Raw genomic sequence first — 57671 nt, forward strand, 5'->3', positions numbered from 1 at the left:
CCTGCAATCCGGCTTCCGCCTGCGGGGGCCATGTTGTGCCATGTGTCCGGAACCAGTCTTCCAGCGCATCATGCACAATCATCCCATAATCCGAGGCGTCAGCTGCTTCTTCCAGTTCTGGTAAAGGCTGAAGCTTCAAAACATGGCGTGCGTAAATGGCGTAAGGATCACGCATCCATGTCTCGATTTCCGTCACACTCAACCGGCGCGGACGCAAAGTAACGGGTGGTGTGGGGCGAGGCGGAGCAACAGGTTGCGCCGGGCCATCCGGCCGGTCCAGCACCTGCAACCACTCCAGCGCAGGATGCGGCGGTACTGTCAGGCCACGTCCGGATAAAAACGCATCCAGACGTGAAATCCAGCGGGCCGGCACCACTGGCGCACCATCACGCCGGCGCGGGCAGGACAGCACAACCTCCCCCGCCGCAGCGGCACTGGCAAAAAAATCATGCGCCGCCTGCCCTACGCCCTGTTCTGGCGAAGGCAGGCCGACGCGCTGACGCATGGGGCGGCTCATCCACGGTCCGGCATCTGCTGCAGGAGGCCAGATATTTTCTGCAAGCCCACCCAGAACAACCACATCCGCCGTCTGCAATCGGGCTTCAAACAAACCCCAGATCAACACTCGCGGATGCAGGGCAGCATGTTCCACTCCACGCCGCACGGCCACACGGTCTTCCGCCAGCACGGCGCTCAGCAAGCCATCCAGCACAGCAGGCGGCTGAGGTGGCAGAACATCAGACGCCATCATCAGTTCGGTCAGACGACCGGCCAGAAGATTCCCCTCCTCCCCGCTCCACAACCGTTTTGCCGCGTCTTCATCTTCTGTTTTAACAAGTCGCTCAACAGCCTGAATCAAGGATGCGAGCAAATCCGGCACGGGTTCCCGGTGACTAAAATCAGGCGTCTCGCCCGCTGGACCTGCCTGAGGCTCGGTCGCTACTTCTTCCGGATCTGCATACGCTTCATATGCTTCCGGTCCCGGATCACCCGGCAGCGCCCCCTCTCCTGCACTGGCAACCCAGCCATCCCACGGCAAAATCGGTTCCAGACAAAAAGCCAGACGGTCCATAAAGGTTTCCAGAGGTTCCGGTCCGTAAGGACGGTCTGCCTCTGCCCCACCTTCTGCGCGCGCTGAGGCCCGCTCATCTTTTTCATGGTCTTTAAGAACGGCTGTCACCGCCTTCCGCAACGCCGCAAATCCGGGCGGGGGAGCCGGACCGCGCAAAACCGTCCGTTCCAGCAGGCGCGCTGAAGCACGGCAGACACCTATGGAAAGGCCGCATGCCACTAAAGGATGTTTCAGAACAGATAAGACAGATACCGGAGAAAACCGGTTTTCGATCATCTGCGCCACAAGCCGAAGCAGCACCGCACCGGGTGTTTCAATCAAGGACGCACCGGCACTATCATCCGCCAGAACGCCCCAACGGGCCAGTTCCGTCGCCACACGAGCAGCAAGGGCACGATCCGGCGTGACCAATGCGACCCGCTTACCGGGTGTTTCGACCACATTGCGCAAAATCATCGCAATAGCCACAGCTTCTTCCTGCTGGTCTGCTGCGTCCAGCCGGGAAACCTGCGCCAGATTGGTAGGGCCAGATTTTGCCCAGTCTTCCAAAGCTGAAGCTGGCAGCAACGCCCGGGAGAGCACCTGAGCCCGCTCCGGAAATCCTCCCTCTGCATTCCAGAGTTCAACATCTGCCCGTACAGCATCCAGTGAAGCCAGAAGATAGCTTAAACCGGCCTGCGGATGACTATCCGGCAACTGCACGAACGTCTCTTCCGGCATCTCCAGATCCAGACCCGGCAGAATCACGCGGCCACCCGGACAGGCCATCACCGCCCGTAAGGCTTCCGCTGTAGCAGGCATGACATTGGTAAACCCGGCAGCCCACACGGGTGTTTTATCCCCCCGCGCCGCCTGTTCCTCCCACAGCCGCGCCTGTGCACGGAGCAGCGTGACCTGACGTGCGACCGGGTTCATCACCTGCTGACTCGCCAGCCATTCCGGCCAGGCGCGTGTCACAATTTCCAGAAACTTCAGGATAACCTGCCAATGTTCCGCAAAGTTTTCCTGCACCGCCTCAGGCAGACGTGTGGGCAGATCGACATCGGCCCATTCAGCCTCATCCATCAGGTCAGCCAAAGCTTTGGCCAGAGGCCATGCCTGATCCAGCGTGGGCCGAGTGCCAAACGCCCCTTCCGCCTGCAACACCAGCCGCGTAAGCACGGCAAGGCGGGTCATACCAGCAACGGCGGGAGGCAGATCAAACCCGGCTGTGCCGCCCAGATCTGAAGACAGACCCAGTTCCGCTTCATCCAACGCACTGATGGGCAGAATACGCGGCAACAACATGGCGCGGCCGTCCATCTGCCGCAGGAACGCTTCTGTCAGACCACGCGCCGCACGACGACCGGGTAGAATAATTGTCCCCTCTCCCACAGCCTCCGGATCATGTCCGGCTGCCTGAAGCCAGCGCGCAGCAAGCTGATCGAGAAACGGCAGATGCGCCGGGATTGTCGCAAGACTCATGGTCAAACCCTTCAGGCCGGAAAGCTGGCAGAAAGTGCAGCACCCTTCAGCCTGTCACCCCAGCCGTGCAGATGCACCGTGCGCACACCATCTGCCCTGACCGTAAACCCAATATGCAGAGCCTCGGGCGGCGTCAGATCTTCTAGGCGCTCCGGCCACTCCACCAGAACGACGCCGTCCCGCGCATCATCCCAGCCCAGCTCTTCCAGTTCATCCGGGCCACCCAGGCGCCAGAGATCAAAATGTGAGACGGCACAGGCAGGAGCCTGATAGGTTTGCACCAATGTATAAGTAGGGCTTGGCACTTCCAGAGTGTCATCCTTACAAAAACAGCGCAGGAAGGCGCGGGCAAAAACGCTTTTCCCGGCTCCTAGCGGGCCTGTGAGCAAAAGCGCATCACCGGCTTGCGTCGAAGCGGCCAGCATACGGGCCAGCTGCTCTGTTGCCTGCTCATTTTTCAGAACTATCTGTGTGTCTGTCATCCCGCCCCCTGCACGACCTGCTCTTCTTCTCCTCACATATTACGGCAGATGGGAAAAGGCTGATAACCGGGAAACGTGACCCGGCGTATGACCCACAAAGCAGGAAACACGTTTATATTTACTATAATTATTTATTTCTAAGCTTTTTTGTATTCTCAAAATCAATATAATAAAATGCATTCTCGATGCGGATTATATTCCTGCAGAATACTTTCCCGCTCTCATATTTAATAAAAATCTATTTGTAATACGCATTTTGAAATAAACTATTTGTTTACTTATTTTTGTTTGTAATATTTAGTTAATAAATGAGAAATGATTATGTTATTTTCATGATTTTAGTCATTTTTTGTTTTATGTTCATAAAAAATTTACCCTTTCCCAGTAAGAAAATAAAAATTCATCGCCACCAATTTCAACCTATGATTGTTTTTATAGGGCCGTGGCCAAAACATGCTCCAGTTGCATACCTTCCCTCTAACCAGTCAAAATAAGATAAATTTCTGTTTATCTTTGCCAAAAAAACACTTAAAAGTAGATTCATTGATAATTAATACAACCTTAAGGTGCATCGCGCTCTATGCGGGGGGAACCCAATGCGTATCCTGTTTGCTGAAGACAAAGCCACATCAGCCCGTCTGCTCTTACCAACACTCAAGAAAGCTGGTCTTTCTGTAGACTTGGCGCGTTCTGGCAGGAACACGATTGAGATGCTGCGAAACTATGATTACGGCATTGCGGTAATTGACCTCCATCTGCCCGACATGGATGGCTATACTGTCGTTAATTCTCTGCGATTATTGAAAATCTCGACACCCGTCATTATCCTTTCGTCACTTGATCAGCCTGAAGCAAAAATCCGGGCCTTTTCTATGGGCGCAGATGATTACCTGACCAAACCGTTTGATCCGGCAGAACTCGTCGCCCGGATTCAGGCCATTCTCCGTCGCTCCAGCGGATTTGCACATCCCGTCATTCAGGTCGCTGAGCTTAAGCTGGATCTAAACAGCCATACTGTGATGGTGCACGATCAGCCCGTACATCTGACATGCAAAGAATTTTCCATCCTTGAACTTCTGGTGCTGCGCAAAGGCATGGCCCAGAGCAAGGAAACGTTCCTGAACCACCTCTATGGTGGTCGCGATGAACCAGATATCAAAATTATTGATGTTTTTATCTGCAAACTTCGCAAAAAACTTCAGGCTGCCGGCGCATCAGATCATCTGATTTCTACAGTCTGGGGCAAAGGCTATATTCTCAACGACCCCAAAACTAAAATGTTTTCTCTTCCCAGTGGACCGGAAATCCCTATGCGTGCTCCCATCCCAGAGCAACAGTTTCAGGCAGCAGGGGACTAAAATTTTAAAAACATTCTGAGATATCAGATTGTTTTATACCATCTGTGCGCATGCCAAAGAGGCCCCGCCCCCGTTCCGAAGCCCGGCGCTGTCAGGATCGCTTGCCGCACATAAAGACGGGCCAGCTCAACCGCCCGGCGCAGCGGGAGTTTTTGCGCCAGCCCGGTGGCCAGTGCACTGGCCAGCGTGCAGCCTGTTCCATGCGTATGCCGCGTGATAATGCGTGTATCGCTAAATTCTGTGAATCCACCGTCATCAAGCAAAACATCAATCAACGTATCGCCTGATAGGTGGCCGCCTTTAACGAGCACGGCAGCCCCACTCATTTCCCGTAAACTCTGAGCAGCACGCCGCATGTCTTCTACTGACGAAAGACGCATGCCCGTCAGCTTTTCAGCTTCCGGCAAATTAGGTGTCAGAACCGTTGCCAGCGGAAAAAGCTGCGTTTTCAGGCACGACAAAGCCTCCTCCGCCAGAAGACTGGCTCCCCCTTTTGCAACCATCACCGGATCGACAACAACCGGCAGATCGGCAACCTTGCGACGGTAGCGAGAAATTTCCTCGCACACACACTCAATTTCCGGAGCGCCTCCCAGCATACCGGTCTTGATGGCATCAGCGCCCAGATCATCCAGAACACTACGAATCTGCTGCCGCAAAAATTCCGGGGGCACCGGCAGAATAGCCTGCACCCCTTCAGTATTTTGGGCCGTCAGAGCTGTCAGGGCCGTCATCGCATAGCCACCCAGCGCCGTTATCGTCTTGATATCGGCCTGAATGCCCGCACCGCCACCAGAATCACTCCCGGCAATTGCCAGAATGCGCGCTGGGTTTTTCTGTTCAGCTTGCATCATACGCTCCAAGGGCGGTCGCGTTACGCCGGGACGTTTACGGCCTCAAGTGCCGCGCACATCTGATTGACAACATCGTCCACCAGAGCCGCATCTTCAGCTTCCGCCATCACACGCACCAGCGGCTCCGTACCACTTTTGCGCAGCACAAGGCGACCACGCCCATCAAGCATCTTCTCCACATCTTTCTGCCGAGCCTGCACCACATCCGCATCCAGCGGGCATGTACCGCTAAAGCGCACGTTTTTCAGCTTTTGTGGGAAAGGCTTGAAGAGGCGACACACTTCACTGGCCGGGCGACCATCTTCAACCAGCACTGCCAGAATCTGCAGAGCCGCGATCAGACCATCCCCCGTCGTAGCAAAATCTGTCAGCACCATATGGCCTGACTGCTCGCCACCCACATTGCTCCCGAGTTCCCGCATCCGTTCCACCACATAGCGGTCTCCCACAGCGGTGCGTTCCAGGCCGACATCGAGCGTGTTCAGAAAGCGTTCCAGCCCCATGTTGGACATCACTGTCGCGACCACAGACTGACCGACCAGCCGCCCTTCCCGCGCCCAGGACTGTGCGATGAGAGCCAGAATCTGGTCTCCATCAATCAGGCGCCCCGTTTCATCCGCAATCAGCACGCGGTCTGCGTCGCCATCCAGCGCAATGCCCAGATGAGCGCCGTGCTGCACAACAGCCTGACACAACGCCTCCGGATGTGTAGAGCCACATTTCTCATTGATGTTGACGCCATCGGGCGTGCAGCCAATGCGGATCACCTCAGCACCCAGTTCCCACAGAGCCGTAGGAGCCACCCGATAGGCTGAGCCGTTGGCACAGTCGATCACAATTTTCATGCCATCCAGCCGCAGTTTGCGCGGGAAGGAGGCCTTGGCGCTTTCCACATACCGGCCGGCAGCATCGTTCAGGCGGGACGCCCGGCCAATTTCACGCGGCGTCGCAAGACGACCTGTGAGATCGGCCATCATCAGATTTTCGATGTCGATTTCGTTCTGGTCAGACAGTTTGAACCCGTCCGGGCCAAACAGTTTGATGCCATTATCGCCAAATGGATTGTGCGAGGCAGAAATCATGACGCCCAGATCAGCACGCAGAGAACGGGTCAGCATGGCAATCGCGGGGGTAGGCAACGGGCCAACCAGCGTGACATCCATTCCGGCGGACAGAAAACCTGCGACCAGTGCGCTCTCAATCATATAGCCGGAAAGCCGGGTATCCTTGCCCAGCAGAACGCTGTGCCGGTGTTCCCCACGGGTAAAATGCAGGCCAGCTGCCTGCCCCAGTTTCTGAGCAATATCGACTGTCATAGGCGCGATGTTTGCGGTCCCGCGAATGCCATCTGTCCCAAAAAGACGTCTCATCTGCCTCGTCCAATCTCTTTTTGTGGCGTCTGCGCCCAGACAGGTGGCCTTATGATGTCACTCAGGCCGTGCGGACGCATTTGTGTTTCTTCTTCCCTAAAACGCTTTTTGACGAGAAGGAACCGTAAGGCTCCAAAACAAACGTCTTTTTTCAGGCTGTGTGGACACTCTGCCAGACGCGAAGCGCCTGAACCATGCCCTCCGCCGCATGCACACGCAGCACAGTCTGGCCCAGCGCCAGCCCTTCCAGCGAAGCCGCCTGACTGCCCGCATCCCGCCCTGCGGCGTTCGGCTCGCCCGTCAGTTCACCAATCATCCGTTTACGAGACACCCCCAAAACCACCCGGCACCCCAGATTGGCCAGCAGCGGCAGGCGACTCAGTAAAGCGACACCCTGCGCTGTATTTTTTGCAAAGCCTAAACCTGGGTCTACGCTCAGTCGCTCCGGCGCAATGCCACCTTCTATGGCCGCAGTCAGCCGTGCGCCCAGTTCCCGCACCACATCACAGGCCACATCCTCATACATCGCATGCTGCGTCATGGTGGCGGGTGTACCGCGCATGTGCATCAGCACTACGCCGCAGTGTTTTCCCGCCAGCAATGGCAGGGCTTCAGGATCATGCGTGAGGGCCGAGACATCATTGATCACATCTGCGCCAGCTGCCAGCGCCTGCGCCATCACGGCGCTATTGCGCGTATCAATGGATAACACTGCGCCCGGCACCTGTTGCTTTAACCCCTGCACCACCCGCCCGATGCGCTCCCATTCCTGCTCGGGGGTAACAACTGCCGCGCCGGGCCGCGTGCTTTCACCCCCAATATCCAGCACGCTGGCCCCGGCCGAGACCAGTTCCTTTCCCGCCTGCACCGCACGCCGGGCCTCCTGATGCAAGCCACCGTCACTGAAGCTATCCGGCGTGATATTCAGGATCCCCATAACCTGCGGCCCCTCCGGCATGCCAGCCGCGGGAGGTTTAGCAACAAGACGGCCCAGCACGTCCTGCCAGCCTGCGGGAACATTCCCCACGGGCATAAAGCCGCTATGGGTTTGGTCTTCTATCAGATCCACACAGCTAAACGCCGCCGGGCCACCCGCCAGAGGAAGAGCAAAGCCACGTTTTACAGCGTCTTGTGCCGCTGTGCCGTAGAGCAGGCCCGCAGGCTCTGCCAGACGCCGAAAATCCATCCTCAGCTTTCCTCCATCAAACGCAAAAGAGGCGGCATTACTGCCGCCCCTTCTGAACTCTTTTGTTTCTCTGACGTGACCCGTTAGCCGGGCTGAGGCACCGGGTTCACCCCGCCCCCCTCACCGCCGCCATCCGGCTTGTCATTCGGCTCAACAATTTCCGGACCGGAGACCTGCGGCACGGAAGAACGACGATTGACCGGCGTGGTGTCATCCGTTTCCACCCGTTCGATCGGCTGGCCCCGCATGATCTGGCGAATATCTTCCCCGCTCAGGGTTTCATATTCCAGCAGCGCTTCGGCCAGACGATGCAGTTCATCCACATGGTCATGCATGTAGTTGCGGGCCTGATCATACGCCTCATCAATCAGACGCTTGATCTCGGAATCGATTTCCTTCGCCGTGTGCTCGGAGAAGTTCTTGGCAGCGCCACCAAAGAACATGCCGCCACCGCCCTGATCATCATTGGCGTAGGCAATCATGCCGACCCGGTCGCTCATGCCCCATTCAGTCACCATGCTACGAGCCACACGGGTTGCCATCTGAATGTCACCCATGGCGCCATTGCAGATATTGTCTTTCCCGTAGATGACTTCCTCAGCAACGCGACCGCCCATGGCGACAACAAGATGCGCAATGCAGTTCTTCTTGCTCATGGACAGGCGGTCACCTTCCGGCAGACGCATGACCATCCCCAGCGCACGACCACGCGGAATGATGGTGGCCTTATGGATCGGCTCACTTTCCGGCACCAGCACCGCTGTAATGGCGTGTCCGGCCTCATGATACGCCGTGCGCTTCTTCTCGTCGTCACTCATGACGAGAGAGCGACGCTCAGCCCCCATCAGCACCTTATCCTTGGCGTCTTCAAAATCACGCATGGACACGGTACGCTTGCCCAGACGGGCAGCGGCCAGAGCGGCCTCATTCACTAGGTTGGCAAGGTCAGCGCCCGAGAAGCCCGGTGTGCCACGGGCAATAATGCGCGGGTCAACGTCAGACGCCAGCGGCACCTTGCGCATATGGACACGCAGGATTTTTTCACGGCCAGCCACATCCGGGTTCGGCACCACAACCTGACGGTCAAAACGACCGGGCCGCAGCAGAGCCGGGTCCAGCACGTCAGGACGGTTGGTGGCAGCAATCAGGATCACGCCCTCATTACTTTCAAACCCGTCCATCTCGACCAGCATCTGGTTCAGGGTCTGCTCACGCTCATCATTCCCGCCGCCAAGGCCTGCACCACGATGGCGACCAACGGCGTCGATTTCGTCAATGAAGATGATGCACGGCGCGGCCTTCTTGCCCTGCTCGAACATGTCACGCACGCGAGACGCACCGACACCAACAAACATTTCCACAAAGTCAGACCCGGAAATGGTGAAGAACGGCACATTGGCCTCACCCGCAATGGCACGCGCCAGCAGGGTTTTACCGGTGCCCGGAGGGCCAACCAGCAGCACGCCTTTGGGGATCTTACCGCCCAGACGGGTGAATTTCTGCGGGTCTTTCAGGAAGTCGACAATTTCCTGAAGCTCACCCTTGGCTTCATCAATACCCGCAACGTCTTCAAAGGTCACACGGCCCTGCTTTTCCGTCAGCATCTTGGCGCGGGACTTGCCAAAGCCCATGGCGCCACGGCCTCCGCCGCCCTGCATCTGGCGCATCATGAACAGCCAGATGCCTACCATCAGGATGATCGGCAGCGCGTTCAGGAAATAGCGCAGCAGCGGGCTGCCTTCCTGATCGAGCGGTTTGGCCACAACCTCAACGCCCTTGCCCGTCAGACGGGAGACAAGGGAGGGGTCCTGCGGCGCAAAAGTTTCAAAAGCCGTGCCATCCGTCAGCGTGCCGGAGACATTCTGGTTCTGCATCACCACGGACCGGACACGCCCGGTATCAACGTCGGTAATGAAGTCAGAATAAGCCAGCTGCTGTGCTGCGTGCTGCGTGTTCCCCGGCTGGAAAACATCTACAAGCAACAGCAGCATCACAATGATGCTGACCCAAAGCGCCAAGTTGCGGCCTAAATTGTTCATCTTGCCTGTGTTTCCATACTTATCGTGCGGGAGCGCCGGAGTGCCCCAATCTGAGCGGCAGACGCCGGAAAATGCAACCTCTCCCATTACAAATGGGATGCTGAGCCGATATTCCCACCCCACACATGACATTTATTATCAAGTCTGAAGCTGGTCTGCTTTCCTCTCCGGCCAGCCATACACGCCGCTGCCCGTGACGGAAACCGGAGGCTGGAACAGAAAACGAACCTGTTTGAGCCCCTCCTCCGCCCCCAAACCCAGATGCGGCACGGCCACACGCCGGTCTCCTCGCCATAGCGCGGGCAGCGTCGCGCAGAAGCGCGCCGGCCAGCCGTGACGGTCCTTACGCTCCAGCCCCAACCCTGCCGGACCAATCCATAGCTCCTCACCAGAAACGGCAGGAGGGAGCCTGAGTTCAAACCGATTATCCCACCGCGCGCCCGCCTGCGCCCGAACGGGAGCTGCCATAGCGGCAGCTTCCCGCACCAGAAACCAGCCCGCCTGCCCGCGCATCAGCTGCACGCCAGCCAGCGTGGCCTCCTGCTCCGCTGCCTGTAATCGGGCCACGGCAATCGGAGATGGGGGATAGATCAAGCCGCCCACACACCGAATAAGGCCAGACAGGATTTCCGGTTCCGGCAGGTCTGGCCCTAAGCAGGCCCAGCCTTCCGGCCTGAGCGTGACCTGTCTGGCCAGAACGGCAGCCCGCTCCGCGTCCCGCTGCATCCGCGCGGCACCAGCTTTAACGCCCGTCTGCCATAAAATGTGTCGCGTATCCTGCACCTGCAAGCTGTGCCTGACCCGCACCCGCTCGGCCCGCATATCCTGATTGGAGGGATCATCTACCCACGCCCGCCCAGCCTGCCGCAACGTGTTACGCAACGCCTGCCGTGAGACACTGAGAAGAGGCCGCACAAGCCGTACATCTGGCAAAGCCGTTACCCAGCCCATCCCCGCCAGACCATCCGGCCCACTACCCGCCTTCTGACGCATACGAATGGTTTCAACCTGATCATCCGCCTGATGACCGAGCAGCAGGTCCAGACACCCCGCCTCCCGGCAGGCCTGCGCCAGCACGGCATAGCGCGCCTGCCGGGCGCGTTCCGCAATGCCGGGGCCTTTGGTCAGTGTTGTGAGGGTTAGGAGGCGAGCAGGCACACCCATGGCAGTCAGCCGCCGCACGGTCAGCCGGGCTTCTTCTGCGGACTCGGCGCGCAGTCCGTGGTCCACCACGAAGGCGAGAAGATTTTTCCGCCAGTGCCGCGCAAGCCAGGCCAGACACAAACTGTCTCCGCCCCCGGAAACGGCCACCCCGACCGGCGGCAAAGCCGGATCATCTGGCAGCCATGGCCCCAGTTGTTCTATCCGGGCAATAAATGCCTCCGGAGAGACCGGGGCTTCAGAAAAGGGATCATCCTGCGGGGCGAAGCAAGGCTGCGTCTCGGCCTCCCCCGCCCTGCCGGGAAACTGCGTCAAGATTACTGGCAGCCGCCCCGACCGGCGTAAATTTCCACAGCATGCGACACACGCTGCGTGGGAGACGGGAACTCTGTCTTCAGCTTCCCGAGCGCCTGACAGGCGGCCTTCTTGTCACCCAGAGCCAGCAGGGAAGCACTTACCCCCAGCAGAGCATCTGGTGCGCGAGCGCTTTTGGGGGACTGACGATAGGCGTCATAATACGCCACGGCAGACTGGCGATACTGCTTTTCACCCGCCAGAGACTGAGCCAGCAGGAACTGCGCATCAACTTTGAAGCTGCCTTTGGCGTTCTTCAGGGCTTCCTCCGCATTCTCATGCGCCGTCGCATAATCACGCTTCTGCAGGGCGGCCTTACCACTGGCCAGCAGCGCATCCGGCGTGCTCGCTGCGGTATGCGATGTTGATGAAGCTGCACCTGCGGCTCCCGCTGCGGCGGCAGCAGCTGGAGCAGCTGCACCGCCCCCGCCATTCTGGGCCGCAAATTGATTATCGGCAATCTGTTTGGAAAGAGCCGCGGACTTCTGTTGCAACTCGTTGGTCAGCTGGTCAATCTCACCGCGCATGTCGCGCTGCTGCTGTTCCAGAGTGTTGACCCGGTCCAGCAGCTGGGCTGTCAGATCCCCATTGCCGGAAGAAGCGGGCGCTGGTGTGGCGGACGGGGGAGCCAGTGTGCTGCCCGAAGACTGCATCTGGCTCATGGACTGTTTGAGCGCCATAATCTGGTTTTGCAGCGCAAGCCCTTCACGGCTGGTCACATCCTGCGCATGAGCTGCCGGGGCTGAGGCCACCAGCACAGCAGCAACAGGCAGACACAAGGCCAGAACACGCCACGGCGCAGCAATGGACGTCATCAACCCGTGTTTCATCAAGACCTCACCCTTTCCTTAAAAGCGGGCAAGGATTTCACCATTCCTCCCCGGAAAACAAGACAGGAAATACAAAAACAGGCCGGGTGAAACTCACCCGACCTGCCCTGTCGACTCAAACGCGAAAAACTCCAGACCTTAGTGAACGGCAGTAATTGCGTTACGGTTCTGGGCCCATGCGCTTTCATCATCACCTTCCTGGGTCGGGCGGTCCTTACCGTAGGAGATGGTGGAGATGCGGGAAGACGCAACGCCTTTGGCAACCAGATAGTCACGGGCTGCATTGGCGCGGCGCTGGCCCAGAGCAATGTTGTATTCTTCCGTGCCACGGTCATCGCAGTTACCGGCGACTTCAACGTTAACCTGCGGATACTGAGCCAGCCAGGAAGCCTGCTTGTCCAGTGTCGCCTGTGCCTCGGAGGTCAGGCCGCTTTTGTTCAGAGCGAACAACACGCGGTCACCCGCGGTGGCAACCAGATCTTCTTCACTGCCGGGAACAGGGCCGCTCGGCTGGACAGCGGTGGTCGCTGCGCCGTTGGAGTCACCGGTGTTTGCCTTCTCGTGCGCACAGGCAGAGAGAAGGGCAACCATGCTAAGCGCAGCAATATATTTCAGTCTCATGTGTCGGATCCTGAGAATTAGTTCCCAACAGGAACTATTCGGAGAGAAAAAACAGCTTAATGCCTGTATCCCCGCGCATTCCTCTGCTCCCCTCCGAAAACCATCGAAGAGCCGACGAACTGTGGAGACCACCTTGCCCTAAGCCATAGCTCATTCCTCCGGTCAAGCGAGATCTGTTTTTGGCATAGCTGACCTGGCAAAAGCGATGCTGAATAGACACAGAGCCCCCTCTGCACTCCGATTTTTACGGCTGTTCAGAATTTATCAGCAAATTGCCCCGGACCGGTGCGCAATGCTTCTGCGAGGCATTTTCGCCGATTTCTATGCTTCTCCCATACTGTGGCTTTATTAAGAAAAACGGCTCCATTCACTCACCTTAAGAAGCCCTCAATCACTCTTTTTTGTGATTACTCTGGAAGAGCGTCCCTTAAAAAACCACAAAGACAGAGTTCGGAATTATTTTCACCCATGCTGTCAGGCCGGCCGACTCGAATAGGTTCTCTTTTTACAACCATTTTTCAGGCATGGAATGACCAACGGTTACACCCTTTCAGGGCATACCGCGAAATTCAGTCTGCAAAGAAAAAAATCAAACCCGCTCTTAACGCAGAACAACATCTGACCGCCGAAACTCTCTAAAGCTTACGGCAAAAAATCAAACACAAGTATTCTTAAAAAGCGTAAAAAAAGCCCCGGACTCTCACCCGGGGCTTTGCGCTGTTTTATGACAAAACAGACTTATCCGTTCAGCGGAGACCACGCCGGGTCAGAAGCCTGCCCCGGCGTGGGCAGAACGCGGTCATTAAACCCGGTAATATCCACCATGCCGATGGAGGAGCTAAAGCCTGCGCCGCCTGCGCCAGCACGGCTCTGGCGGCAATAGGCCAGCACGCGACCATTGGGGCAGAAGCTCGGGCTTTCCACCGTAAAGCCTTCGGTCATGATGCGCTCACCCGTGCCATCAGGATTCATAACGCCCAGCGAGAAGCTGCCATTGGCAATACGGGTAAAGGCGATCAGATCCCCACGCGGAGACCAGACGGGAGAGCCATATGTGCCGTGGCCATAGGAAATCCGCTTCGCACCACCGCCAGAAGCGCTCATGATATAAAGCTGAGGGCTGCCGCCACGGTCAGAGTTGAACACAATCTGTGAACCATCCGGGCTGTAGCACGGGCTGGTATCAATCGCGCCGGAAGACGTAATCTGACGGCGGGAGCCGGACGCCAGATCCACCACAAACAGGTCAGATCCACCATTGCGCGTCACAGACAGCACAACAGAACGCCCGTCCGGAGAGAACCGCGGTGCGAAGGAAATGCCCGCGAACTCACCGAGAATTTGCTGGCGGCCACTGCCGAGATCAAACAGATACACGCGCGGACGGTTGTTGGCGTAGGACATGAACGCCACCTGATCCTTCACCGGGCTAAAGCGCGGTGTGAGGGTCAGCCACTTGCCCGCCGTCAGCATGCGACTGTTGGCTCCATCCTGATCCATGATCGCCAGACGGGTCGCCTGATGCGCACGCGCACCGGAGCGGGAAATGAAGGCGATGCGGGTATCAAAGTAGCCTTTTTCACCCAGCATGCGTTCGTAAATGACGTCACCCACAATATGAGCAATTCGCCGCCAGTTGGCAGAAGTGGTTGTATAGGCCGTGCCCTGAATCTGCTGGTGGGTCAGCACATCCCACAGGCGCATTTCCACGCGGACAGAACCGCTGCCCGTCACACTGCCGGTTACCAGCGCCCGCGCGCCCATGGACTTTGCACTGGCAAAATCCGGCGTGCCTGAACCAGCCCCACCGGGAATGACCTTAAACAGCCCGGTATTGGTCAGATCGTTTGTCAGCACTTCCGCAATCTGCGCGCCAAGGCCTCCGCCAAAGTTGGGAACAATAATGGGGATCGGCGCCGTGCGGGCCTGATCAACCGTAATTTCTGCCTCAGGGGCAGCCGTAGCGGCCATACCGGGCAGCGGGGTCATAAGCAGACCACCAGCGGCCACACTGGCTCCCATCAGCGTGCGGCGGCCAAGGGCCGCTACCAGTGTGTCGGCTTCCTGATCAGAAATAAGCGGTCGTGTACTCGTAAGCATCGGTTTTCCTCCAGGTGGCCTGATCAAGGCCTGAACACAAATTTCAACTGCCGGGTCTGGCCCAGAAGGTTTTTGGGGATAGGCAGCCTGGAACAGGTGGGGCTCAGCACTGCTGCCCGCGCCCGTTCCGCCAGCGCCCGGTATGAGGAGTCAGCATTCATCTGCGCCTGCGTCTGCGGAGCAAACTGCACAATACGAGCCTCACCCGTGGCATCCACCGTCACAATCAGGTGCGCGACAAAAGTGGCATAATTTTTGGCCGCCGTATCTTCCGTATAGCAACGGCGCACGGCCCCGCCGATAGCCTTCTGCTCACCAGCGGACAGGCTGCGGGTAATATCCCCGTTGGGCGAACCACCCCCATCGGGGGCCCCACCCTGCGCAGGGTTAGCCTTGGCCTTGGGCGCATGCGTCTGCTTGGTGTCGGACCGGAAAGAATCCAGCGTTTCCAGCAGAGAATGCGACTCTTCCTGCGTTTTCTTGGCCTTGTTGGGCTGTGTGATGTGCGACGGCGTAGGCGTATCCGGCAACGTGTCCGTCGGTTCCGTAACCGGAGACGGCGGGGCCACACTCGGCGTCGTCTTGGGCGGCGTCGGCGGGGACGGCGGCGTTTTCACCACATCGGGAGACGGCTCATCCGCTTTGGGCGGCACGGGCGTATCCGGCAGCTTTTCAGATTCCGGCACAGGCGGAGGCGGCACCGGCTGGGGCGGTGGTGGCGGAGGCGGCGCTTCCTCGTTCGGGGCTTCCTTGGGGGGCTCCGGCGTGGGGGGCGCATCATTCGGCACAGGAGCCGGTGGTGTGGGTTTGGAAGAAGGCTGGCTGGCCTTGGCCGGAGATCCACCGGAGTCTTCCGGGGCCTCAAACTGCATTTCCACCACCGGAGGAGGTTCTTCCTCCGGTTTAGGCGGGGGCAGAGAAACCAGCAAGGCCAGCAGGAACGCAATATGCGCTCCGCCGGACAGATAGAGACAGCGCCTCAGCACTGTCTGTTCGGAACGGCGTGGCCGCACCATGAAATTTCTCCGCCTCTCTGCGCAGGAGAGTGAGTTAATGGCCACTGCTGGCGGGTTGTTGCGCCAGCAGAGCCACATGAGTAAAGCCGCCTTCTGTCACCTGCCCCATAACCTGCATCACACGGCCATAATCGATATGGGCATCACCGCGCACAAAGATGCGGTGTGACGGGTCATTGTTGGAAGCAGCCTTCAGCTGGGCAACCAGCTGCTCGGGCGACACTTCAGAATCCCCCAGATACAGGCTGCCATCCGCGCGAATGGACACGGTGATGGGCTTGGTATCGGAATTGACGGGCTTTGCGTCTGTCTTGGGCAGATCCACATTCACGCCGCTGGTCAGCATGGGGGATGTGACCATGAAGATAATCAGCAGAACCAGCATGACGTCGACCATCGGCGTCACGTTGATTTCAGCCATCGGACGCCTGCGACGGCGTCCGCTCCCTCCTGACGGCATGCCCATGACTCAGGCCCTTTCTTCGGACTGGCGGGACAGAATGGCCGCAAACTCGGTGCCAAAGCCCTCCAGCCGGTCCTGGAACAGGTCCAGACTGTTGCTGATGACGTTATACGCCACATAGGATGGCACAGCAGTCAGCAGGCCGATGGCCGTCGCAAACAGAGCTTCTGAAATACCGGGAGCCACAACGCTCAGGTTGGTATTGTGCATGGCGGCAATAGCGCTGAAGGAATGCATGATCCCCCAGACGGTGCCAAACAGACCGACAAACGGAGCCACCGGGCCAACCGTTGCCAGAAAGATGACCCAGCGACGCAGGCGGTCCATTTCACGCGTGACCGTAATGCCAATAGCGCGGTCCACACGTTCCTTCACGCCACCGCGCACAAGATCCACACCGGGAATACGGGCAGAACGACGCCATTCTCCCATTGCGGCACCAAAAACGGCAGCCAACGGATGGACAGGCTTGGCGCCATCGCTTTCATACAGATCATCCAGACTACCACCGGACCAGAAGCGGTCCTCAAAGGCGGTTGCCTGCTTGTTGATCCGCCGCAACGTCACAATTTTATCGAAAATAATGGCCCAGACCATCACGCTACAGAACACCAGTCCCAGCATGACCAGTTTGACCATCAGGGAGGCATTCATAAACAGCCCCCACACCGACAGGTCTCCCGCCGCTGCTACGCCGAGATTTGCCGCGTCAACCGCACGATCCAAAAACGCCTCCTGCCTCTAGCACCCGTCCCGGGCAACCTGTCTGCGACTCGGGCTTGGCTCCACGCGTCCCGGTCGTGCTGTTTTTACTGTCTTCCGCGCAAAAGCAGAAGAGGCCGACTAGACCTCAGCCGCAAGTCCTCGCAAAAGATCACGCCATAATGGCGGGAATCGGGCAGGACGACCATCTTCTGCACGCACGCAGGCCAGCCTTACGTCCACGCGGGCACAAAAAACGCCATCGCGGGTAAAGACCTGCTCCAGTCGGCAGCTTGCCGCCCCTTCTTCCAGCAGGCGGGTGGTGATGGTTGCCACATCATCCAGCTTGAGCGGCACACGGTAGTTGATGGTGGCGTCATGCACCACAAACACCAGCCCGTAGTCACTCAGCAGGGAGGCTGCTGGCATGCCAAGACTGCGGATGGCTTCCGTCCGCGCCCGTTCGGCAAACGCCAGATACCGGGCGTGATAGACGATGCCCCCGGCATCCGTGTCCTCATAATAAATGCGGAAATCGATTGCATGTGTGGTCATGCGCCGTCCTCTTCGTCAGGCAAAAGATCCATCTGGGCAGAGCGCGGTTCATCCGGTTGCGCAGGCGGTGTCAGACCAAGGTGACGCCAGCCACGCTCTCCCAGCACACGCCCCCGGCTGGTGCGCAGAACCAGCCCTTCCTGAATCAGATACGGTTCAATGACATCTTCCAGTGTATCACGCGCTTCTGCCAGAGCCGCGGCGAGTGTTTCCACCCCAACCGGCCCCCCGTGGTGATACTCTGCTATGCGGCGCAGGTAGCGCCTGTCCATGGCGTCCAGCCCCAGCGCGTCTACTTCCAGCCTGCTAAGGGCGGCATCCGCCACTTCTCGGCTGACGGGCGCACCGCCGGGGGCGATCACGGCGGCAAAATCCCGCACGCGACGCAGCAGACGGCCCGCGATACGCGGTGTGCCACGGGAGCGCCGGGCGATTTCTTCCGCTCCGGCCTCTGTCAGATTAAAGCCGAGCTTTTCCGCACCCCGCGCCACAATGGCCCGCAATTCGTCCGGGGTGTAGAAGACCAGCCGCAGAGGAATACCAAACCGATCCCGCAGCGGGGTCGCCAGCAGTCCGGCGCGGGTGGTAGCTGCCACAAGGGTGAAAGGTGGCAGATCAATCCGCACGGAGCGGGCTGCCGGGCCTTCCCCGATAATCAGATCGAGCTGAAAATCCTCCATCGCGGGATAAAGAATTTCCTCGATAGCGGGCTGAAGACGGTGGATTTCATCAATAAACAGCACGTCACGCGGCTGAAGATTGGTCAGAATGGCGGCAAGATCCCCGGCCCGCTGAATCACTGGGCCAGAAGTTGCCCGAAAGCCGACCCCGAGTTCCCGTGAGACAATCTGCGCCAGCGTGGTTTTGCCCAGCCCCGGCGGTCCGTGCAGCAGCACATGGTCCAGCGCTTCGCCGCGCTGGCGGGCTGCGGCAATAAAAATCGACAGATTTTCGCGGCTGGATTTCTGGCCGGTAAAATCAGCCAGCGTTTGCGGGCGAAGAGAGGCTTCCGCTCCATCCTCATCCCGGCGGGAGGGATCAATCTCCCGCTCCGGGGTGAATTCTGCGCCGCTCATCGCGCCAGAGCTTTCAGGCTGTCACGCAGCACAGTGTCCAGCGAGGCCGCAGCCCCCTGTTCGTCCATCAACCGTTTGATAACGGGAGCCGCTTCCGACCGACGGAACCCAAGCCCCGCCAGTGCCAGCAACGCATCAGCCTCAATCCCGCCACCCGGCGTGGCGCTGGCAGGCACCACAATGCCTCCGCCGCCACCGGGCATCTTGGCCGCGCGGTCCCGCAGTTCTGTTAGAATGCGTTCGGCCAGACGGCCGCCCACGCCGGGGGCGCGGGTCAGAGAGGCTTTGTCCGATGTTGTAAGGGCCGCGACCAGTTCACCCGGAGACAGGGTGGAAAGCATCCCCAGCGCGACTTTTGCGCCCACGCCCTGCACGCTGGTCAGCAGGCGGAACCACTCGCGTTCCGCACTTTCCACAAAGCCGTAGAGCAGAATCGCGTCTTCCCGCACGACGGTTTCAATCAGCACGCGGGCTTTTTCGGGAGGGTTCGGCAGAGCCGCAAGAGTGCGGGTGGAGGCCGCGACCAGATAACCGACGCCATTCACGTCGATCACGCAGCTCCCCAGTTCCACCTGAATGACCAGTCCGCTCAGAAATGCAATCATGCCATTCTTACCCCGGCTGCAATATGGCGGGCACTGGCCCGATGGTGGGCATGGCAAATGGCGATTGCCAGCGCATCCGACGCATCGGCCCGCGCCACCTTAACCCCCGGCAGGAGGCGGCGCACCATCATTTCAACCTGATCTTTATCCGCAGACCCTGTGCCAACCACGGCCTTCTTGACCGCCAGCGCGCCATATTCCGCCACCGGCAACCCGGCCAGTGCCGGAACCACCAACGCCACGCCACGGGCATAGCCCAGCTTGAGCGTGGCTGTGCCGTTGCGGTTGACATACGTCTCTTCCACCGCGGCTTCCGCCGGGTTGAGGCGGTCAATCAGGATTGTCAGGTTTTCATGCAGGACTTTCAGCCGGTCTGGCACACTGTCCGCACTGTTGGTTGCAATCACGCCGTTTTCGACGTGCCGCAACCGATTACCCTCGACATCAATCACCCCCCAGCCTGTAAAGCGCAGGCCGGGGTCAATGCCGAGCAGGCGTACCACCGTCAGGCTGACAGCTTTTCAGCAAGCTCGTCTGACAGATCAAAGTTGGCATAGACGTTCTGCACGTCGTCATGATCTTCCAGCACGTCCAGCAGCTTGAACAGGGTCCGGGCCTTTTCTTCATCAAGGCTGACCGTATTTTCCGGACGCCAGTCCAGCTTGGCACTTTCCGGCTCACCAAAGCGGGTTTCCAGAGAATCCCGGACGGTGAAGAAGGCTTCGACCTCACAGGTGATTTCATGCGTCGTGTCGGAAGAGACGACGTTTTCCGCACCGGCTTCAATCGCGGCTTCCAGCATCTCATCTTCAGACGCAACGGACAGCGGATAGGTAATCACACCCAGACGACGGAACATGAAGGAAACGGAGTTGGTTTCCCCCAGAGAGCCACCGTATTTGGAGAAGGCTGCGCGCACATCAGACGCCGTACGGTTGCGGTTGTCGGTCAGACCTTCAACAATCACAGCCACACCCGCCGGGCCGTAACCCTCGTACCGCACTTCAATATAGTCTTCACCACCCGCAGCGCCGGACGCCTTTTTAATGGCGCGGTCAATGGTGTCCTTGGGCATGTTGACATCACGAGCGGCCGTAATGGCGGACCGCAGGCGCGGGTTGGATGCCGGGTCAGGCAGGCCGGAGCGGGTCGCTACAGTCAGTTCGCGGATGATCTTGGCAAACTGCTTGGACCGCTTGGCGTCCTGCGCGCCCTTGCGATGCATAATGTTCTTAAATTGGGAATGACCCGCCATTTTCTCTTACCCTGTCCGTCGGCCCCGGCGCGTCTTAAACCAGACGGCCGTGGCAATGCTTATATTTCTTCCCTGACCCGCATGGGCATGGTGCGTTGCGCGGTGTTTCCCCCCAGCTTGAGGGATCATCCGGCATGATTGCACTTGCACCGATGGGCGTTGCCATTTCCGGGGCGGCTCCGGGGGAAAGACCGGGGCCGGCCTCAGATGCAAATCCCGGAATTTCTGGGCTGGCGTGAATTTCTGCCGTGTTGGCAAACGGGTCCACAGTTTCCTGCGGTGCCACTTCTACCCGCGCCATCAGAGAGACCACACGCTCGCGCATTTCTTCCAGCATGATGGTGAACAGCTGGAAGGCTTCGTGCTTGTACTCGTTCAGCGGATCTTTCTGGCCATAGGCGCGCAGACCAATCCCCTGACGCAGCTGATCAAGCGCATGCAGATGTTCTTTCCACACCCCGTCATAGGTGGTCATCAGCACCTGTTTTTCAATAAAGCGCATCAGATCCGGGCCGAGGTTGGCAGCACGGGCAGCCTGTGCCTGTATGGCAGCCTGACTAATCCGGTTGGCCACTTCCTCAGCGTCCATCCCGTCTTCTTTCGCCCAGTCCGCAATGGGCAGATCCAGCGCCAGAGTTTCCTGCGCGGCCTTGGTCAGCCCCTCGACATCCCACTGCTCAGCAAAGGATTTTTCGGGGATATGGCGGGCGACCATGGCATCCACCACATCTTCCCGCGCTTCATTAACAATACCGGAGACATCTTCCGTCGCCATGTATTCCCGGCGCTGCGCGTAAACTTCCTTACGCTGGTCGTTCATCACGTCATCATATTTGAGCGTGTTTTTGCGCATGTCGAAGTTGCGGGCTTCGACCTTCTTCTGCGCCCGTTCCAGCGCCTTGCTCAGCCAGGGGTGAACAATGGCTTCCCCTTCCTTCATGCCCATTTTCTGGAACATGCCGCCCATACGGTCAGACCCGAAAATCCGCATCAGGTCATCTTGCAGGGAGATAAAGAAGTGTGAGTTACCCGGGTCACCCTGACGGCCAGCACGACCACGCAGCTGGTTATCAATCCGGCGGCTTTCATGCCGCTCGGTGCCGATCACAAACAGACCGCCTGCTGCTTTGACAATATCATGGTCGCGCGCAACGCGCTCCCGGATTGCCTGCGCCGCGGCGTCGCGTTCCGGCCCCTCTTCCATGCCGTCCAGCTCCTGGCCGATCAGCATTTCCACGTTGCCGCCCAGTTTGATGTCCGTCCCACGGCCCGCCATGTTGGTGGCAATGGTAATGGCACCGGGAGCCCCGGCCTGTGCGACAATCTTCGCTTCCATTTCATGGAAACGGGCGTTCAGCACGTTATGGGGGATGCCTTCCTGCTTCAGCAGTTCAGACAGCGCCTCACTTTTCTCAATGGACGTGGTGCCGACCAGAATAGGCTGGCCGCGCTCATGCACCGTGTTGATCAGCTTGACGACCGCGCCGAACTTTTCGGCTTCCGTCAGATAGATCTCGTCGTCTTCATCCTTACGGGCCACCGGACGGTTGGTGGGAATTTCCACCACATCCAGCTTGTAGATTTCCGCAAACTCGTCGGCCTCGGTCATGGCCGTGCCGGTCATGCCGGAGAGCTTGGGGTAAAGACGGAAGAAGTTCTGGAAGGTAATGGAGGCGAGCGTCTGGTTCTCCTGCTGAACCTCCACATGCTCCTTGGCTTCCAGCGCCTGATGCAGGCCATCGGAATACCGGCGGCCTTCCATCATACGGCCGGTGAATTCGTCAATAATGACGACTTTCCCGCCCCGCACGATGTAGTCCACATCCCGTGAGAACAGCGTATGCGCCCGCAGGGACTGCTGCACATGGTGCACCACGGCAACATGATGCAGGTCATACAACCCGCCTTCATCCAGCACACCAGCGGCGCGGAGCAGTTCCTCAACCTTGTCGGACCCGGCATCCGTCAGCACAACGCTGCGGAACTTCTCATCCTTGTCAAAGGTTTCAGGGTCCTGCACCAGCTGCGCGACGACTTCGTCCACAGAGCGGTAGAGGTCTGAGCTGTCTTCAGCCGGGCCGGAGATGATCAGCGGGGTCCGCGCTTCGTCAATCAGGATGGAGTCCACCTCATCCACAATGGCGTGGTAGAAGGGGCGCTGAACCATCTCTTCCAGGCGATATTTCATGTTATCGCGCAGGTAGTCGAAGCCGAATTCGTTGTTGGTGCCGTAGGTGATGTCCGCGGCGTAAGCTTCCCGACGCGCTTCATCCGGCATGTTGGGCACAATTGTGCCCGTGGTCAGGCCAAGAAAATTATACAGCCGCCCCATCTCGGCGGCGTCACGTGCGGCGAGATAATCGTTCACCGTCACCACATGCACGCCTTTACCAGCCAGCGCGCTGAGATAAACGGCCAGCGTGGCGACAAGAGTCTTGCCCTCACCGGTGCGCATTTCGGCAATCTTGCCTGCATGCATCACCATGCCGCCAATCAGCTGCACATCAAAGTGGCGCATCCCCAGCACACGGCGAGACGCCTCCCGCGTGACAGCAAAGGCTTCTGGCAGAAGGTTATCCAGAGTAGCCCCTTTGGCCAGCCGTTCCCGGAATTCTCCGGTTTTGGCAGCCAAAGCAGCGTCGTCCAGCGCCTGCATTTGGGGTTCCAGGGCGTTGATTTCCGGCACGCGGCGCTGGAACATCTTGAGCGTCCGGTCATTGGCAGTGCCGAACAGGGCGCGGACGAAGCTTGCGAGCATGAAAACCTTTCCGGGACAATGCGCGATTTCTCCTGTTTTCCATCCGGAACCAGACCGGCGAAAACATGAGGAGAACATCAGCATGGAGTGGCTCGGCTGCAAAATAGGACCCGGACCCGTTTCGGTCAACCAATCAGCCGTGTTTCTTCCCTCAGGGCAGGTCAGAGGGCTTGCAGGGCAGAATAGCCTCCTTCATAGATGATTGAGCAATTTTCCTTTGTTTAAGGTTTGTCCTCATGCGTTTTTCCACCAAGGCCTCAGCTCTTGCAGCCACGGCCCTGATTGCCTCAGCCGTTCTTTCTGCACCCTCTTTTGCAGCCCCGGCTACGGCCCCGGCAGCAGCTCCTGCCCCGCAGGCCTCAGCTCCCGCAGCTCCCCCGGCAGATCCCAAGGCGGTTGTCGCGACAGTCAACGGTGAGAAAATCACGATTGCGGACGTGCAGGACGCAGTCGGCAACATGCCTGACCAGATGCGTCAGCTGCCCCCCAACGTGATCTACCCGATGCTGATCAACCAGCTGGCAGACCAGAAAGCCATCCAGATTGCCGCCCACAAGGATGGCCTGGACAAGTCTGCTGAAGTGAAAAAAATCATGGATGCCGCTGCAGCCAACGCCCTGCAGAACGCCTGGCTCTCCCGCGAAGTCATGCCGCACCTGACAGATGCCGAGATTCAGGCTGACTATCAGCAGAACTATGCTGGCAAGCCGCCGGAACAGGAAGTGCATGCCCGCCATATTCTGGTGAAGACGGAAGCCGAAGCACAGGACGTCATCAAGAAACTCAAAGCTGGTGAAGACTTCGCCAAGCTGGCTGCTCAGGTATCCACCGATACGGGCAGCGCCAAGCAGAATGGCGGCGACCTCGGCTGGTTCAAGAAACAGGACATGATCCCGGCGTTCTCCGATGCCGCTTTCGCCATGAAAAAGGGCGAAATCAGCAGCACTCCGGTCAAGAGCCAGTATGGTTTCCATGTTATTCAGGTGCTCGACACCCGCACGGACCCGATCCCGTCTCTGGATTCCGTCAAGGGCAAGATCCGTCAGTCTCTGATCCAGAAATACGTGCGTGAAGCCGTCGCCAAAGCAACCGCAGGCGTCAAGATCGTGCGTTTTGACCCCACCACTGGCAAGCCGCTGCCGGACGCTCCCGCTCCTGCCGCTGCCCCTGCAAAAAAATAATTTTCACTCCAGACTGACCAGCCCCGCCAGCCTGCTGGCGGGGTTTGCCGCTTCCAAGGACTTCGCGTTATGGCGCACGCTCTCCCCGTCTCCCCCCTCGCTCGGCCTCTTCCGGAACTGAAGGAGGTGCGCGGGGTGCGCCTTGGCGCAGCTGAAGCTGGCATTCGCTACAAAGGCCGGACTGATCTTGTTCTGGCTGAATTTGCACCGGGCACCACGGTGGCCGGTGTCTTTACCCGTTCCAAATGCCCCGGCGCACCGGTTGACTGGTGCCGTGACAGCCTCCCCACAGGGGAAGCCCGCGCCCTCGTGGTCAATGCCGGGAACGCCAATGTTTTCACCGGCCGCGCGGGCCGTGAAACCTGTAAGGCCACGGCTGAGGCAGCCGCCCAGCTTGCTGGCTGCACGCCGCAGACGGTTTACCTCGCCTCCACCGGCGTTATTGGTGAGATTCTGCCGCATGAGCGCATGACGGCGGCCCTCCCGGCCCTGCATGACGCACTCTCTGAAAATGGCTGGGAAGCCGCCGCCCGTGGCATCATGACCACAGATACCTTCCCCAAAGCCGCCGTGCGCACCGCAAAGCTGAACGGCACGGATGTCATTATTCAGGGTATCGCCAAAGGCAGCGGGATGGTCGCACCAGACATGGCCACCATGCTGGCTTTTGTCGCCACCGATGCCGCCCTGCCTGCCTCTGTTCTGCAAGCCCTGCTGTCCGAAGGGGTCAAAACGACCTTCAACTGCATTACGGTTGATTCGGATACCTCCACCTCGGACATGGTGCTGCTGTTTGCCACCGGTGCTGCTGGCAATGATGAGCTTTCCGCCAGCACGCAGGCCAACGCCGCAGCCCTGACGGATTTCCGTGAAGCCCTGCAGGCCGTGCTGCATGATCTGGCCCAGCTTGTTATTCGTGATGGCGAAGGGGCAACCAAGCTCATGACCATCACCGTAACCGGTGCCGTTTCTGACGACTCCGCCTGGCGCGTCGCCATGGCCATTGGCAATTCTCCGCTGGTGAAAACCGCTGTCGCCGGGGAAGACGCTAACTGGGGCCGTGTCGTGATGGCCGTTGGCAAATGCGGAGAACCCGCAGACCGCGATACGCTGTCCGTCTCCATCGGCGGTGTGTGCATTGCGCGTGAAGGCACTGTTGTGCCCGGCTATGATGAGACGCCGGTTGTGGCACACATGAAGGGTCATGAAATCGACATCGACGTGAATCTTGGCCTCGGCGATGGCAAAGCCCGCGCATGGAGCTGTGATCTGACCCACGGCTATATTGATATCAATGGATCATACCGGAGCTGACCGCGCTTTATCGCGCTTTAAGGAACAGGCCTGATGTCTTCTTCCGCTTTTCCTCCCGGCTGGGGGCAACCGTCTGGCGCACAAAACGGGGCAGGTTTCCCACAAGGGAATGGTAGCCAGCCTGTCTGGATTTATGCCGGGTTCTGGTGGCGCGTCTGGGCCTTCCTTATCGACAGCATTATCCTCACTGCGATGGATGCCGTTCTGGGATATTTCATCCTGCCGGACTTCAAGGTCCAGTGGGAAGAACTCCCCATCCCTGACAGTTCCGGCCAGACCGTGGATGTGGTGGACATTGCGCAACGCGTGCAGCCTGACACCATTTCCGTGCTCATCCCCCATATTCAGGTCGGTCACTGGCATCTGCCGGGGCTCCTGATGGCGCTGGTGCCGGCCCTGTATTTCATTTTGTTTGAGTCCTCCCGCTTCCGCGCCACACCGGGCAAGCGGTTGTGTCAGCTGGAAGTCACCACCCTGCAGGGTGAGCGCATTTCCATTGCGCGGGCGACTGTGCGGTTCCTGATCAAGGCGTTCATCTCCTTCCCCTTCTTCCACATTGGGGTGCTGATGGTGGCCTTCACGCGCCAGAAACAGGGACTGCATGATCTGATTGCCGGAACGCTGGTCCTTCGCGCGGAAAACAGCCAGATCGTCACGTTCGACCGCCGGATGTAGTCCCCCATCTGGCGGCACATCAGGCCTTCGGCTGCGCACCTTGTTACCGCCAGATTTGCCCCTTACCATTTCTTCACACAGGGGGCCTGTAGTGTGCCCCTTTCCTGACCGACATTTTAAACAAGGATACGGCACGCCATGGCGGCAGAGAGCCTGCACCAGAGCACGACCCGAGCCCTCACGGCTTCTCCACCTTTTTCTCTAGCCAGATTTGCCCTCGGGCTTTGCTTTGTCTGCCTTCTGGTTTTCGGGATTGCGCCCCGGCTGAGCAGCCAGGCTCTGGCCGCTGATACGGCGCCTGCCGCCGCTCCGGCAGCAGGAGCCTCCACAGGGAACCTCAGCCGTCAGGATGCGGAACAGCTCCTCAGCGTTCTGAATGACCCCAAGAAGCGGCAGGATTTCACCAATACCCTGACGCTCATGGCCAAAGGCCTGCCTGTTGCACAGCCCGCCGCAGCGCCTGCCGCCAAAAAAGACAATCCTACCGCTGTGATTGACAGTGACGTCAACTCCGAACTGGACGGTCTGACGGCTGCCATGCGGGGTTACACCCAGAACTTTACGGCGCTGTTCAAGGATCTGCGGTCAGTCGGCACGTGGTTCCATCAGCAAATCAGCAATCCGCAGTCTCGTCAGACTCTGATTGATGCGTTCAGTCGCGCCCTGATCATCATGCTGGTGGCTCTTGCTCTGGAACGGGCCACAAGCCTGCTGCTTAAAAAGCCACTGAATTCTGTAACAGCCCACGCCGAAACGCGTGAGCGCAAACAGGAAGCCGCCGTTGCGGTGGAAAATGTGCAGGCTGCCACCTCCACCCCGGATGGTGACAACACCAAAACCCGCGCCGATGACCAGCGTCGCCGTAATGAGGTGATGCGTTACCTCATCCGGGTTCCTTACAATGCTCTGCATTTCCTGCTCAAGCTGCTGCCCGTCGCGGTCTTCCTGGGCCTGGGTTATCTGGGAGCGGAATTCCTGACGACCACCCAGCAGGCCAGCACCGTCACCATCACACTGACCAACGCTTACGTGGTGGCCCGCTGCCTGTATCTGCTGGTTGAAACCGCTCTGGCGCCCCGTTCCCCCGCTATTCGTCTGGCTCCTGCCAAAGATGATACGGCACGGATGCTTACCCGCTGGTGGAACGTGCTGGTGGCCGCGCCCTCACTGGTCATCTGCCTGTCTACACTAGGGAGCGAGTTTAATCTGGCTCCGCGTGGCACGGAAGCCATGCTGCGCGCGGTGGTGCTGATCCAGCATCTGATTATTGCCGCGTTCATCTGGCGGGTCCGGCATATTGTGGCCAATGCGCTCCAACCCTCCGACAACATGCGCAAAAAAGCCTTCTGGGCCTTTGTGGGCACCATTGCGCGCTTCTGGTGGATTCCGGTCCTGTTTCTGGATATCGCGCTGTGGTTCGTCTGGGCGGCACACCTGAAGGGTGGGTATCAGTGGATTCTGCGCGGCACGGGCCTGACCTTTGCCTTTCTGGTCCTGTCCCGTCTGGTGGCGGTGCTGGCCTATGGCATGCAGGACCGTCTGTTTCGGATTAGTGATACGGTTGAGGCGGAATATCCCGGCCTGCAGAAACGGGCGGATTATTACTACCCGTTCGTGCGCCGTGTGCTGACCATTGTCATTGTGTTCATGACCTGCGTGATCATCGCGCAGAGCTGGGGCCTGCCGAGCTTCCAGTTCTTCTTCCACTCTCCGCTGGGCTCACGTCTGGTCGGCGCTGCCCTCAGTCTGGCCATCGGGGCAACCATTGCTGCACTGGCGTGGGAAGTCATCAATGGTCTGCTGAACAAGCAGATCGACCGCTATACCTCATCCGCTCAGGCCTCCCGCGCGACACGTCTGCGCACGGTGCTGCCCATTATCCGTACCGTGCTGCTGGCCATCATCATCATCGTGGTCTCGGTCACCACCCTCTCGCAGATTGGCATTAACGTCACACCGCTGCTGACGGGTGCGGGAATTATGGGTGTGGGGCTGTCCTTCGGTTCCCAGAGTCTGGTGAAGGACGTTATCACCGGCTTCTTCATGCTGGCGGAAGATGCCATTCAGGTCGGCGACTGGGTCACCACCGGGGGCGTTTCCGGCACGGTGGAACATCTGTCCATTCGGACGCTGCGTGTGCGCTCCATTGATGGTGACCTGCACATCATCCCGTTCTCTTCCGTCACGTCCATTGCCAACACAGGGCGCGGCTTTAACCAGATTATCGTCAAACAGGTGCTGGACCTGAGCGAAGACTCCGTGAAAGTCGCCAAGCTGATGGCCAGCGTTGTGGCCCAGATGCGCACTGAGGACGCCTTTAGCCACATGATCTTCTCGGATTATGCCGATCTGGGTGTGGATAAGACGGACAGCAACGGCGCTGTGCTGGTCGGTGCCATCAAAACTGCCCCGATGATGAAGTGGAAGGTGCAGCGTGAATTCTACCGCCGTCTGGCCAACCTGATGGTCGAAGCCGGGGTGAAATTCTACACACCGACGTCCTATTACACCACGCCGCCGGGCAACAGCATGCATCTGGCTGTGGACGATGTGCCGGATACCATGACGCCAGCCGCCCATGCGCAGCAGCCTAAGCCTGTTGCCCCTGAGCCTGTGCCTCAGCCCTCCGCTGAAGAAAAAAAGGCGATTGAAGCCGCAGAAAAATCTGACACAGGCCTGCAAAAGCCTGAAGATGAAAGCTCCCCTGCTGCTGCTTTTGGAGAAGGTCCGCCCCATGCCTGACGCCCGCCCACACTCCCTCCCGCCAGCGGCCTTAAAACCGCTGGAAGCCCTTGAAGCACCGCTTGGTCAGAACGGTTTTGCCTATGAGCAGGCCGCTGCCATCCGCCCGCTGCTGGAGCAATTCGGGATGGAGCGATGGGAGGAATTTGCAGAAAGCTGGAATCATCTGGGAGTTGATCGCTACATGGCGGATGGCGGCCGTTACCGCCGCCGCCGCCACGCGACCTTCACCCTGACGGAAGACCAGATTCTGAGAAAGCCGCATCAGCCGCATTATCAGAGCCGGGATTACAACACGCTCAATGGCGGGATTGAACGCTGGTTCAAGGCCATTACTCCCGCCATGGTAGAGCACCCGGCGCTGCTCGCAGTGCTCCGGCTAACGCAGCATATTGCGGATGATCTGACGCCGCAGACGCAGCGCCCTGTGGCCTGGCATGCGGAAGTGCATCAGTTCCGGATTGAAGCAAGCCCGGACTCAGCCGGGCGCCCCACCCCGGAAGGGCTACACCGGGACGGCGTGGACTGGGTGTGTGTGATGATGGTGCGCCGGGAAAATATTGCCCGAGGCGAAACGACTATTCACGATCTTAACCGCCAGCCGGTTGGCAGCTTTACGCTGACAGACCCGATGGATACGGCGCTGGTGAATGACAGCCGGGTTTATCATGGTGTGACGCCGGTCCAGCCGGTTGACCCGACCCACCCGGCCTATCGGGACGTTCTGGTCGTCACCCTCCGGCACGAATAAGCCAGAGCCCGCAAAAGAAGCATCCCATAAAAAACAGGCCCTGCCCTTCAGGGGAGAGCCTGCTTGCCAGCACTAAAAAATCTAAAAATCAGGCAGAACGGACGTTCGTTTCTGCAGCCTGCCTGGGCTGGACAAGGTAAGGTCCAGCGGTCCGGATCATTATGGAGAGAATGCCCATTTTGCCCCTGGTAAGATAATCACCCAGTGGCAGCACAGCATTCCCATTGGTCCATGCGCAGTCCGTCTCATCGCTCTCATACCAGCCTTCAGGTTTCTCCGCCCGAAGATGAGAGGTGATAGCGAACTGCTCCCTGGCGCACAGCAGCCGCACGTCGGCAACGGCCACCCCCATGCAACGACGATCATCCACAAAAGGACCAACCACATCCGCAGGGCGACTGGCACGAGAAACAAGGCGAACGGATTTTGTTTCAGGGGGCAGCATGAAGCTGTACTGCTGCCCCTTGTGCCGCATTGAGCGAAGAATTGTCCCGGTATCCGTGATCAGATGCAGATCCGGATCAAGGGTGGTTTCAATATCTTCCGTCTGAACACAGCGGCCCGCAACAGAGTTTTTGCGCAATTCCACAGAACGGAACAGCGGTTCAACAAAAGATCGCTCAACACACAGCGGTGCCGCGGCATGATCTGCCCACGTGCGCTTTTTCCCACCCAGCCGGACCACCGTGCCTTCCTGACGGAAGGAAGCGCGGTTGCCAGTATCCAGATAGCTTTCAGTCAGCATGCCATCGGCAGTAATAACAGAATGCTGCTCTGTTTCCACATGGTAGTAGTCATAAGAGGTAATGGACTTATCGTAGAAAATGGAAACACCGTTGACCAGCATACGGGCTGGCACAAATTTTCCTTCAAAGAACAGGCAATGTTCTGCAGTGATCAGCATATCCTTGTAAGGCACGCCCTCAGCAATCGCATCTTTGAGAATACGCACAGGATATCCTGCTTCGTCATCCCGTAGATCCGTACGCACCGTAGCCTGAGCTTTGCCAACCCAGACAACCGGACGGGTAACGTATTTGTTGCTCTTCCAGTCGAAAGTCACAACGTCATAACCAATCGTAAGATTTTCGACCGCAACATCCCCTGCGGACGTACGAATCATGCTCCCGCTCAGGAAGCACACTTCGTAAATCAGATTACCATCTGTCCCTACGACCAGCGAATTGCCAAGGCTGGAGGCGTTATCAATCTCTAGCCCTATAGCATGACCATTTTTCAGATTGATCCACACGCGGTTAGCATCACCAGAATCATAGGCTATGCCGACAACATCTCCATCTTTGACGCCATCCAATACGATGCCGTCGGAGTCTCCCGCGGCTGCGCCATCAAAACCAGAAATGACGGTGTTAACAATTCCGCCATATGACAGACCGGAAATAACCAGACCGGTATTCTTCTCCCCATCCATCACAATGGTACCACCAGCATTTGAATAAATACTGGCCTGGCCGCCACTTTGCAGGGAAAGGGTCCCTGAAAGGGTCCCCCCACTCTCAATGGAAACGTAGCCGCCATTATTGACGGTTGCACCCGTAAGCTGGCCGCCTGCACTCACAATCGCGCTTGCTGTATTATTAATTGTGAGGTCAGAAAGCGTGCCGCCCGCATACGCATAGGCGTAGCTACCATCATTAATTGTGGCACTGATGGATACGCCGCCCTTACTAACATATTCCGCAGCGGCATTGTTAAATGTCGCATTATAGGAACTTGCCCCAGCGGAAATTGCTTCAAAAGCCAGAGACTGACCGTTAGGGACTGTGCCGTTCCCTGTCAAAACACTGTTGGATGTTATTGCGCCTGCATACAGCACCATAGTCCCGCCGGAAATGGTGGCACTCTCTACGGTCGCACTTGTAATAAACCCATGACCATTGGAAGCCAATGTGACATCACTCACTGCACCTTTGGATACAGTAAGCGTACTTCCGTCCTGGAAGCTCGCATTACTGAGCGTACCGCCAAAAACGCTTACGCCACCGTTTCCATTCGTAAGATTGCTGCCACTCCCAGTAATATTTGCAGCAGAGCCACTCTCATAAAGATTGATAAAGCCGCCCGTGTTGATGTTAAGCGCCGAAACGCTACCGCCGGAAACATCAAAACCACCGCCATTGTCTGCAACCATACCAGAAACAAGGCCACCGGATACCGTGATGATCCCGCTCTGAATGGCACCCCCATTCATTGTCCCGCTATCGTAAACAGTCCCGTAGCCACTGATAATTTTAGCATCAGATGCCAAGCCACCAGCCGATACAATAATATTGGCATTTGAGGTGAGAATTTGGGCGGAAATGCTGGTGCCGCCATCGTCTACATATTCGGTGCCGCCACTTTGAACGATATCAGAGGTCGCGGTGCCACCAGCAGAAATATGAACATATCCGCCACTTTGTAACGAGGCCGACGCTAGATGTCCGCCGTCAAAAACGTTTATGCCACCGCTTCCGTTTGTTGCTGAGACAACGGTTGCACTCCCGCCTGACAGATTAATGATACCACTCTGAACCGTCGTATCCGTAAGGTCACCGCCGGTGTAAACATTCACGACGCCGGCTGAAAGAATTGTCTGTGAAGCCTTACCGCCAGAAAGATTTAAGGTCGCATCGTCCGCCTCTAAAGTGGCGGATAGACTTGATCCCCCACCATGAACATCCATAACACCCTTTGTCTCAATGACGGCACTTTGTGCTATGCCGCCCGCCGAAACCTGAATGGCACCGCCAGAGACAGCACTGGCGACAGAAACGGTTACGCCATTTTCAATCTGAACTATGCCGCTATCTGTCGCGGTCGCGTTGCTGACCCGGCCGCCAGAAATGTCAGCATAGGTATTTGTCCCGGATACGGTGAGACCGTTTAACGTCGCGCCGTTATAGATGCCAATCCAGCCCCCGTTTGCAGCAGTCCAGTTTGTACCGTTTCCCCCGTTGGAAAGGTACGCATGGCCAGCATCAACAGTAAGATCAACAGCGCTACCCCAAACAGTTTCCTGCCCGCCTGTGCCAGCGACATCGCCAGACGTTGTGCCACCTGCAGAGACCAGGATATTCGCGCCGTCCACCGCGGACGTGAAGCTCGCCTGACCTCCTGATAAAACATTGAGCGTTGCGGCAATATTATCCTTAGAATCACCGCCAAAGAGATACGTGCTGACAGCACTTCCGGAGTTATAAACATCTATATAAGCCCCAGACCCAGCACTCACATTGGAGGCGATACCTCCTGCACTCACAAATAGTCCAACGCCGCTTTGAACTGTTCCACCGTTCCAGGTCGTAGCGTTACTGGCATCACCGCCAATAGTCGTGTCGGACAAAATATCAGTCATATTTCTTATCTTTTCCAAATAATATTTTTACTGCTGTAATATTTTTTTAGCAGTAATGAAGAGAGTGCTTTCAAACTGTCGCGGCGCATCTGCAGGCCATAATTACCAGAGGAAAGCATGGATCAAAGTGCTCTTTTAGATTATGCCGGCACGCAAAGCCTCCCCCTCATCCCTTTTTCAAGAAAACCATTGCCTGTATCTCGTTCTGTCAGACGCAGACACCAAGACCTGCATACAGGCTTGGGAAATAAAATCCGATAAATTTGGTTGCAATCATAGCGAATGACCCCGGCCCCAGCCTGCGGAATTACCGGAAGAGTTTTTAGCTTTGATGATTTTACGGAATCAGGATTTCCGTCTTCTGCTAAAAATGATGACCGGCCAGACGCACATAGCGCTGTATTGTCTGCTCTTTTGTTCATAGTAAAATCACGGCATTATTCGGAAATTATAATTTTCTCAAATTTAATATTTTCATATCAGCATCAATATGTTGTTTTCTATTATTTGAAAATAAATAGCTGAACAAAAAATATTAAATGATTTTTAATGAACTGACTTTTAGCCCTGGTTCAGCCGGATAATTTTCTGATCCTTGAGCCATTCAGTTTTCTGTAATTCATCCGATCAGGTTAGACTTACCAGACTGCCGATTGCTTATCCGACGCAGAGCAAATTCAGCCCATTTGATACGCGCAGGAACAATCGAGACAAAAGCCAGCAACCAAAGCTTACAGTGCTACAGCATGGCTAATTGCTCACACTTTATACCCTGACGTCTGGCTTGCTCTTAATAGCCCGCGTGATACATGGCGTTAAAGCCAAGGGCGGCAAAGCAGAACACGAACACCATCGCGCCAACCATCTGGAAGACTTCCTTGACGGCGACCCCTTCCGGTGGCGGAGGAGCGGAGGGCACGGGAGCCGGTGTCACAGGCAGAACGGGGTCCGCCATAACCGCATGGGTTTCCGCGCCCACACCCTCATGCTCTGCCTGTAGACCTGCATCAGGGGTATGAGTCTGTGAGATCACGGACGCATCATGTGATGAATCTGTTCCTGACATGGCGAAACCCCTTCCGTTTTTGCAATGCAGATTTGTAACTCCTACTTATCTGGGTCTCAAACAGCTCTTCGTCAAGTCTGGGTCTCAAATAAACCCGATCACATTCCCCCATCGGGGTGGACGGAAAGCCTGCAGGCAGGCACATGAAAAGATCTGTTTTCAGGAGAGCCCGCCATGAAGCCGCTTTTTGCCTCTGCCCTTATCCCGCTCGGTCTGGCCTTTGCCCTGCCGCTCCCCGCACAGGCCGCAAAGCCCACCGTGCAGGCCCCGGCCACACAGGCGCATTACGAGACGTCAGTTTTTGTGGGACAATGGGCCATTATGGCGATGGACCCGATTACGGTCGCCGCGAACAAGGCAACGGGTCCTGCGGAGCGCCTGCTCGTCATGCTGCCGGAATCCCTGAAGAAAATTGTCGGGCAGGATCACTTCAGCCTCTCCCGCGCCTCCGGCACTGCATGGACCGGGAAACAGGATGACCTGACGGTAACGTTCAAGCTGGTTTCAGAAAATAGTGCTCAGATTCAGATTACAGGGGAAGGCACCCATAAGCTGGACCTGCCGCTGTATCGGGACAACTAAAAGAGTTTGCCCCAAACAAGGCGTGCTCCTGCGCCTGTCCGCTCATGGGCGGTTCAGGCACAGGCAGCCGCTGCGGCTTTAGGACGCGTTGTCAGGCGTCCAGTTTTTCAGGAAGTCTTCCAGCGCGGCATCAGGCTTCCCGATCTTGATTTGCAGCGTCACGTAAAGATTCCCGGCTTCACGCGAGCCATGAGCCTGCACGCCTTTCCCACGTAACCGCAGCTTGGTGCCACTGTCGGACTGCGGCGGCACGTTCATCTTAACCGGGCCTGTCGGGGTCGGGACCGTAATGGGACCACCCAGCACGGCTGTTTTCAGGTCCACCGGCAGGGTTTCGGTCAGGTCAAACCCATCACGCGTATAGGTCGGGTCAGCCTGAACATTCACGGTAATCAGCGCATCCCCATCCGGGCCGCCCTGAACACCGGGGCCACCTTTGCCACGCAGGCGCAGAGTCTGGCCGTCTTCAATCCCCGGGGGAATGCGCACATCCAACGTTGCCCCTTCCGGCAGCGTGATGCGGGATTTCCCACCCGTGACCGAGTCCAGAAAACTGACCTTCAGCGAATAAGACCGGTCAGCCCCTTTGCGCGGTCCGGCAGAACGCCGTCCACGACCTGTGAACATGCCGCTGAACAGGTCACCCAGATCTTCTTCACTGAAAGAGTGGCCCTGCCCTCCGGCATAACGGAAGCCACCCGGCCCTGCCCCGTAATCCCCGTAGCCGCCACCACCGCCGCCAAATCCGGGATGACGTTCCTGCCCGGCGGCATCAATTTCGCCCCGGTCAAACCGTGCCCGTTTTTCCGTATCGGAAAGCAGATCATTCGCCTGCCCGATTGCCTTGAACTGTTCTTCGGCAACCTTGTCACCGGGGTTCAGGTCAGGATGGTATTTCTTGGCAAGGTTGCGATAGGCCTTGCGGATCTCATCCTGACTGGCGGTTTTGGAAACCCCCAGCACCTCATAAGGATCACGCACACTCATGCTGCACCTCCCTGAGCTGAAGGAGGATTAGGATCAGTGCCAAAATTCATGGTGTCCAGCAGGCTGATCAGGAGCGCAACCGTCACATCCTGACTGTATCCGGCTTTGTCTGCCTCACTCACAAGTGCTGCAAGGCGGGGTTTGAGAAATGCCTCCGCCGTCATGTTGTCCATAAAGCTTGTCTCTCCACTCATACTGTGCAGACCGCTTCCTGGTCGGACCGGCCTGATAATGGTTTCAATATCTTATTCTGATAATGGGAACGCACTGAGGCAGGGTCAATGGACAACGGGGCAGGAGTGGGCTGCACACCTGCCAGACAAACGCTGTCCAGACATTTCTAAAGAAGCGATAGCCTCATGCCCGCAGACTGACTATAAGCCTAAGGGAGAAGATTTAACTGTTTAAGTGGAGAACCAGCAATGTCTGACAAACCGCGTTTTTTTGATGATCTTGCTGGTGTAGCCGGCGGTGCTTTTTCAGCCCTGACCGGCGCAAAAGAAGAGCTTAACGCCATTGTACGCAGCCGCGTGGATGAAGTGCTGACCAGCCTGCAGGTTGTCCGGCGTGAAGAATTTGAAGTGGTGCGTGAACTCGCCGCCCGTGCGCGCATCGGACAGGAAGAAGCCGAACGCCGTCTGGCCGCACTGGAAGCCCGTGTGGACGCACTCGAGCAGAAAAGCCACGGCAGCCACACGCACCACACCTCCTGAGCGCAGCGTTTTTCCGCATCACCTTGCAGCCGAGAGTGAGACATGCCCGCGTTAAGCACAAACACCCCTTCTCCTCCCGTTAATCCGCTGGATCTGATGGAACAGGTCATTTGTGGACACGGCTGGAATTTTGAACGCTGCAACGCAACCGAAATGGCCGTGGAAGCCCCCGGCAAGTGGTGCGATTACGGCATGTTCTTCTCCTGGTCGGCAGAACTTGGGGCCATGCACTTTACCTGCGCCTTTGACCTCAAGGCCCCTCAGCCCCAGCAGCGTACGCTGTATGAGCTGATTGGCATGGCCAATGAGCGGATGTGGATTGGCCATTTCAGTCTGGATCAGGAAGACGGTGTTCTGCTGTTCCGGCATGCCCTGCTGCTGCGCGGGACGAGCATCTCTGTCGAGGTGTTTGAAGACATGATCGACATCGCCCTGACAGAGTGTGAACGCTTTTACCCTGCTTTTCAGTTTTTCCTGTGGGGCGGGCAAAGCCCGGCTGATGCTCTGGCCGTTGCCATGCTGGACTGTCAGGGAGAAGCATAATGACGGCTCATACTTCCCCCCTGCCCTCCGTCCTGCTGGTTGGCTGTGGCCAGATGGGCGGCTCCATGCTGGAAGGCTGGCTGGCCCACGGTCTGAAACCTTCCGTCGTGCTGGACCGGCATGACCGCACCCTGCCGCCCCCCCATAAACTGGCTGCTACGCTGGAGGATGTCCCGGCGGATTTCCAGCCGGATGTCATTATTCTGGCCATCAAGCCCCAGAAGGCAGACCCGGCGCTGGAGGCTATGGCACAGCGCTTCCCTAACGCCACGCTGCTGTCTGTCATGGCAGGCCGCACGGTGGAAAGCCTTACGGAACGCTACAAGCAGGGCAACCCGCAGGCACAGCCGGTGATAATCCGGGCCATGCCCAACACGCCCTGTGCCATTGGTGCAGGTATGAGCGGTCTGTATGCCCCTCCGCACGCCACCGACACACAGAAAGCGCAATGTGATGCCCTGCTGCAGGCTGTGGGCGATACGGTGTGGGTTGAGCGCGAAGAACTTATTGATTCCGTCACCGCCATTTCCGGCAGCGGTCCAGCCTACATTTTCCTGCTGGCCGAACTGCTGGAAAAAGCCGGTGTGGAACAGGGCCTCCCTGCCGAGACCGCCCGCACACTGGCACGTAAGACCATTTATGGCGCGGGCGCGCTACTCAACCAGTCTCCGGCGGATGCCGAAGAGTTGCGCCGCCGCGTGACCAGCCCCGGTGGTACCACGGCGGAGGCCCTGAAAGTCTTCATGGCGCCAGACGCATGGCCCGCTATCGTGCCCCGTGCCGTAGCCGCAGCCGCCAGACGCGCCAAAGAGCTTTCGACCTGATTTACGCGGCCCGACAGGCCGCCTTACTCTCTATTTTCTACGAACAGGCTTCTTCTTATGGACCATGATGACTTTGACACCGCCCTGCTGAGTGCTGCCATGACACAGGCCGAGCACGGGGGCTGGGCGTCTGTCTCTCTGCTGGATTCCGCTCGGACTGCGGGGCTTGCTTTCCCGCAGACGCGCGAGCGTTTCCCCTGCCGCGCGTCTCTGCTGCTCCGTTTGGGCCGTATGGCAGACGAGTCTGCTCTGGCGGACAACACCACCTTCGGTTCCTCGCGTGAGCGCCTGTTTGACCTGCTGATGCGCCGTCTGGATGTGTTCCAGCAGTATCGGGGTGGGATTCGCGCCGTCATGCGCGCCCTCCCGATGGACCCGCCTCTTGCCCTGCTGCTGGGAGGCGCCACGCTGGAAAGCATGCGCTGGATGGCCGATGCCGCCGGAATCAACGTCGCCGGGCTGGGCGGGCTGGTGCGCATCAATATGGTAGTCGCCATCTGGACGCACACACTCCGCGCCTGGGAGAAAGATGATAGCGAAGACATGGGCAGCACCATGGCCGCGCTCGATCAGGCTCTGAACAAAGCCGCCGGTTTCCGCCTGTTCCCGGCTGAGAGTGAACTGAGCGACGGCGGCCTGCCGGATCTGGATTTTGAAGAACCAGATGCCCCGTCCGCTCCCCTTACCCCTGAAAATTCTCTCTGAGAGACAAAACAGCGCGTTCTCACTCTTTACGAATCCTACTGGTTGGCCTTAATAAGAGCCAACCGCACTCTTGGGGCGTAGCCAAGCGGTAAGGCAGCGGATTTTGATTCCGCCATGCGGAGGTTCGAATCCTCCCGCCCCAGCCATTTTCTTTAAGACATATAAAATCTGTCTGATCCTCAGGCCTGAATTATTTTCCCTCTTGGGGCAATAACGGGCGCTGTATTTTTCTGACATCATTGCTATTGCAGGATCACAAAGTCACCACGGATCTTTTTGCAATGTTGTCTTTTAAAAAACTATCGATTCGAAAAAAAAATTCTATTCTGGCTGCCGCTCTTCTTCTTTTTTTCTGCTTTTTTCTGACAGCCCTCATTCCGCCCCTTCAGTCTCCTGATGAGCGAGATCATCTCAAACGCGCTTATTTTCTGAGCCAGGGACAGATTTTTCTGACCGCTCAACCGCATAAATTATCAGGCGGGCCGCTAGACTCTGGCCTTCTGGAGTATCTGAATTTCTCGGAAAAATACCCTTTCCGCCCGGACATCAAGGTCACTGAGCAAGACATTGCGCGCTTAAAGACCATTCCATGGTCTCATAAGAGTGTTTATGCCGAGGCTCCGGGCACGGGCTACTACTTCCCTGTTCTCTATGCTCCACAAGCCATAGGACTGACTGTTGGCCGCTGGCTCGGCCTTTCAGTCGACCGCTCCTATATGCTGGCCAGACTGAGCGCGATTGCATCTATTGGCATTCTGCTGTTTGCCTCATTCCTGCTCACCACACCCAACCCGCTGGTGCTGGCTCTTCTGATCCTACCGATGAGTTTGTTTCAGGAAGCCGCATGCAGTCTGGATGGTGTCTCCACTGCAATGACCATTCTGGCCATTTCCTGCTTTTTACGCATCACGCAGGATCGGGATAAAACGCCTCTGAGCCTGCTGTTTCTGCTTGCTGTCTCCGTGGCACTCGTCACATCCTGCCGCCAACATGCCCTGCCGTTACTTGGGCTCATATTTCTGAGCGCAGCCTTCACCCGCCGCAAGGCAAGTCTCATCGCCGGAACAATTGCCAGCCTTTTTACCGTCTCATGGACAATTCTGTCTCTCAAGACCACGGTTTTCAAGCTGCCACTCCCCGCAACCTCCGCCTCCGAAAGAGCGGTGCATTACGTCCTGCATCCCTGGTCTTTTTTCAAAATCCTTTTGCATACGCTTGGGCTGCATACGGTTCAGGTCGATTACCTGACGACGTTCCTTGGTCGTCTTGGGTGGCTCGATACCCCTCTACCAGAACATGCTTATGGGATCCTTACCGCAGCCCTTATCGTGCTGGCAGTTCTATCCTGCCCCTTCACTGCATTTCGCAACAACTGGCAGGCTCGACTCAGCCTTGGATGTGCGGCTCTGGTCTCGTTTCTGCTGATTTTTTTCGCCATGCTCATCACATGGAGTGACGATGCACCGACCACCATCGGCGGCGTGCAGGGACGCTATTTTCTAATCCCCGCATTGCTTTTTGCCTATGCACTTAACGGCAACGAGAAGCAGGAGACATTGACGCTCTGCTATTGCGCATCCCTAACCATACTGGGCGGCCTGTTCCTGTTTTCCTCACACGAAATGATTGGTGTGCTTTTACAGCGGTATTATATTACCCCCTGAAACTGGTAGTCCCTTCCAAAGCTCTCGTATTATTTAAAAGAAAGCGGTCCCAACAGGGATAGGCCTTTGCCTGTGCTGCCTGTTATGACTCGTTCCCATGGAAGATCATCCGGCAGCCGCCACGCCTCTTTTGTCCCAGCCCGGTCTTGCTGCGGCCCTCACGTCCCGCACACTTGGGGCGTTTTCCTCTCAGGTTCAGGCTGTTGCTGTCGGGTGGCAGGTTTATGCGCTCACACATAGTGCAGCGGCACTCGGCTTTGTGGGGCTTGCTCAGTTTCTGCCCATGGTGGCCTTTATTTTCCCGGCAGGGCACGCAGCAGACCAGCACGACCGCCGGCGCATTGTCATCACCTGTCAGGCCATCGAAGCCTTTGCTGCCGCCTTCATGGCGCTGGCCTCCTTTGCGCATTTTCTGGCACCCGGCATGATTTATGGTCTGGTGGCCCTGTTTGGCATCTGCCGGGCTTTTGAAATGCCTGCCCAGCAGACCTTTCTGCCCTCACTTGTGCCTGCGTCCTTATTCCCGCGCGCGGCGGCGCTGTCGTCCTCTCTGTTTCAGGTGGCCTCCATTGCCGGCCCCTCTCTGGGTGGCTTGCTTTATGGGCTGGGAGCTGGCGTCTGTTACGCGCTCTGCGGCACAGGCTTTGCTGTTGCCGCTCTGGCCACAGCCAGCATGAAATTCCGTTTTCCAGCCCGTGCGCGGCAACCCGCAACATTGGCAGCTGTGTTCGGTGGCATTTCTTTCCTGCGCCGCAAACCCACCATGCTGGGTGCACTCTCGTTGGATCTGTTTGCCGTGCTACTGGGCGGCGCCACTGCCATGCTGCCGCTCTTTGCCACGGATATCCTGCATGCAGGGCCGTGGGGGCTAGGGTTGCTACGCGCGGCACCTGCCATTGGCGCATTGCTGGTGGCCACCATTCTGGCCCGTTACCCGCTGGGCCGCCATGCGGGGCGATGGATGTTTGTCTCGGTCATGATCTTCGGGATTGCCACCATTGTTTTTGGCTTCTCCCGCTCCATTCCGGTTTCCATTGCAGCACTAGCCGTGCTTGGCGGAGCAGACGTTATCAGCGTGATGGTGCGAAGTGCGCTGGTTCAGCTTGGCACGCCGGACGAGATGCGCGGCCGCGTCTCTGCCGTGAACATGCTGTTTATTGGGTCATCAAACCAGCTGGGGGAGTTTGAAAGTGGCATGCTGGCCAGTGCTATCGGGGCTGTTCCCGCGGTGGTGGTGGGCGGCATTGGCACACTGGTCATTACCGCTCTGTGGATGGCGCTTTTCCCCGGCCTGCGGAAACTTGATCGTCTGGACGATATCAAACCCGATTAACCGGTGGGAAAGGGCAGCCCCTCCCCTGAAACAGGCCAAAAAAAACAGCTCTAAGGAAACCTTAGAACTGTTTTCAAAAGCATCAGACTGAGTAAAAAATACTCAGACTGCTTTTTTCAGATTGGGGCTGGCTTTAAAGCGCACCGTTTTACCGGCCTTCACTTTTACAGGCTCACCCGTCCGCGGATTCAGGGCTTTACGCGCCTTTGTCTTGCGCACTGTAAATGTTCCGAAAGACGGAAGGGTAAACCCACCCTCACGCTTCAATTCTTCTACAATCGCATCAAGAAGGTCGTTGGCAGCCTGATTGGCGGCAACGCCGGTGCAGTTGATCGAATCCTGGATCACCGCAGCAATAAAGGCCTTGCTCATTGAGACTTTAACTCCCCTTCAGACAGAACTATGTGAGTAACAATTCTTCGGCTACTATAACCAGCAACACTCGCGGCTTGATAGTCATATTTCACCGAAAAAACCAAATTAAAAATGCAATCAGTTTCGATTTTTCCCGCAGGCATCACCAAAAAACAGGTTGAAAGGGCGCCATCCGCCCCTTTGCCCGCAGGGACAGTCTGCCTGTTTGCCTGTTATGTTCCTGATGGGAACCTCCCTCTTCACACCCGCTTTTACCTCAAAAATCTGTTAAAGTGTGGTGTCACTCTGCATATTATTCTCTCTGGTGCAGAAGCTATTCATGAAAACACAAATAATTTTTGCAAAAAACACGGTATTCATGCCTGGAGACGGCCAAATGGCGGCCTGGACTTTGGTGCCTGGCAATTTCTTCTGGAAAAAGGACTCGCCAAGGACGCCCCTTACATTCTTTTTGCCAATGACAGCGTCTTCGGCCCGCTCAAACCCCTGCCCCTTCTTTTAGAAGAGCTTACCGCAAACCAACGCCCTGCATGGGGGCTGGTTGCCTCTCGGGCCGTCACGCCCCACCTGCAATCCTGGTTTATTGGGCTGTCCCAAGCCGCATTCCAGGCGCCCCCCGTGCAGCGCGTTCTGCACCTTCCTTTTCAAGACATGTCCCGGGATGAAATCATCTGGCACGGTGAACTCGGCCTGTCCGTCGCCCTGAAAGCTGCGAACATTCCACTTCATGCCGCATGGAGTGACCTGAACGCTCCCATGGCCCGCTTTTTCCCTACCAACCCCATGCACACACACTGGCGGGATATGGCGCAAACGGGAGCAGTACCTTTTCTCAAGCAGGAAGTCTTACGGGATAACCCCTTCCGGGTGCCCCACCTTGCAGACTGGCGGGCGCTGATCCCGGCAGAAAGCGGCTTCAACCCGGAATGGATTGACACCTATCTGAACCAGCACGCGCCACGCCCCCTCACCATCCATCCCACATGGAAAGGACGCGCGCTTTATGGCCTTATCAATCAGCTGGATCGGCTGAAATGGCGGACAGATCGTCTGCGAGGCGCTGCGCGTTAGCCGTTTTTGTGGCCACCACGTCGCGCAGAACGCCGTCCAGCTCTGCTGTCTGCTCCTCAAAAGTGGCGAGGTTCTGTTTGAGCGGGTTGACGTATCCTGTCAGTCTTTCAGGATTTTTCAGAAGCGCTTCAACGGCTTTCTGCAAACTGTCCGGTCGCCCGTCTATGGCAATCAGCGTGCCGTTTACTCCGTCAACAATATCTTCCGACTGCCCACCCGGTGCTGTGGAGATGACCCACACATCTCGCGCCAGAGCTTCACGCACAGTCAAACCGTAGCTTTCTTTCCATTGAGACGGGAAGAGCAACACATCAATCCCATCAAAAAAGGCATCCATACTCTCAGGGGCGTATGCCGGAACCGTTGTGACGGTACCCTTTACTTTCCATGATTCTGTATAAACGGAACGAATACCCAGATTGAGTTTGTTATCAACAACCCGAAGCTCCCAGTTCCTATCTGACAGAGACTGAAAAGCCCGCCGCACCAGAGAGTAACCCTTGATTTCCTCTGTGCCGCCAACATAACCAAAGCGCAGCGGGCTACCGGGTTTACGCGGAGTGCGGGCGTGTGTGGGCCAGACAAACCCGTTTCTATTCACCAGGATACGGTCTGGAGGAACGCCATTGGCAATAAACAGTTGCCGGTGCGTCTCGCTGGGGGAAAGCAGCAACGCAGTCCCTTCCATCGCAGCCCGCATCATCACGGCCCGTTCAGACAGATGCCGCGCCTCAGGCACGCACGCCTGACAGACACGCAGATTGATTTTTTCCTGAAAACAATAATGCCCGTCGGCTTTCACCATGAACTGACGGTCACACAGCCACCAGGCATCATGCACGGTCACCACATAGGGCACACCAGCTTCAATACAGGCTCTCAACAAACCCAGACCCAACCCCTGGGTCGCATGGAAATGCACAACGTCCGGTTTCATGGCCGCCAGCCATTTCCGGAAGTGGCCGGTTGCCGTCGCATTATCAAGGCCGCCCACCCGATCATGATCAGGCGGAACACGCACGCCCAGCACCGGGCAACCATCAGCACTGTAACGGAGAGGTGCGTTGCCACGATCCTTCAAATCCGGACGGGAAGTTATCACAGCCACGTCCACATCCGGCAGACGCTGCAACCGACGTACCATTTCCTCTGCCACAAATGTCGCTCCCCCAAAGGAACGCGGACTGAAATACACATTGGCGCATAGCACGCGCAGGTTTGTTTTTGAGCGTACATCAACAGGCTCCCCAAAGACCGGCAACACCTGCTGCTGCGCAATCTGGTCGGGGCTGTATCGGGCCAGAACATCCTCATAGGCCTGCTGACCAAGCTGCACTCTTAACGCAGGATCTGCGGCCAGACGGAGAATGGCATCCCGCCATTGCTCATCCTGCTCAGCCAGAAGTCCATTTTCGCCATCCCGCATGACCTGCAGGAATGCATCCCTCGGGGAACAGACAGAGGGGATTTTCAGAATGGCGGCTTCAAGAAATTTGATATTACTTTTGGCATCATTGAAAATCGTGGGTTCAAGCGGTGCAATCGTAATATCGGCCTGCGCCAGAAGCGCCAGATACGCGGCATAATCACGCCCGGCGAGGGTCTGCACCCGCTCCTTTACAGTAAGAAAGCTTTCAGGAAGCGTCAGATCACCAATAATATGCAGAGTCAGGCGTGGATCTGCCTGCATGGCAGCAAGAATACCGCTGGCCGCCATCCGAAAATCAGCGTCATGCGTTTTGGTACCTGACCCATAGACAATACGGATTTCCTGCGTGGTATCGTGAGCAGGCACACCACGTTCTGCCAGGCTTTGCGCAATTTCTATGGTTTGCTGGTCCAGCGCGTTCTCAATCACCACAGCAGAGGGAATGCCAGCATCTACCATGGCCTGTGCCAGGACTCGGGTCGACGCAATAGCGCGGTCGCAGGACAACAGGCATTTCCTGAACAAGCGAACACCAAAAAGCAGTTGTTTCTGCTCCGCCGTATCCAGCGTCTGAAGGTTTCCGTTCTCCTGATACAGCTCAGCGGAGAAAATCAAGTCATCCACTTCCCACCACGGGGACAAGCCGAGCCGCCGTGTTTCATGAAGAAGAATTTCAACGGATTCAAAGGCTGGAACCCGGTAGAAAATCACCTCGGTGCAGACTTGGAGAGCCGCCAGCGCCTGCTCCGTTTCGCGCCAGTCCACAACATCTACGGTCCAGCCCAAAGACCGCAGTTGTTCTTCTTTCTGCCAGACACGATACTTCGCGCACTGCCTCAAGGAGAGTTCTGCAATAATCAGAATATGCGGCGTAAGCTGGTTCAGTGCCTCAGCACCGAGTGGCTTGGCATACACTCCCTCAAGCGCTTTTTGCCGCTCTGCCGCAGTCATGGGCGATGACTTCACACCTTGATCCGGCGCTGGCGTTTGCACTGCGGAGGTTTGAGCCTGAGGAGACGAGGGGTGTTTCTGGCGATTGGACGTATACCGGGCGACCGCCCGCCCCACCCCGGTCTCCGGCAGGCGGGCCTGAATACGCTGCGTGACACCGTGCAGCCCTTCATCCTGATAGATTTCTTTGACGCGCTGACAGACAGCAGGAATTTTTTGCCCTGTTGGCAATTGGCCTTTCATCAAATGCCGGACAACACGCAAAGGAGCCGTCACGCGCCAGGAAAGCGTGCGGCGCTGTGTCTCCAGCGTGTGCCGCAGACTGGCCGCCTCATGCGTCAGGCCATCAACGCGCATCCCCTGAATACGGGCGCTGGCACGATAGCTGGCGGACAATGCCTCTGCCTGTGCCAGAACCTGTCTGATTTTCTCTGAATCTTCAGTCAAATCACTCACAGGCAGCACTCTTTCAATAAGACAAAGAATTGAAAAATTTTACTAACATTTTACCCAAAAGAAAACCGGGCCTTTCGGCCCGGTTTCCTTAACGTTCAAACCGTCTTTAGCTGAATTTTACTTCAGGCCGCTGAACTGGTTCGTCGTCAGGTCAGAAACATCAACAAAGGTGATCTTGCTGTTGTCAGACAGCGTGATCGTCGTGTTGCTGCCATTATGCGCTGCCTTGTCCAGCACATCCTGCTGGAACTGAGACGCCGTATAATCGTAGTCAACCAGCAGCACAGAGTTGCCAGCAGCGCTACCGAAGTCGGTGATGGTGTAGTCAGCGCCAGCAATCCCGTCGCGGAAGCCGAACACGTTTGCCGCACCAGAACCACCCGTCAGCGTTGCATTGCCAACACCAGCAACCAGCGTATCGGAAGCGGAACCACCGATAAACGTCTGTGTGCCTGTCGTGCCCACAACGTTACCGAAGGCGTGGATACCAAATGCGGAAGACGCACCGTCCAGCGTTTCGTTACCGTCGTTCGCTACGAACAGAGAGTCGGCAGACGTACCGTCAAAGTGAGCATTCAGGTTGTTGGAACCGAAGATGGTTGCCTGACCCGCCGTAATGGTCGTGTCACCCGTGCCACCAACGAAGGTCAGCGCGCCGCTGGCGTTGATGAGCGCCGTATCCGTGTGCGTGGTGTAAAGGTCACCATGCGCAGCGGAAATGGTGTTCCGCTGACCACCCTCAACCGTGCCGGTTGCACCAGCCATGTTGATGTAGTCGTTAGAGCCACCGGTTACGGTGCTCGCGCCACCAACCGTGATCTGCTCGTTACCGGCAGCGTCAACAACCAGAGAGTTGTCACCAACGTTAACGAAGGAGTTACCACCGTTCAGCGTGATGCTCTGCACACCAGACGTTGCGGTAATCGTATCCTGACCGTCAGAGTGAACATAGTTCACGCCTGTGCCCAGAGTGATGGTGTTGTTACCGGCACCAGCATAGATGGTGTCGTTACCATTGCCGCCGTTGATGGTGTCATTGCCATCACCGGTACGGATGTCCCATGCACCAGGATTCTGGTCCAGATAATCACCCTGGAACAGGTTGTCGCCCGAACCACCGACGAACAGGCCGCCGCTGGAACCTGCACGGAAAGACACGCCCTGCGTGGTACCTGCAACAACGCTCAGATAATCTGTCGTCACTTTGCTGGCATCAATATTGACCCAGGCATCCAGAGCGGTGCTGGGAGCGGTCGTGGCAGAGTTGGAGCCAACCGTCAGCCAGCGGAAATCGCCGGAGACCTGATAGGAGCCAGCTGCCGTAACCACGCCATAACCAGACTGGTTGCTGGAACCAGTGGCTTTGCTGTTTGAGCCAGTGTTCAAATAACGGGCATCCAGGATACCCTGATTATTCAACTGATCAGAAAGCTGGTCCGCAAGAGCCTGTGTCCGGCCTACGAACGCAGTGTTCATAGCACCATCAACAGTGACCTGTACGGTCCCTCCTGACGCACCGGCAACGGTGATAATCGCCATATTTATCCGTCCTTTTCTAAGCCCGCTTTATTAGGCACGATCGGGTCACACCCATACAGCGGCACAACAACGTCAGGCTTCGTTTTAGGCGAAGCCCATACGAATATGCAAGCATCTTGTGAGTATTCTCAATGTTCAACGCTTTTTTTTGTAAATGCTTCTAAAAAGAGACACTCAAGATCAGGTACCCAATACGCGATAGTTAACTTAATGCTATCCTCATTAGTACTAAATTAAGAAAAATGAGCTTTCAGATTGTCAAATAGTCAGTTCCCGGCAAAATAGTCTCTTGCTTTGAAATCAGGACATTTTGCTTTCCCATGCCTGCATCTTTATCAAGATCACCGCTCCGCAAGCCCGTCTCCTCTGTCTTGTCTCTCTGCACAGCGGAGCCTGAACCATTTTTTACACAGATTACCCTGACGGACGGTGACACTGCAGGCTGCGGCCATCTGCCTTTTATCATATGGCTGCTCTGTGTTCTGTCTCCCGAAACTCTCGTTCTTATCGGAGCGAGTCGTTCAGTCAGAGAGACCCTGATCCAGGCAATTCACAACCAGATTCTGCCGACCCGCCTGGTCGAAACGCGGCTCTTTTCCTTGGAGAAGGAAGCCGACTCCGCACTCTATTATTACGCCTCCCCGTCATGGCAGACGCCCGAGCATTTAAAATCTGAACTGGACAAGCTTCCAGCAGGCAGTCTGGTGCTGCTTGGAGGCACAGCCTCTCCTGCGGGACGCCCTCTATGGGCAGAATTTGAAAAAACTTTCCTAACATTCAGTTTTTTCCATGCCGGGGGGCTTGGCCTTCTTGCTACAACCCCACCGCACAATACTGACGTGAGTTTTATATTAACAAAAAATTCTACCCGTTCAGAAGATGGCCTTCTGAAAAAAACGCTTCTTCGCGAACGGTTTAGTCAAGCCGGACAATTTTGGGAAAACAAGGCGTTACTGTCAGCGCAGACTGACAAAATACAGGGTCTTCAAGAAGAACTTCGTCAACAACAGTTATTGTTTCTCAATACAAAACAAGAAAAAACGTCTCTAAAGGCCAATCTGGACGCGGAAAGAACCCGTCTCGAAACTGAAAATAGCACACTACACGCGTATGCCACATTCTGGCGTAACCATGCTCTCGTGCTCAGAGAGGCCAACACAGCACTCTCTGCATCCCTCTCTCGGGCACTTTTACATTTCCATCGTAACGCGGAAGTCTGGGCAGTATTCTCTCAGGAAGTCAGGAGCCGTGCAGAAGGGCTGAATGCTCTACGTGATTTCCTTTCCACACCAGCAGGCTTCCTCCGCTCTCTGGCCCGTACGATGGTCCGTGGCTCCATGGCCCCTTTTGTGCCGGACCTGCCGACCCCGCCAGACCTCACAGAACCAGACATTACCATCCCGCCGCCGGTAATGTCAGAGCAACCTGAACCACCCGCTCTGACCGACGCCATGATAACGGACTCGAGCATACCTCTTCCCTCCGTGCAGGCTGACCACACATCAGCTCTTCAGCCTGTCACACTGCGCAACCCGCGTCACAAGGTGCTGTTTGTTGCTGGTGAGCCGGAGTCCCCCGGCGTGCAGTATCGCTGCATTCGGAATGCTGCTGCCTGTCTGCGGGCGGGACATGAGGCACGCTGGAAACCGTGCGCAGACGTCAACCCGGATGATTTGAGCTGGGCGGATATCGTCATTCTGTGGCGCGTAGAATTCAGTGGGCATGTCGATATTCTGCTGCAACTGGCGCGGGAAAATGGGGCTGGCATCATTTTCGATACCGATGACATTACGTTCCTGCCGCATCTGGCGCGGTTTGATATTATTGATGGTATCCGCAGTATTGGTGCGACAGAACAGCGTATTGAAACTGTTTTCACAGAAATGCGCCGCACCATGATGCGTTCTGATCTGTGCATAGCCCCTACCGATACCCTTGCAGGCCTGATGCGCATCAATAAACCGCTGACCTATACTGTTCCTAATACCTTTGATTCGGACTCTCTGCGACGCAGCCGGATGGCCATGCGTAAAAAGCACTGGATTGGGTCAGACGGTTTTGTTCGCATTGGCTATGCCACGGGCTCCCGCACGCATCAGCGCGATTTTGCCCGCGTTGCCGGAATTCTGGCAAAACTGATGCTGGAGCGGGCAGACCTGCGGCTGGTTCTGTTTCGGGAGTCGGGCAATCACCGCCCCGTCCTGCTCATGAACGAGTTTCCGGAACTGACCCCCGTGTCGGACCAGATTGAATGGCGGGATATGGTTCCCCTGCCCGAACTGCCGGAAGAGACAGCCCGGTTTGATATCTCCATCGCACCGCTGGAAGCCGGGTCGCTCTTCTGTAACGCCAAAAGCGAACTGAAATTTTTTGAGGCGGCTCTGGCAGGCGTTCCGTCCATTGTCTCCCCCACAGCACCATTCCGTCAGTGCATTGTGGATGGTATCAGTGGCTTTCTGGCGGATACGCCGGAAGAATGGGAAACCGCCCTGCGCACGCTTCTGGAAAATCCAGACTTACGTCGCCGTATGGCAGACGCAGCCTATCATGGATCTCTGTGGTATTTCGGGCCGCAACGCCAGGCGCTGGTATTTGACAGTATTTTTGAAGGACTCGGCGGGGAGCAGGCCGCCGCCCGTGCCTCCGAACTTCAGATTGCCCGTGGCGCTTATCGCAGCAAAGGTCTGCCGGATGTCCCCCCACATGAGGTCCTGTTCCATCAGGATAGAATGGACGAAGCTGCTATTACCGTAATCATCACGTCCTATAATTATGAAGCTTTCATTCTGGAAGCACTGGAGTCCGTTCGGGCGCAGACCATTGATCTGCTGGATCTGGTCGTGGTGGATGATGGCTCATCAGACGACTCGATTGCTCTGATTGCGGCCTGGATGACGCAGCATAGCGCCCGCTTTAACCGGCTCATTCTGCTGAAAACAACTGTGAATGCGGGGCTCGGTGGGGCACGCAACTGTGGCGTGACACATGCGGAAACGTCTTTCTTCCTGCCTCTGGATGCCGATAACCGCCTGTTGCCGGACGCCTGTGCATCTCTGCTGGCAGCTACGAACGAGATGACAGCCTACGCCTACCCCATTCTGGAACAGTTTGGAGAGCCAACACGCCATAAGGTGTTGGGCGACAAACCCTACCACCCCATGCAGTTGGTTGCCGGCAACTATATTGATGCCATGGCGCTTGTTGCAAAATGGGCCTGGGCGGCTGCGGGAGGCTATTATGTCAGCCGCTCCGCGATGGGCTGGGAAGATTACGATCTGTGGTGTTCTTTTGCGGAACTTGGCTTACAGGGCACGCATGTTCCGGAAATTCTTGCAGAATACCGGGTGCATCGCACCTCCATGACCAGCAGCGTAACCGAGCAGGACGCCCATAAGCAGCGCGTGGTGGAGCTTGTTGAAAGCCGTCACGGCTGGATCAAACTGGTGCAGAAAGCCGCCAAAGAGCGCGAAAAGGTTTCATAAACCTTCAGCTGAAAGCATCGTTTTCCTGTGGCACCCCTTGTGGTGCCACACCTTTTTTCCGCCCAGTCATGTGGGTAAAACAAAGCTTCAGACTTCTTACATTTCAGAACCGCCGAGGCCCAAAACGCAAAAAAGGTCGCTTGCGCGACCTTGATGCATACCACTCAAATTTTCTTGAAAATTTGGAGCGGGCGATGGGATTCGAACCCACGACCCCAACCTTGGCAAGGTTGTGCTCTACCCCTGAGCTACGCCCGCATCGGATGGCCTCCTTCTAAGGGGGTTCGACAAAACGCGCAAGAGGGTTTTTTATATTTTTTTCGTTTATTTTGAATGACCTCTCCACCCCTCAGCGCCAAGCATGCCGGAAGCCCGGAAAGTCCTTGTGTTGGCGCGGGTCCACTTCTCTGCAATCATGGTCTGAGCTCTCTTTCCCATCAGCATAAAGGATGGAACGCGTTGTCGGCTTCCGCATTTCACGCGCTGTATCATCAGGGCTTTGCCCGTGTTGCGGCCTGCACAGTCCCCGTTGCGCTGGCGGACCCGGCCACAAACGCGCAGCGCACGCTGGAAGCTGCCCAGACCTGCGGGGAGAATGGCGCGGTGCTGTGCGTGTTCCCGGAACTGGGACTGTCTGGTTATGCCATTGACGACCTCCGCCAGCAGGAAGCCCTGCTCAACGGCGTCGAGCAGGCGATTACTGATCTGGCCGCAGCGTCTGCTGACCTGCTGCCCATTCTGGTCGTGGGTGCGCCCCTACGGCATGACAATGCTCTTTATAACTGCGCCGTTGTCATCCACCGGGGCACCGTGCAGGGCATTGTCCCCAAAAGCTACCTACCGAATTATCGCGAGTTTTATGAAGCCCGGCATTTCAGACCCGGCGTGGCCATACAGGGCCAGACACTGCGGCTGAACGGTGCGGTTATCCCATTCGGGACCGATCTGCTGTTTGAAGCGGAAGACGTGCCCGGCTTCTGCCTTGCGCTCGAACTCTGTGAAGATCTCTGGGTGCCTGCACCGCCCGGCACACTGGCCGCCCTCGCTGGCGCCACCATTCTGGCCAACCCCTCTGCCAGTGACATAACGGTGGGCAAAGCCGAAACCCGCACCCTGCTCTGCCGTGCGCAGTCCGCCCGCTGTGTCGCCGCGTATCTTTATGCCGCTGCCGGAGAAGGCGAATCTACCAACGACGTCGCATGGGACGGACAGATCGCCATTTTTGAAAATGGTGAGGTGCTGGCCCAAAGTGAGCGCTTCCCCTCCGGTTCTCAGCATGTCGTAGCAGATATTGACCTCACCCTGCTCCGGCAGGAACGCCTGCGCATGGGCACATTTGCCGCCAACGCCAGTGCCATGCAGGCCCATGCTCCTGCGTGGCGGCGCATCCGCTGCACGCTCACGCCCCCTATGGCAGACATAGGCCTGCGTCGCCCGCTTTCCCGCTTCCCCTTTGTGCCCAATGATGCAGACCGACTGGCACAAGATTGCTTTGAGGCCTTTACCATTCAGGTTTCCGCCCTCAAGCAACGGCTCCGCACCAGTGGCGTCAAACGGATGGTCATTGGTATTTCCGGCGGCCTCGACTCCACACAGGCGCTTCTGGTGGCCGTGCGGGCTGCGGATGAGTTAGGCTGGCCCCGCAGCGCTGTGCTGGGCTACACCATGCCCGGCTTTGGCACGACGGAGAAAACGCTGGCCAGCGCACAGGCCCTGATGACGGCCCTCGGCACCGGGAATGAGGTGCTGGACATCCGCCCCGCCGCCTCGCTCATGCTGCGCGAAATCAAGCACCCGTTTGCGCAGGGCGAACCGGTGCATGACATCACGTTTGAGAACGTGCAGGCAGGCCTGCGGACGGACTTCCTGTTCCGTCTGGCCAACCAGCATCAGGGGATGGTGATTGGCACCGGCGATCTCTCCGAGCTGGCTCTGGGCTGGTGCACCTACGGCGTGGGGGACCAGATGGCGCATTACAATGTGAATGCCGGTCTGCCCAAAACACTCATCCAGCACATTATCCGCTGGGCCATTGCCTCCGGCCACTTCTCGCCTGACGTAACACCTCTGCTTTCCACCATTCTGGCGACAGAAATCTCGCCGGAACTGGTGCCTGTGGGAGAAAACGGACCGCAAAGCACGGAAGACATTATCGGCCCCTATGCGCTGCATGACTTCACCCTGTTTTACGTCCTGCGCTACGGCTTTACGCCCTCGCGCATTGCCTTCATGGCCGACCAGGTCTGGCGCGATGCGTCCATTGGCAACTGGCCTCCCGGCTTTTTAGAGCAGGACCGTAAGGCGTATGATCTGCCAACCATCCGCCACTGGCTGCACATCTTCCTGCGTCGTTTTTTTGGCACCAGCCAGTTCAAACGCTCCGCGATGCCCAACGGCCCGAAGGTAATGGCGGGCGGCAGCCTCTCCCCGCGCGGGGACTGGCGTGCACCCTCCGATGGCAATGCCACCCTGTGGCTTGCGGAACTGGACCGGAATGTTCCGAAAAGCTGACGATCTTTCCCACTTCCCGCCCCGTGCCTGATGGTATCGGGGCGCGTCTTCCGTTATAAAGCACCCCACCATGAGCACAGCACGCCAAGCCACCCTTCATCGCGTTACCAGCGAAACCGATATTGCCGTCACTCTTGATCTGGATGGATCAGGACAGGCCAACATTGATACGGGCATTGGTTTTTTTGACCATATGCTGACAGCACTGGCCAAGCATGGCCTGCTGGATCTGACCGTTATCGTGAAGGGCGACCTGCATATTGATGGCCACCATACGGTGGAAGATACCGGTATTGCGATCGGCCAGGCCCTGCGGCAGGCGCTGGGTGACAAGCGCGGCGTGCGCCGGTTTGGCCATGCGCTGGTCCCGCTGGATGAAGCCCTGTGTGAAGCAGTTGTGGACCTTTCCGGCCGCCCGTTTCTGGCATGGGACGCCACGTTTGACCGTGACCGTATTGGTGAGCTGGATACGGAACTGGTGGAAGAATTCTTCCGCGCCTTTGCCATGTCCGGCATGCTGACCCTGCATCTGACACAAAAAGCCGGCAAGAACTGCCACCATATTGCCGAAGCCGCGTTCAAGGCGTTAGCACGCGCCCTCCGTATGGCCGTGGAACCAGACCCACGGGCGCAGGGCAGCATTCCCTCCACCAAGGGTGTGCTATAAGTCTCGTCGACAGTTTTCTTCCCCGAACCTCATTCTGCTCAGGCATCGGGGAAAACCGGTTCCTGATACGAACCAGAAGTGCGAGGTCCCATGACCCAGTCTCTCTCCATCGCCGTTGTTGATTATGAAGGCGGCAATCTGGCCTCTGCAGCCCGCGCGGCAGCCCGCGCGGCAGAGCTTTCGGGCATTGCGGCCACTGTCAGCATCACCAATTCCCCTGCTGATGTCCGTGCTGCGGACCGTATCATTCTGCCGGGTCAGGGAGCCTTTGCGGACTGTGCCCGCGGGCTCGAGTCCATCACCGGTCTGAAAGACGCCATTCTCACCGCAACCCGATCCGGCACGCCTTTTCTGGGAATATGCGTCGGCATGCAGCTCATGGCCGAACGCGGGCTGGAACACGGCACCACAGAAGGCTTTGGCTGGATTGCGGGCGAGATTGCTCCCATGGATGCCCCCGGCCTGCGTATGCCGCAAATGGGCTGGAATGAGCTGAACTTCAGCCATCCTCATCCGCTAACAGAGGGGCTCGGCGCCGCGCCGCATGGCTATTTTGTGCATTCCTACGCGCTGAGAAACACAAAGCCGGAAACCCTGATTGCCACCACAGACTATGGCGGCCCCGTTCCAGCCATTGTGTGCAATGGGAATGTGGCAGGCACGCAGTTCCACGTTGAGAAAAGCCAGACTGTCGGCTTGCAGATTCTGGCTAATTTCCTGGCCTGGACCCCGGAAACCCTTTGCGATGTCTAAGAGTAAACTCGTCCAGCGCGTTTTGTCCCTGACGGAAGATGACCTTCAGGCCCTGTGTGAAGCCGCCGACGCCGCCATTCTGGATGGTGGGGGCTTTGGCTGGGTGCAGCCTCAGGGCCGGCAGGTTCTGGAGCGCTACTTCAAAGGGCTGCTTCTGGTGCCCGAACGCATGCTGTTTGTGGTGCGTCTGAAAGGTGAAATTGTTGGCTGTGCCCAGCTTGTCCGGGCTCCGCGCAATAATGAATGTCAGGCCATGTGCATCACCCTGATGCACCTGTTTGTCGCACCCTACGCCCGTAATCGCGGCCTTGGCTCTGCCCTGCTGCATGAGGTGGAAAATGCCGCCCGCAGCATGGGCTTCCGTGTGATGAACATGGATGTGCCGGACACACAGACGGCGGCCATCAATCTGTTCCAGAAAGCGGGCTTCCAGCACTGGGGCACGCACCCGCACTTTGCGCGAATGGGAGACCAGACCGTGAGTGGGCTGTTCTTCACCAAACTTCTTGATACCGTGCGCTCTGCCCCCGTGGAGCCTTCCTTCTCCCCTCAGGTTGAAACACCGGACATGATTGCATCTTCTCCCGCTTCCTCCCGCCCGCTCACTCTCTACCCGGCCATTGATCTGAAGGACGGAGCCTGTGTGCGCCTGCGCCGTGGAGAAATGGATGATGCTACCGTCTATTCGGATGACCCGGCAGCACAGGCCCGGGCATGGTGTGATGCCGGGTTTAAATGGCTGCACGCGGTTGACCTGAACGGTGCCTTTGCAGGCCAGTCGGCCAACGCTCCGGCGGTGCAGGCCATTCTGAACGCCGCCACGGTGCCCATGCAGCTGGGCGGCGGCCTGCGGGATATGAAGGCCATTTCCTCCTGGCTGGAAGCTGGCGTGACCCGCGTTATTCTTGGCTCCGTGGCCGTAAAAAACCCGGCGCTGGTCAAGGAAGCCTGCCGTGCCTTCCCCGGCCGGATTGTGGCGGGGATTGATGCGCGCTCCGGCCATGTCGCCACCGAAGGCTGGGCCGAAGTATCTGACATGCAGGCAACCGAACTCGCCCTGCGGATGCAGGAAGCGGGTGTGGCTTCTATTATTTTCACGGAAATCAGCCGTGATGGTATGCTGGATGGTCTCGACATTGAGCAAACCGTAACACTTGCCAACACGGTTTCCGTGCCGGTTATCGCCAGTGGCGGTGTAGGCAATCTGGAGCATCTGGCTGCTCTGCGGAAAGCGGCGGATGATGCCCCGGGCATTGAAGGCGTTATTGTAGGCCGGGCGTTGTATGATGGCCGGGTCTCTCCCGCTGAGGCGCTGAAGGTTCTCGCCTGATGCTGAAACTCCGCGTTATCCCCTGTCTGGACGTCAAGAATGGTCGCGTTGTGAAAGGCGTGAACTTTGTTGAGCTGCGCGATGCCGGAGACCCTGTCGAGCAGGCCGCTCTGTACGACGCCGCAGGCGCTGATGAACTGACCTTTCTGGATATCACCGCCAGCCATGAAAACCGTGACACCATTCTGGATGTTGTCAGCCGCACGGCAGAACGGATTTTCCTGCCGCTGACAGTCGGTGGCGGTGTGCGCACGACGGATGACATGCGCCGCCTGCTGCTGGCCGGGGCCGATAAATGCGCCATGAATTCGGCAGCCGTTTCCCGCCCGGACCTGATTAATGAAGCTGCGCAGAAGTTTGGCAGTCAATGTGTGGTTGTTGGCGTAGACGCGCGGCAAACCACGGCTGGTAAGTGGGAAGTCTATACCCACGGTGGCCGCACCCCTACGGGGCGGGACGTCATTGACTGGTGCAGGGAAGTGGCGGAACGTGGAGCAGGCGAAATTCTGCTGACCTCCATGGACCGGGACGGCACACGCTCAGGTTTTGATCTGTCCTTGCTGAAAGCCGCAACACAGGCCGTCAGGCTCCCGATTGTCGCCTCTGGCGGCGTGGGCGAACTAAAGCATTTTGTGGAAGGTGCCGAGGCCGGGGCGACCGGGCTTCTGGCTGCCAGTGTCTTCCACTTTGGCCAGTTTACTGTGTCTCAGGTTAAAACCGCGCTGGCCGAAGCCGGTCTGCCCGTACGCCCCAATCCCTCACCTTTTCAGGCAAAGTCACGCACATGACCAAAAAAGCCAGCACGAAGGCTACAGCCAAAGCAACTCCGAAAACTCAGTCAAAAGCCACGCCCAAAAGCAGTGTGAAAAAAGAGGCTGTGGCCAAAAAGACCGAAAAAGCCAAAGAGGTTCTGGAAGATAAACTCTCCCAGTCCGCTGATGAGACCGTGCTGGACCGGCTTTACACGGTTGTGCAGAGCCGCAAGGGCACAGACCCCAGCCTGAGCCACTCTGCCCGCCTGCTCTCCCGTGGCACCTACAAGATTGCCCAGAAGTTTGGTGAAGAAGCTGTTGAGTGCCTGATTGAAGCCGTTGCTGGCCGCAAGGATCTTCTGGTTGGGGAAAGTGCAGATGTGCTTTACCACCTTATTGTTTTGTGGGTTGATGCCGGTGTGACACCAGAAGAAGTCTGGGCAGAACTACGCCGCCGGGAAGGCACAAGCGGCATTACGGAAAAAGCCTCTCGTCCTAAAGAAATTTTGTCAAAAAAGGGATAAGTCATGGCTGTCAAAGGAACAGGGCCTTACAACCCGGGAAACATTTTTGCTAAAATCCTGCGCGGAGATATT

General features: G+C 57.4%; 48 protein-coding genes and 2 tRNA genes (2 of these 50 only partly in view). 23 read left to right on the forward strand and 27 right to left on the reverse strand.

What is annotated here, in order from left to right:
• Positions 1-2536, reverse strand: partial view of a double-strand break repair protein AddB gene (gene addB, locus ACHQGU_RS14380; RefSeq protein WP_395495455.1) — the 5' portion only. The gene continues 644 nt to the left of window position 1, outside the view; 2536 of the gene's 3180 nt are visible here — the first part of the coding sequence; the start codon lies at positions 2534-2536; its stop codon lies off the left edge, out of view.
• 11 nt (positions 2537-2547) lie between these two features.
• On the reverse strand, positions 2548-3018 hold the full coding sequence (tsaE, locus tag ACHQGU_RS14385; RefSeq protein ID WP_395495456.1) for a tRNA (adenosine(37)-N6)-threonylcarbamoyltransferase complex ATPase subunit type 1 TsaE: 471 nt from the start codon (positions 3016-3018) through the stop codon (positions 2548-2550).
• 596 nt (positions 3019-3614) lie between these two features.
• Here tsaE and ACHQGU_RS14390 point away from each other — a divergent pair.
• The gene (locus tag ACHQGU_RS14390; RefSeq protein WP_062248623.1) at positions 3615-4376 is read left to right on the forward strand and encodes a response regulator transcription factor; all 762 of its coding nucleotides are present in this window, start codon (positions 3615-3617) and stop codon (positions 4374-4376) included.
• A gap of 23 nt (positions 4377-4399) precedes the next feature.
• Here ACHQGU_RS14390 and thiD read toward each other — a convergent pair whose 3' ends face one another.
• From thiD to secA, 17 genes are all read right to left on the reverse strand, one after another.
• On the reverse strand, positions 4400-5230 hold the full coding sequence (gene thiD, locus ACHQGU_RS14395) for a bifunctional hydroxymethylpyrimidine kinase/phosphomethylpyrimidine kinase (RefSeq protein WP_395495457.1): 831 nt from the start codon (positions 5228-5230) through the stop codon (positions 4400-4402).
• A 20-nt stretch (positions 5231-5250) separates the two neighbouring features.
• Positions 5251-6600 carry a phosphoglucosamine mutase gene (gene glmM, locus ACHQGU_RS14400; RefSeq protein ID WP_395495458.1) on the reverse strand — a complete coding sequence of 450 codons (1350 nt, stop codon included), beginning with the start codon at positions 6598-6600 and terminating at the stop codon, positions 5251-5253.
• A 151-nt stretch (positions 6601-6751) separates the two neighbouring features.
• Positions 6752-7786 (reverse strand): dihydropteroate synthase, encoded by a 1035-nt coding sequence (folP, locus tag ACHQGU_RS14405; protein ID WP_395495459.1) that lies wholly within the window; start codon positions 7784-7786, stop codon positions 6752-6754.
• 83 nt (positions 7787-7869) lie between these two features.
• On the reverse strand, positions 7870-9825 hold the full coding sequence (gene ftsH, locus ACHQGU_RS14410; protein ID WP_043550433.1) for an ATP-dependent zinc metalloprotease FtsH: 1956 nt from the start codon (positions 9823-9825) through the stop codon (positions 7870-7872).
• Between the two features lie 138 nt (positions 9826-9963).
• Positions 9964-11199 (reverse strand): tRNA lysidine(34) synthetase TilS, encoded by a 1236-nt coding sequence (gene tilS / locus ACHQGU_RS14415; RefSeq protein ID WP_395496448.1) that lies wholly within the window; start codon positions 11197-11199, stop codon positions 9964-9966.
• Between the two features lie 104 nt (positions 11200-11303).
• Positions 11304-12170 (reverse strand): hypothetical protein, encoded by an 867-nt coding sequence (locus tag ACHQGU_RS14420; protein WP_395495460.1) that lies wholly within the window; start codon positions 12168-12170, stop codon positions 11304-11306.
• Positions 12171-12308: 138 nt separating this feature from the next.
• Entirely contained in the window at positions 12309-12791 is a 483-nt protein-coding gene (gene pal, locus ACHQGU_RS14425) for a peptidoglycan-associated lipoprotein Pal (protein WP_062141360.1), read from the reverse strand.
• A 738-nt stretch (positions 12792-13529) separates the two neighbouring features.
• A complete protein-coding gene (gene tolB, locus ACHQGU_RS14430) occupies positions 13530-14891 on the reverse strand; it encodes a Tol-Pal system beta propeller repeat protein TolB (RefSeq protein ID WP_062248635.1) in 1362 nt (453 codons plus the stop codon).
• A 23-nt stretch (positions 14892-14914) separates the two neighbouring features.
• Positions 14915-15907, reverse strand: a complete 993-nt coding sequence (locus ACHQGU_RS14435; protein ID WP_062141364.1) for a hypothetical protein — start codon at positions 15905-15907, stop codon at positions 14915-14917.
• A gap of 34 nt (positions 15908-15941) precedes the next feature.
• Positions 15942-16373 (reverse strand): protein TolR, encoded by a 432-nt coding sequence (gene tolR, locus ACHQGU_RS14440; protein WP_025827084.1) that lies wholly within the window; start codon positions 16371-16373, stop codon positions 15942-15944.
• Positions 16374-16376: 3 nt separating this feature from the next.
• Positions 16377-17096, reverse strand: coding sequence for a protein TolQ (gene tolQ / locus ACHQGU_RS14445; RefSeq protein WP_043550320.1), 720 nt, complete (start codon positions 17094-17096; stop codon positions 16377-16379).
• Between the two features lie 117 nt (positions 17097-17213).
• A complete protein-coding gene (locus ACHQGU_RS14450) occupies positions 17214-17627 on the reverse strand; it encodes a YbgC/FadM family acyl-CoA thioesterase (RefSeq protein ID WP_043550321.1) in 414 nt (137 codons plus the stop codon).
• Positions 17624-18703 carry a Holliday junction branch migration DNA helicase RuvB gene (gene ruvB, locus ACHQGU_RS14455; RefSeq protein WP_043550322.1) on the reverse strand — a complete coding sequence of 360 codons (1080 nt, stop codon included), beginning with the start codon at positions 18701-18703 and terminating at the stop codon, positions 17624-17626. Before ruvB ends, ACHQGU_RS14450 begins: the two co-directional genes overlap by 4 nt.
• Entirely contained in the window at positions 18700-19308 is a 609-nt protein-coding gene (gene ruvA, locus ACHQGU_RS14460; protein WP_062248639.1) for a Holliday junction branch migration protein RuvA, read from the reverse strand. The genes ruvB and ruvA overlap by 4 nt, the downstream gene beginning before the upstream one ends.
• A complete protein-coding gene (gene ruvC, locus ACHQGU_RS14465) occupies positions 19305-19811 on the reverse strand; it encodes a crossover junction endodeoxyribonuclease RuvC (protein WP_043550325.1) in 507 nt (168 codons plus the stop codon). The genes ruvA and ruvC overlap by 4 nt, the downstream gene beginning before the upstream one ends.
• A gap of 2 nt (positions 19812-19813) precedes the next feature.
• Complete coding sequence (locus ACHQGU_RS14470; protein WP_062141372.1) at positions 19814-20563, reverse strand: YebC/PmpR family DNA-binding transcriptional regulator; 750 nt, start codon at positions 20561-20563, stop codon at positions 19814-19816.
• Between the two features lie 34 nt (positions 20564-20597).
• A complete protein-coding gene (gene secA / locus ACHQGU_RS14475) occupies positions 20598-23321 on the reverse strand; it encodes a preprotein translocase subunit SecA (protein WP_062272320.1) in 2724 nt (907 codons plus the stop codon).
• Positions 23322-23557: 236 nt separating this feature from the next.
• Between secA and ACHQGU_RS14480 the strand changes: the two genes are divergently transcribed.
• The 5 genes from ACHQGU_RS14480 (at position 23558) to ACHQGU_RS14500 (ending at position 29984) form a co-directional block, all read left to right on the forward strand.
• Entirely contained in the window at positions 23558-24502 is a 945-nt protein-coding gene (locus ACHQGU_RS14480) for a peptidylprolyl isomerase (protein ID WP_062141377.1), read from the forward strand.
• A 69-nt stretch (positions 24503-24571) separates the two neighbouring features.
• Entirely contained in the window at positions 24572-25816 is a 1245-nt protein-coding gene (gene argJ, locus ACHQGU_RS14485; RefSeq protein ID WP_395495461.1) for a bifunctional glutamate N-acetyltransferase/amino-acid acetyltransferase ArgJ, read from the forward strand.
• Positions 25817-25849: 33 nt separating this feature from the next.
• The gene (locus ACHQGU_RS14490; RefSeq protein WP_062248646.1) at positions 25850-26491 is read left to right on the forward strand and encodes an RDD family protein; all 642 of its coding nucleotides are present in this window, start codon (positions 25850-25852) and stop codon (positions 26489-26491) included.
• Between the two features lie 138 nt (positions 26492-26629).
• Complete coding sequence (locus ACHQGU_RS14495) at positions 26630-29233, forward strand: mechanosensitive ion channel family protein (RefSeq protein WP_395495462.1); 2604 nt, start codon at positions 26630-26632, stop codon at positions 29231-29233.
• Positions 29226-29984: a 2OG-Fe dioxygenase family protein gene (locus ACHQGU_RS14500; RefSeq protein WP_395495463.1), complete on the forward strand. Its 759-nt coding sequence runs from the start codon at positions 29226-29228 to the stop codon at positions 29982-29984. The genes ACHQGU_RS14495 and ACHQGU_RS14500 overlap by 8 nt, the downstream gene beginning before the upstream one ends.
• An 88-nt stretch (positions 29985-30072) precedes the next feature.
• Here the strand turns inward: ACHQGU_RS14500 and ACHQGU_RS14505 are convergent, their stop codons facing one another.
• Both ACHQGU_RS14505 and ACHQGU_RS14510 read right to left on the reverse strand, forming a co-directional pair.
• Positions 30073-33342, reverse strand: coding sequence for a Hint domain-containing protein (locus tag ACHQGU_RS14505; RefSeq protein WP_395496449.1), 3270 nt, complete (start codon positions 33340-33342; stop codon positions 30073-30075).
• Positions 33343-34132: 790 nt separating this feature from the next.
• On the reverse strand, positions 34133-34375 hold the full coding sequence (locus tag ACHQGU_RS14510; protein WP_156470097.1) for a hypothetical protein: 243 nt from the start codon (positions 34373-34375) through the stop codon (positions 34133-34135).
• 207 nt (positions 34376-34582) lie between these two features.
• Between ACHQGU_RS14510 and ACHQGU_RS14515 the strand changes: the two genes are divergently transcribed.
• Positions 34583-34990 carry a hypothetical protein gene (locus tag ACHQGU_RS14515; RefSeq protein ID WP_395495464.1) on the forward strand — a complete coding sequence of 136 codons (408 nt, stop codon included), beginning with the start codon at positions 34583-34585 and terminating at the stop codon, positions 34988-34990.
• Between the two features lie 78 nt (positions 34991-35068).
• Here the strand turns inward: ACHQGU_RS14515 and ACHQGU_RS14520 are convergent, their stop codons facing one another.
• Together ACHQGU_RS14520 and ACHQGU_RS14525 are read right to left on the reverse strand one after the other, a co-directional pair.
• Complete coding sequence (locus tag ACHQGU_RS14520) at positions 35069-35977, reverse strand: DnaJ C-terminal domain-containing protein (protein WP_395495465.1); 909 nt, start codon at positions 35975-35977, stop codon at positions 35069-35071.
• Complete coding sequence (locus tag ACHQGU_RS14525; RefSeq protein ID WP_215753842.1) at positions 35974-36171, reverse strand: hypothetical protein; 198 nt, start codon at positions 36169-36171, stop codon at positions 35974-35976. Before ACHQGU_RS14525 ends, ACHQGU_RS14520 begins: the two co-directional genes overlap by 4 nt.
• Before the next feature lie 228 nt (positions 36172-36399).
• Here ACHQGU_RS14525 and ACHQGU_RS14530 point away from each other — a divergent pair, with 228 nt between their 5' ends.
• From ACHQGU_RS14530 to ACHQGU_RS14560, 7 genes are all read left to right on the forward strand, one after another.
• A complete protein-coding gene (locus ACHQGU_RS14530) occupies positions 36400-36690 on the forward strand; it encodes an accessory factor UbiK family protein (protein WP_062141393.1) in 291 nt (96 codons plus the stop codon).
• Between the two features lie 42 nt (positions 36691-36732).
• Entirely contained in the window at positions 36733-37233 is a 501-nt protein-coding gene (locus tag ACHQGU_RS14535; protein ID WP_043550336.1) for a YbjN domain-containing protein, read from the forward strand.
• Positions 37233-38057, forward strand: coding sequence for a pyrroline-5-carboxylate reductase (gene proC / locus ACHQGU_RS14540; RefSeq protein ID WP_395495466.1), 825 nt, complete (start codon positions 37233-37235; stop codon positions 38055-38057). Before ACHQGU_RS14535 ends, proC begins: the two co-directional genes overlap by 1 nt.
• A 57-nt stretch (positions 38058-38114) precedes the next feature.
• Positions 38115-38762 (forward strand): TetR family transcriptional regulator, encoded by a 648-nt coding sequence (locus ACHQGU_RS14545; protein WP_395495467.1) that lies wholly within the window; start codon positions 38115-38117, stop codon positions 38760-38762.
• Positions 38763-38833: 71 nt separating this feature from the next.
• Positions 38834-38908 (forward strand) — tRNA-Gln (locus ACHQGU_RS14550).
• A gap of 135 nt (positions 38909-39043) precedes the next feature.
• Positions 39044-40426 (forward strand): DUF2142 domain-containing protein, encoded by a 1383-nt coding sequence (locus tag ACHQGU_RS14555; RefSeq protein ID WP_395495468.1) that lies wholly within the window; start codon positions 39044-39046, stop codon positions 40424-40426.
• Between the two features lie 97 nt (positions 40427-40523).
• A complete protein-coding gene (locus tag ACHQGU_RS14560; protein ID WP_062141403.1) occupies positions 40524-41759 on the forward strand; it encodes an MFS transporter in 1236 nt (411 codons plus the stop codon).
• A gap of 102 nt (positions 41760-41861) precedes the next feature.
• Here ACHQGU_RS14560 and ACHQGU_RS14565 read toward each other — a convergent pair whose 3' ends face one another.
• On the reverse strand, positions 41862-42131 hold the full coding sequence (locus ACHQGU_RS14565) for an HU family DNA-binding protein (RefSeq protein WP_025826565.1): 270 nt from the start codon (positions 42129-42131) through the stop codon (positions 41862-41864).
• 654 nt (positions 42132-42785) lie between these two features.
• Here ACHQGU_RS14565 and ACHQGU_RS14570 point away from each other — a divergent pair.
• A complete protein-coding gene (locus ACHQGU_RS14570) occupies positions 42786-43205 on the forward strand; it encodes a hypothetical protein (RefSeq protein WP_231866239.1) in 420 nt (139 codons plus the stop codon).
• On the opposite strand, the gene ACHQGU_RS14575 is transcribed toward ACHQGU_RS14570, so the two are convergent.
• Both ACHQGU_RS14575 and ACHQGU_RS14580 read right to left on the reverse strand, forming a co-directional pair.
• Positions 43147-45942, reverse strand: coding sequence for a glycosyltransferase (locus ACHQGU_RS14575; protein WP_395496450.1), 2796 nt, complete (start codon positions 45940-45942; stop codon positions 43147-43149). The genes ACHQGU_RS14570 and ACHQGU_RS14575 overlap by 59 nt on opposite strands.
• 216 nt (positions 45943-46158) lie before the next feature.
• Positions 46159-47580, reverse strand: coding sequence for a calcium-binding protein (locus ACHQGU_RS14580; protein WP_062273139.1), 1422 nt, complete (start codon positions 47578-47580; stop codon positions 46159-46161).
• 1139 nt (positions 47581-48719) lie between these two features.
• Here ACHQGU_RS14580 and ACHQGU_RS14585 point away from each other — a divergent pair.
• Positions 48720-51062 (forward strand): glycosyltransferase, encoded by a 2343-nt coding sequence (locus tag ACHQGU_RS14585; protein WP_395495469.1) that lies wholly within the window; start codon positions 48720-48722, stop codon positions 51060-51062.
• 183 nt (positions 51063-51245) lie between these two features.
• Here the strand turns inward: ACHQGU_RS14585 and ACHQGU_RS14590 are convergent.
• A tRNA-Gly gene (locus ACHQGU_RS14590) sits at positions 51246-51320 on the reverse strand.
• A 201-nt stretch (positions 51321-51521) separates the two neighbouring features.
• Here ACHQGU_RS14590 and ACHQGU_RS14595 point away from each other — a divergent pair.
• The 7 genes from ACHQGU_RS14595 to ACHQGU_RS14625 all read left to right on the forward strand — a co-directional run.
• The gene (locus ACHQGU_RS14595) at positions 51522-53573 is read left to right on the forward strand and encodes an NAD(+) synthase (RefSeq protein WP_395495470.1); all 2052 of its coding nucleotides are present in this window, start codon (positions 51522-51524) and stop codon (positions 53571-53573) included.
• A gap of 70 nt (positions 53574-53643) precedes the next feature.
• Complete coding sequence (gene hisB / locus ACHQGU_RS14600) at positions 53644-54240, forward strand: imidazoleglycerol-phosphate dehydratase HisB (RefSeq protein WP_043550343.1); 597 nt, start codon at positions 53644-53646, stop codon at positions 54238-54240.
• Positions 54241-54330: 90 nt separating this feature from the next.
• Entirely contained in the window at positions 54331-54993 is a 663-nt protein-coding gene (gene hisH / locus ACHQGU_RS14605) for an imidazole glycerol phosphate synthase subunit HisH (protein WP_215753777.1), read from the forward strand.
• Positions 54986-56323, forward strand: a complete 1338-nt coding sequence (gene hisA / locus ACHQGU_RS14610) for a 1-(5-phosphoribosyl)-5-[(5-phosphoribosylamino)methylideneamino]imidazole-4-carboxamide isomerase (protein WP_062141242.1) — start codon at positions 54986-54988, stop codon at positions 56321-56323. The genes hisH and hisA overlap by 8 nt, the downstream gene beginning before the upstream one ends.
• On the forward strand, positions 56323-57111 hold the full coding sequence (gene hisF / locus ACHQGU_RS14615; protein WP_043550347.1) for an imidazole glycerol phosphate synthase subunit HisF: 789 nt from the start codon (positions 56323-56325) through the stop codon (positions 57109-57111). The genes hisA and hisF overlap by 1 nt, the downstream gene beginning before the upstream one ends.
• A complete protein-coding gene (locus tag ACHQGU_RS14620) occupies positions 57108-57599 on the forward strand; it encodes a phosphoribosyl-ATP diphosphatase (protein WP_395495471.1) in 492 nt (163 codons plus the stop codon). The genes hisF and ACHQGU_RS14620 overlap by 4 nt, the downstream gene beginning before the upstream one ends.
• Before the next feature lie 3 nt (positions 57600-57602).
• On the forward strand, positions 57603-57671 hold the beginning of the coding sequence (locus ACHQGU_RS14625; RefSeq protein ID WP_395495472.1) for a histidine triad nucleotide-binding protein. Its footprint extends 306 nt past the window's final position; the window shows 69 of its 375 coding nt (coding positions 1-69); it begins with the start codon at positions 57603-57605; the stop codon falls past the right edge of the window.

Source organism: Acetobacter sp. KSO5 (assembly GCF_044094635.1).
Taxonomy (GTDB): Bacteria; Pseudomonadota; Alphaproteobacteria; order Acetobacterales; family Acetobacteraceae; genus Acetobacter; species Acetobacter cerevisiae.

Bases quoted from the DNA above. Each gene is read 5' to 3' on its own strand.
- tsaE (WP_395495456.1), bottom strand. From the start codon at position 3,018: ATGACAGACACACAGATAGTTCTGAAAAATGAGCAGGCAACAGAGCAG.
- ACHQGU_RS14390 (WP_062248623.1), top strand. From the start codon at position 3,615: ATGCGTATCCTGTTTGCTGAAGACAAAGCCACATCAGCCCGTCTGCTC.
- thiD (WP_395495457.1), bottom strand. From the start codon at position 5,230: ATGATGCAAGCTGAACAGAAAAACCCAGCGCGCATTCTGGCAATTGCC.
- glmM (WP_395495458.1), bottom strand. From the start codon at position 6,600: ATGAGACGTCTTTTTGGGACAGATGGCATTCGCGGGACCGCAAACATC.
- folP (WP_395495459.1), bottom strand. From the start codon at position 7,786: ATGGATTTTCGGCGTCTGGCAGAGCCTGCGGGCCTGCTCTACGGCACA.
- ftsH (WP_043550433.1), bottom strand. From the start codon at position 9,825: ATGAACAATTTAGGCCGCAACTTGGCGCTTTGGGTCAGCATCATTGTG.
- ACHQGU_RS14420 (WP_395495460.1), bottom strand. From the start codon at position 12,170: ATGAAACACGGGTTGATGACGTCCATTGCTGCGCCGTGGCGTGTTCTG.
- pal (WP_062141360.1), bottom strand. From the start codon at position 12,791: ATGAGACTGAAATATATTGCTGCGCTTAGCATGGTTGCCCTTCTCTCT.
- tolB (WP_062248635.1), bottom strand. From the start codon at position 14,891: ATGCTTACGAGTACACGACCGCTTATTTCTGATCAGGAAGCCGACACA.
- ACHQGU_RS14435 (WP_062141364.1), bottom strand. From the start codon at position 15,907: ATGGTGCGGCCACGCCGTTCCGAACAGACAGTGCTGAGGCGCTGTCTC.
- tolR (WP_025827084.1), bottom strand. From the start codon at position 16,373: ATGGGCATGCCGTCAGGAGGGAGCGGACGCCGTCGCAGGCGTCCGATG.
- ACHQGU_RS14450 (WP_043550321.1), bottom strand. From the start codon at position 17,627: ATGACCACACATGCAATCGATTTCCGCATTTATTATGAGGACACGGAT.
- ruvB (WP_043550322.1), bottom strand. From the start codon at position 18,703: ATGAGCGGCGCAGAATTCACCCCGGAGCGGGAGATTGATCCCTCCCGC.
- ruvA (WP_062248639.1), bottom strand. From the start codon at position 19,308: ATGATTGCATTTCTGAGCGGACTGGTCATTCAGGTGGAACTGGGGAGC.
- ACHQGU_RS14470 (WP_062141372.1), bottom strand. From the start codon at position 20,563: ATGGCGGGTCATTCCCAATTTAAGAACATTATGCATCGCAAGGGCGCG.
- secA (WP_062272320.1), bottom strand. From the start codon at position 23,321: ATGCTCGCAAGCTTCGTCCGCGCCCTGTTCGGCACTGCCAATGACCGG.
- ACHQGU_RS14480 (WP_062141377.1), top strand. From the start codon at position 23,558: ATGCGTTTTTCCACCAAGGCCTCAGCTCTTGCAGCCACGGCCCTGATT.
- argJ (WP_395495461.1), top strand. From the start codon at position 24,572: ATGGCGCACGCTCTCCCCGTCTCCCCCCTCGCTCGGCCTCTTCCGGAA.
- ACHQGU_RS14490 (WP_062248646.1), top strand. From the start codon at position 25,850: ATGTCTTCTTCCGCTTTTCCTCCCGGCTGGGGGCAACCGTCTGGCGCA.
- ACHQGU_RS14495 (WP_395495462.1), top strand. From the start codon at position 26,630: ATGGCGGCAGAGAGCCTGCACCAGAGCACGACCCGAGCCCTCACGGCT.
- ACHQGU_RS14500 (WP_395495463.1), top strand. From the start codon at position 29,226: ATGCCTGACGCCCGCCCACACTCCCTCCCGCCAGCGGCCTTAAAACCG.
- ACHQGU_RS14505 (WP_395496449.1), bottom strand. From the start codon at position 33,342: ATGACTGATATTTTGTCCGACACGACTATTGGCGGTGATGCCAGTAAC.
- ACHQGU_RS14515 (WP_395495464.1), top strand. From the start codon at position 34,583: ATGAAGCCGCTTTTTGCCTCTGCCCTTATCCCGCTCGGTCTGGCCTTT.
- ACHQGU_RS14520 (WP_395495465.1), bottom strand. From the start codon at position 35,977: ATGAGTGTGCGTGATCCTTATGAGGTGCTGGGGGTTTCCAAAACCGCC.
- ACHQGU_RS14525 (WP_215753842.1), bottom strand. From the start codon at position 36,171: ATGAGTGGAGAGACAAGCTTTATGGACAACATGACGGCGGAGGCATTT.
- ACHQGU_RS14530 (WP_062141393.1), top strand. From the start codon at position 36,400: ATGTCTGACAAACCGCGTTTTTTTGATGATCTTGCTGGTGTAGCCGGC.
- ACHQGU_RS14535 (WP_043550336.1), top strand. From the start codon at position 36,733: ATGCCCGCGTTAAGCACAAACACCCCTTCTCCTCCCGTTAATCCGCTG.
- proC (WP_395495466.1), top strand. From the start codon at position 37,233: ATGACGGCTCATACTTCCCCCCTGCCCTCCGTCCTGCTGGTTGGCTGT.
- ACHQGU_RS14545 (WP_395495467.1), top strand. From the start codon at position 38,115: ATGGACCATGATGACTTTGACACCGCCCTGCTGAGTGCTGCCATGACA.
- ACHQGU_RS14555 (WP_395495468.1), top strand. From the start codon at position 39,044: ATGTTGTCTTTTAAAAAACTATCGATTCGAAAAAAAAATTCTATTCTG.
- ACHQGU_RS14560 (WP_062141403.1), top strand. From the start codon at position 40,524: ATGGAAGATCATCCGGCAGCCGCCACGCCTCTTTTGTCCCAGCCCGGT.
- ACHQGU_RS14565 (WP_025826565.1), bottom strand. From the start codon at position 42,131: ATGAGCAAGGCCTTTATTGCTGCGGTGATCCAGGATTCGATCAACTGC.
- ACHQGU_RS14570 (WP_231866239.1), top strand. From the start codon at position 42,786: ATGTCCCGGGATGAAATCATCTGGCACGGTGAACTCGGCCTGTCCGTC.
- ACHQGU_RS14575 (WP_395496450.1), bottom strand. From the start codon at position 45,942: ATGCGCGTTGATGGCCTGACGCATGAGGCGGCCAGTCTGCGGCACACG.
- ACHQGU_RS14580 (WP_062273139.1), bottom strand. From the start codon at position 47,580: ATGGCGATTATCACCGTTGCCGGTGCGTCAGGAGGGACCGTACAGGTC.
- hisB (WP_043550343.1), top strand. From the start codon at position 53,644: ATGAGCACAGCACGCCAAGCCACCCTTCATCGCGTTACCAGCGAAACC.
- hisH (WP_215753777.1), top strand. From the start codon at position 54,331: ATGACCCAGTCTCTCTCCATCGCCGTTGTTGATTATGAAGGCGGCAAT.
- hisA (WP_062141242.1), top strand. From the start codon at position 54,986: ATGTCTAAGAGTAAACTCGTCCAGCGCGTTTTGTCCCTGACGGAAGAT.
- hisF (WP_043550347.1), top strand. From the start codon at position 56,323: ATGCTGAAACTCCGCGTTATCCCCTGTCTGGACGTCAAGAATGGTCGC.
- ACHQGU_RS14620 (WP_395495471.1), top strand. From the start codon at position 57,108: ATGACCAAAAAAGCCAGCACGAAGGCTACAGCCAAAGCAACTCCGAAA.